The 57,084-nt window shown below is 71.0% G+C and carries 49 protein-coding genes (2 of these 49 running past the window's edge); 13 read left to right on the top strand and 36 right to left on the bottom strand.

Annotated elements, in window-relative coordinates:
• Together HNR40_RS28625 and HNR40_RS28620 are read right to left on the bottom strand one after the other, a co-directional pair.
• A protein-coding gene (locus tag HNR40_RS28625) for a sensor histidine kinase (RefSeq protein ID WP_184966680.1) crosses the window boundary here: on the bottom strand, positions 1 to 418 show its beginning. 821 nt of this gene lie to the left of the window's left edge; 418 of the gene's 1,239 nt are visible here — the first part of the coding sequence; its start codon is at positions 416 to 418; its stop codon lies off the left edge, out of view.
• Positions 415 to 1,095, bottom strand: coding sequence for a response regulator transcription factor (locus tag HNR40_RS28620; RefSeq protein WP_184966678.1), 681 nt, complete (start codon positions 1,093 to 1,095; stop codon positions 415 to 417). The genes HNR40_RS28625 and HNR40_RS28620 overlap by 4 nt, the downstream gene beginning before the upstream one ends.
• Positions 1,096 to 1,146: 51 nt before the next feature.
• On the opposite strand from HNR40_RS28620, the gene HNR40_RS28615 reads away from it, so the two are divergent.
• A complete protein-coding gene (locus HNR40_RS28615; RefSeq protein WP_184966676.1) occupies positions 1,147 to 1,554 on the top strand; it encodes a hypothetical protein in 408 nt (135 codons plus the stop codon).
• Here HNR40_RS28615 and HNR40_RS28610 read toward each other — a convergent pair.
• The 3 genes from HNR40_RS28610 to HNR40_RS28600 all read right to left on the bottom strand — a co-directional run bounded on the left by HNR40_RS28610 (position 1,551) and on the right by HNR40_RS28600 (position 4,490).
• Positions 1,551 to 3,464 (bottom strand): hypothetical protein, encoded by a 1,914-nt coding sequence (locus tag HNR40_RS28610; RefSeq protein WP_184966674.1) that lies wholly within the window; start codon positions 3,462 to 3,464, stop codon positions 1,551 to 1,553. The genes HNR40_RS28615 and HNR40_RS28610 overlap by 4 nt on opposite strands.
• 72 nt (positions 3,465 to 3,536) lie before the next feature.
• On the bottom strand, positions 3,537 to 3,749 hold the full coding sequence (locus HNR40_RS28605; RefSeq protein WP_184966672.1) for a DUF2277 domain-containing protein: 213 nt from the start codon (positions 3,747 to 3,749) through the stop codon (positions 3,537 to 3,539).
• A 3-nt stretch (positions 3,750 to 3,752) separates the two neighbouring features.
• On the bottom strand, positions 3,753 to 4,490 hold the full coding sequence (locus tag HNR40_RS28600; RefSeq protein ID WP_184966670.1) for an IclR family transcriptional regulator: 738 nt from the start codon (positions 4,488 to 4,490) through the stop codon (positions 3,753 to 3,755).
• Between the two features lie 49 nt (positions 4,491 to 4,539).
• Between HNR40_RS28600 and HNR40_RS28595 the strand changes: the two genes are divergently transcribed.
• On the top strand, positions 4,540 to 5,238 hold the full coding sequence (locus HNR40_RS28595) for a VOC family protein (RefSeq protein ID WP_184966669.1): 699 nt from the start codon (positions 4,540 to 4,542) through the stop codon (positions 5,236 to 5,238).
• A gap of 217 nt (positions 5,239 to 5,455) precedes the next feature.
• Here the strand turns inward: HNR40_RS28595 and HNR40_RS57400 are convergent, their stop codons facing one another.
• From HNR40_RS57400 to aceB, 5 genes are all read right to left on the bottom strand, one after another.
• The gene (locus tag HNR40_RS57400; protein ID WP_376773525.1) at positions 5,456 to 6,193 is read right to left on the bottom strand and encodes an IclR family transcriptional regulator; all 738 of its coding nucleotides are present in this window, start codon (positions 6,191 to 6,193) and stop codon (positions 5,456 to 5,458) included.
• 523 nt (positions 6,194 to 6,716) lie between these two features.
• The gene (locus tag HNR40_RS28585) at positions 6,717 to 7,940 is read right to left on the bottom strand and encodes a (Fe-S)-binding protein (RefSeq protein WP_184966667.1); all 1,224 of its coding nucleotides are present in this window, start codon (positions 7,938 to 7,940) and stop codon (positions 6,717 to 6,719) included.
• Position 7,941: 1 nt separating this feature from the next.
• Positions 7,942 to 9,096, bottom strand: a complete 1,155-nt coding sequence (locus HNR40_RS28580) for an FAD-binding oxidoreductase (RefSeq protein WP_184966666.1) — start codon at positions 9,094 to 9,096, stop codon at positions 7,942 to 7,944.
• Positions 9,096 to 10,544: an FAD-linked oxidase C-terminal domain-containing protein gene (locus HNR40_RS28575; protein ID WP_184966665.1), complete on the bottom strand. Its 1,449-nt coding sequence runs from the start codon at positions 10,542 to 10,544 to the stop codon at positions 9,096 to 9,098. Before HNR40_RS28575 ends, HNR40_RS28580 begins: the two co-directional genes overlap by 1 nt.
• On the bottom strand, positions 10,541 to 12,118 hold the full coding sequence (gene aceB / locus HNR40_RS28570; protein WP_184966664.1) for a malate synthase A: 1,578 nt from the start codon (positions 12,116 to 12,118) through the stop codon (positions 10,541 to 10,543). The genes HNR40_RS28575 and aceB overlap by 4 nt, the downstream gene beginning before the upstream one ends.
• 147 nt (positions 12,119 to 12,265) lie before the next feature.
• Between aceB and HNR40_RS28565 the strand changes: the two genes are divergently transcribed.
• From HNR40_RS28565 to HNR40_RS28550, 4 genes are all read left to right on the top strand, one after another.
• The gene (locus HNR40_RS28565; RefSeq protein WP_184966662.1) at positions 12,266 to 12,955 is read left to right on the top strand and encodes a DUF4097 family beta strand repeat-containing protein; all 690 of its coding nucleotides are present in this window, start codon (positions 12,266 to 12,268) and stop codon (positions 12,953 to 12,955) included.
• An 84-nt stretch (positions 12,956 to 13,039) separates the two neighbouring features.
• Positions 13,040 to 14,449, top strand: coding sequence for a GTPase HflX (hflX, locus tag HNR40_RS28560; RefSeq protein WP_184967330.1), 1,410 nt, complete (start codon positions 13,040 to 13,042; stop codon positions 14,447 to 14,449).
• Positions 14,450 to 14,875: 426 nt separating this feature from the next.
• Positions 14,876 to 16,084 (top strand): imidazolonepropionase, encoded by a 1,209-nt coding sequence (hutI, locus tag HNR40_RS28555; RefSeq protein ID WP_184966660.1) that lies wholly within the window; start codon positions 14,876 to 14,878, stop codon positions 16,082 to 16,084.
• A gap of 13 nt (positions 16,085 to 16,097) precedes the next feature.
• Complete coding sequence (locus HNR40_RS28550; protein ID WP_184966658.1) at positions 16,098 to 16,904, top strand: DegV family protein; 807 nt, start codon at positions 16,098 to 16,100, stop codon at positions 16,902 to 16,904.
• 514 nt (positions 16,905 to 17,418) lie between these two features.
• Here HNR40_RS28550 and holA read toward each other — a convergent pair.
• The 4 genes from holA to HNR40_RS55070 form a co-directional block, all read right to left on the bottom strand.
• The gene (holA, locus tag HNR40_RS28545; RefSeq protein ID WP_184966656.1) at positions 17,419 to 18,402 is read right to left on the bottom strand and encodes a DNA polymerase III subunit delta; all 984 of its coding nucleotides are present in this window, start codon (positions 18,400 to 18,402) and stop codon (positions 17,419 to 17,421) included.
• Between the two features lie 408 nt (positions 18,403 to 18,810).
• Positions 18,811 to 21,642 (bottom strand): ComEC/Rec2 family competence protein, encoded by a 2,832-nt coding sequence (locus HNR40_RS55075; RefSeq protein WP_281395540.1) that lies wholly within the window; start codon positions 21,640 to 21,642, stop codon positions 18,811 to 18,813.
• Complete coding sequence (locus HNR40_RS28530) at positions 21,611 to 22,300, bottom strand: ComEA family DNA-binding protein (RefSeq protein ID WP_184966654.1); 690 nt, start codon at positions 22,298 to 22,300, stop codon at positions 21,611 to 21,613. Before HNR40_RS28530 ends, HNR40_RS55075 begins: the two co-directional genes overlap by 32 nt.
• 453 nt (positions 22,301 to 22,753) lie before the next feature.
• The gene (locus HNR40_RS55070) at positions 22,754 to 23,239 is read right to left on the bottom strand and encodes a MarR family winged helix-turn-helix transcriptional regulator (protein ID WP_221340944.1); all 486 of its coding nucleotides are present in this window, start codon (positions 23,237 to 23,239) and stop codon (positions 22,754 to 22,756) included.
• A gap of 68 nt (positions 23,240 to 23,307) precedes the next feature.
• On the opposite strand from HNR40_RS55070, the gene HNR40_RS28520 reads away from it, so the two are divergent.
• Positions 23,308 to 24,492, top strand: coding sequence for an MFS transporter (locus HNR40_RS28520; RefSeq protein WP_184966650.1), 1,185 nt, complete (start codon positions 23,308 to 23,310; stop codon positions 24,490 to 24,492).
• Here HNR40_RS28520 and HNR40_RS28515 read toward each other — a convergent pair.
• From HNR40_RS28515 to HNR40_RS28490, 6 genes are all read right to left on the bottom strand, one after another.
• The gene (locus HNR40_RS28515; protein WP_184966648.1) at positions 24,446 to 25,144 is read right to left on the bottom strand and encodes an ABC transporter ATP-binding protein; all 699 of its coding nucleotides are present in this window, start codon (positions 25,142 to 25,144) and stop codon (positions 24,446 to 24,448) included. The genes HNR40_RS28520 and HNR40_RS28515 overlap by 47 nt on opposite strands.
• On the bottom strand, positions 25,137 to 26,057 hold the full coding sequence (locus HNR40_RS28510) for an ABC transporter ATP-binding protein (protein WP_184966646.1): 921 nt from the start codon (positions 26,055 to 26,057) through the stop codon (positions 25,137 to 25,139). The genes HNR40_RS28515 and HNR40_RS28510 overlap by 8 nt, the downstream gene beginning before the upstream one ends.
• A 2-nt stretch (positions 26,058 to 26,059) precedes the next feature.
• Positions 26,060 to 28,720, bottom strand: a complete 2,661-nt coding sequence (locus HNR40_RS28505; protein WP_184966644.1) for a hypothetical protein — start codon at positions 28,718 to 28,720, stop codon at positions 26,060 to 26,062.
• Positions 28,717 to 31,893, bottom strand: coding sequence for an ABC transporter permease (locus HNR40_RS28500; RefSeq protein ID WP_184966642.1), 3,177 nt, complete (start codon positions 31,891 to 31,893; stop codon positions 28,717 to 28,719). The genes HNR40_RS28505 and HNR40_RS28500 overlap by 4 nt, the downstream gene beginning before the upstream one ends.
• 149 nt (positions 31,894 to 32,042) lie before the next feature.
• On the bottom strand, positions 32,043 to 34,610 hold the full coding sequence (locus HNR40_RS28495; protein WP_184966640.1) for an FtsX-like permease family protein: 2,568 nt from the start codon (positions 34,608 to 34,610) through the stop codon (positions 32,043 to 32,045).
• Positions 34,607 to 37,762: an ABC transporter permease gene (locus HNR40_RS28490; RefSeq protein ID WP_184966639.1), complete on the bottom strand. Its 3,156-nt coding sequence runs from the start codon at positions 37,760 to 37,762 to the stop codon at positions 34,607 to 34,609. Before HNR40_RS28490 ends, HNR40_RS28495 begins: the two co-directional genes overlap by 4 nt.
• Positions 37,763 to 37,920: 158 nt before the next feature.
• Here HNR40_RS28490 and HNR40_RS28485 point away from each other — a divergent pair, with 158 nt between their 5' ends.
• Entirely contained in the window at positions 37,921 to 38,559 is a 639-nt protein-coding gene (locus tag HNR40_RS28485) for a hypothetical protein (RefSeq protein ID WP_184966637.1), read from the top strand.
• A 3-nt stretch (positions 38,560 to 38,562) separates the two neighbouring features.
• Here HNR40_RS28485 and HNR40_RS28480 read toward each other — a convergent pair whose 3' ends face one another.
• Positions 38,563 to 39,168 carry a GNAT family N-acetyltransferase gene (locus HNR40_RS28480; RefSeq protein ID WP_184966635.1) on the bottom strand — a complete coding sequence of 202 codons (606 nt, stop codon included), beginning with the start codon at positions 39,166 to 39,168 and terminating at the stop codon, positions 38,563 to 38,565.
• Between the two features lie 276 nt (positions 39,169 to 39,444).
• Between HNR40_RS28480 and HNR40_RS28475 the strand changes: the two genes are divergently transcribed.
• Positions 39,445 to 40,812 (top strand): ankyrin repeat domain-containing protein, encoded by a 1,368-nt coding sequence (locus HNR40_RS28475; RefSeq protein ID WP_184966633.1) that lies wholly within the window; start codon positions 39,445 to 39,447, stop codon positions 40,810 to 40,812.
• A 122-nt stretch (positions 40,813 to 40,934) separates the two neighbouring features.
• On the opposite strand, the gene HNR40_RS28470 is transcribed toward HNR40_RS28475, so the two are convergent.
• From HNR40_RS28470 to HNR40_RS28450, 5 genes are all read right to left on the bottom strand, one after another.
• Positions 40,935 to 41,282 (bottom strand): hypothetical protein, encoded by a 348-nt coding sequence (locus HNR40_RS28470; protein WP_184966632.1) that lies wholly within the window; start codon positions 41,280 to 41,282, stop codon positions 40,935 to 40,937.
• Positions 41,283 to 41,505: 223 nt separating this feature from the next.
• On the bottom strand, positions 41,506 to 42,381 hold the full coding sequence (locus tag HNR40_RS28465; RefSeq protein ID WP_184966630.1) for a helix-turn-helix domain-containing protein: 876 nt from the start codon (positions 42,379 to 42,381) through the stop codon (positions 41,506 to 41,508).
• Between the two features lie 30 nt (positions 42,382 to 42,411).
• A complete protein-coding gene (locus HNR40_RS55065) occupies positions 42,412 to 43,161 on the bottom strand; it encodes a DUF6879 family protein (protein WP_246509575.1) in 750 nt (249 codons plus the stop codon).
• Positions 43,162 to 43,608: 447 nt separating this feature from the next.
• Positions 43,609 to 43,878 carry a 30S ribosomal protein S20 gene (gene rpsT, locus HNR40_RS28455; protein ID WP_184966628.1) on the bottom strand — a complete coding sequence of 90 codons (270 nt, stop codon included), beginning with the start codon at positions 43,876 to 43,878 and terminating at the stop codon, positions 43,609 to 43,611.
• Between the two features lie 102 nt (positions 43,879 to 43,980).
• Positions 43,981 to 44,985, bottom strand: coding sequence for a hypothetical protein (locus tag HNR40_RS28450; protein ID WP_184966625.1), 1,005 nt, complete (start codon positions 44,983 to 44,985; stop codon positions 43,981 to 43,983).
• Between the two features lie 55 nt (positions 44,986 to 45,040).
• Here HNR40_RS28450 and lepA point away from each other — a divergent pair, with 55 nt between their 5' ends.
• Entirely contained in the window at positions 45,041 to 46,873 is a 1,833-nt protein-coding gene (gene lepA / locus HNR40_RS28445) for a translation elongation factor 4 (RefSeq protein WP_312896542.1), read from the top strand.
• 6 nt (positions 46,874 to 46,879) lie between these two features.
• Here lepA and HNR40_RS28440 read toward each other — a convergent pair whose 3' ends face one another.
• The 4 genes from HNR40_RS28440 to ccmA are packed head-to-tail and all read right to left on the bottom strand — an operon-like array spanning position 46,880 to position 49,661.
• Entirely contained in the window at positions 46,880 to 47,296 is a 417-nt protein-coding gene (locus HNR40_RS28440; protein WP_184966621.1) for an acyl-CoA thioesterase, read from the bottom strand.
• The gene (locus HNR40_RS28435; RefSeq protein WP_184966619.1) at positions 47,293 to 47,589 is read right to left on the bottom strand and encodes a hypothetical protein; all 297 of its coding nucleotides are present in this window, start codon (positions 47,587 to 47,589) and stop codon (positions 47,293 to 47,295) included. The genes HNR40_RS28440 and HNR40_RS28435 overlap by 4 nt, the downstream gene beginning before the upstream one ends.
• Positions 47,590 to 47,622: 33 nt before the next feature.
• Positions 47,623 to 49,050: a DUF6297 family protein gene (locus HNR40_RS28430; protein ID WP_184966617.1), complete on the bottom strand. Its 1,428-nt coding sequence runs from the start codon at positions 49,048 to 49,050 to the stop codon at positions 47,623 to 47,625.
• Positions 49,047 to 49,661 carry a heme ABC exporter ATP-binding protein CcmA gene (ccmA, locus tag HNR40_RS28425; protein ID WP_312896541.1) on the bottom strand — a complete coding sequence of 205 codons (615 nt, stop codon included), beginning with the start codon at positions 49,659 to 49,661 and terminating at the stop codon, positions 49,047 to 49,049. The genes HNR40_RS28430 and ccmA overlap by 4 nt, the downstream gene beginning before the upstream one ends.
• Before the next feature lie 102 nt (positions 49,662 to 49,763).
• On the opposite strand from ccmA, the gene HNR40_RS28420 reads away from it, so the two are divergent.
• Positions 49,764 to 50,036: a hypothetical protein gene (locus tag HNR40_RS28420; RefSeq protein WP_184966613.1), complete on the top strand. Its 273-nt coding sequence runs from the start codon at positions 49,764 to 49,766 to the stop codon at positions 50,034 to 50,036.
• Between the two features lie 43 nt (positions 50,037 to 50,079).
• Positions 50,080 to 50,703 carry an MOSC domain-containing protein gene (locus HNR40_RS28415; protein WP_184966611.1) on the top strand — a complete coding sequence of 208 codons (624 nt, stop codon included), beginning with the start codon at positions 50,080 to 50,082 and terminating at the stop codon, positions 50,701 to 50,703.
• A 67-nt stretch (positions 50,704 to 50,770) separates the two neighbouring features.
• On the opposite strand, the gene HNR40_RS28410 is transcribed toward HNR40_RS28415, so the two are convergent.
• Positions 50,771 to 52,024 (bottom strand): glycoside hydrolase family 18 protein, encoded by a 1,254-nt coding sequence (locus HNR40_RS28410; protein WP_312896540.1) that lies wholly within the window; start codon positions 52,022 to 52,024, stop codon positions 50,771 to 50,773.
• Positions 52,025 to 52,121: 97 nt separating this feature from the next.
• On the opposite strand from HNR40_RS28410, the gene hemW reads away from it, so the two are divergent.
• Entirely contained in the window at positions 52,122 to 53,342 is a 1,221-nt protein-coding gene (gene hemW / locus HNR40_RS28405; RefSeq protein ID WP_184966609.1) for a radical SAM family heme chaperone HemW, read from the top strand.
• Between the two features lie 6 nt (positions 53,343 to 53,348).
• Here hemW and HNR40_RS28400 read toward each other — a convergent pair whose 3' ends face one another.
• The 5 genes from HNR40_RS28400 to HNR40_RS55060 all read right to left on the bottom strand — a co-directional run.
• Positions 53,349 to 53,732, bottom strand: a complete 384-nt coding sequence (locus HNR40_RS28400; protein ID WP_184966607.1) for a hypothetical protein — start codon at positions 53,730 to 53,732, stop codon at positions 53,349 to 53,351.
• Complete coding sequence (locus HNR40_RS28395; protein ID WP_184966605.1) at positions 53,729 to 55,336, bottom strand: AbeC-like domain-containing protein; 1,608 nt, start codon at positions 55,334 to 55,336, stop codon at positions 53,729 to 53,731. The genes HNR40_RS28400 and HNR40_RS28395 overlap by 4 nt, the downstream gene beginning before the upstream one ends.
• Positions 55,337 to 55,418: 82 nt before the next feature.
• A complete protein-coding gene (locus HNR40_RS28390) occupies positions 55,419 to 56,132 on the bottom strand; it encodes a DUF4870 domain-containing protein (protein WP_184966603.1) in 714 nt (237 codons plus the stop codon).
• Positions 56,129 to 56,938 carry a DUF3097 domain-containing protein gene (locus tag HNR40_RS28385; RefSeq protein ID WP_184966601.1) on the bottom strand — a complete coding sequence of 270 codons (810 nt, stop codon included), beginning with the start codon at positions 56,936 to 56,938 and terminating at the stop codon, positions 56,129 to 56,131. The genes HNR40_RS28390 and HNR40_RS28385 overlap by 4 nt, the downstream gene beginning before the upstream one ends.
• A 17-nt stretch (positions 56,939 to 56,955) precedes the next feature.
• Positions 56,956 to 57,084 carry the end of a hypothetical protein gene (locus HNR40_RS55060; protein WP_246509574.1) on the bottom strand. The gene runs 765 nt beyond the window's last position, so only the last 129 of its 894 coding nucleotides appear in the window; its start codon lies beyond the right edge, outside the window; it ends in the stop codon at positions 56,956 to 56,958.

Below are 57,084 nucleotides of genomic sequence, written 5' to 3'. Positions count from 1 at the left end.
GCAGCGCCAGCCACGCCTCCCGCACGCCCGCGAACAGCTCCGCGTCGCTCACGAACACCCGGATCACCACCGGGCCCTGCGCGGACCTGACCGAGACCAGGACCTCCCTGCCGCCCGCCGCCTCCGCGGTCACGCTGCGCCCCGCGCGCGCCAGCCGGACCGCGTCCGACTCCCGCGCCCGCGCGCCCACCACCCGCCCGTCCGGCAGGAACACCGACACGGGCGCCGGCACCCGCTCCACGGCCAGCTCCAGGTCCGGCGTGCCCACCGCCACGACCACCGACTCGGCCGCGCTGGTGGCCCGCGCCATGGCGCCGTTCTCGGCCACCGAGCGGATCAGCAGCGCCATCGGCACCAGCAGCGCGATCAGCACCACCGACGTCGTGGCCGCCACCAGCAGCCCCAGCCAGCGCCTCACGCGGGCCCGACCAGCTTGACGCCGACGCCGCGCACGGTGTGGAGGTAACGGGGTGCCGAGGCGGTCTCGCCGAGTTTCCTGCGCAGCCACGACAGGTGGACGTCGACGGTCTTGTCGGCGCCGCCGTACGGGAGCTGCCAGACCTCCGTGAGCAGCTCGCGCTTGGAGACCACCTCGCCCGCGCGGGCGGCCAGGTAGTGCAGCACGTCGAACTCCCGCGGCGTCAGGTCCAGCGCCGTCCCGTCGAGCGAGGCCACCCGCGATCGCGGATCCACGCTCAGCCCGCCGACCTTCACCGACGCGTCAGGGCGGTCTTCGGCGGTACGGCGCAGCACCGCCTTGACCCGGGCGTTGAGCTGCGTCGCGCTGAACGGCTTGACCACGTAGTCGTCGGCGCCCGCGTCGAGGACCGGGACCATCTCGGCGTCGCCGTCGCGCGCCGTGGCCACGATCACCGGCACCTGGCTGACCGAGCGCAGCATGCGCAGCAGCTCGCGGCCGTCCAGGTCGGGCAGGCCGAGGTCGAGCACGACCAGGTCGGGACGGTCCTGCACGGCCAGGCGCAGGCCGTCGAGGGCGGTGGACGAGGAGGAGACGGCGTGACCCAGCTCGCGCAGGCCCCTGGTCAGGGCGGTGCGGATGGTCACGTCGTCCTCGATGAGGAGGATGGAGGCCATATAACTCCACGTTAACCTGGCGTTAGACCTGGTTGGGGGAGTGTTGGGGCCGTGAAGAGACTGATGCTGGCATGGGCGGTGGTCGCGCTGGCGGCTGCCGGGGCGGCGGTGGCGGTGCTGGGGCTCCTGGGCGGCGTCCTCACCGGCCAGTCCGGAAATGTCATGACACAGGCAGAAGCTCGCTCCGCGCTCGCCACCCTGCCCTCAGGAACCTCCACCGGAGCCGCCACCCCCGCGCCGACCGGCGGCGGCAAGGTGATCAGGACGGCCGGAGGCACCGTCATCGCCACCTGCACGGCCGCGCAGGTCAGCCTCCGCAACTGGAGCCCCTTCCAGGGCTACTCCGTCGACGACCCCGAGCCCGGCCCCGCCCCCTCCCTGACGGTCGAGTTCGACCGGGAGGAAGGCGAGGACGTCGAGGTCGTGGTCCGCTGCCAGAACGGCCGGCCGGTCATCTAGCCTTCCGCGCTCAGCGCCGCCTTGGTCAGCTCCGCCTGGCGGCGGATCTGCCGCATCACGACCGGGTTCAGGTTCTTGGCCTCGAAGGTCGCGATCATCGTGTCCATGACCGCGTGCGCCTGGGCCAGGTCGCCCTGGCGGGCCTCGGCGCGGGCCAGGCGCCGCATGACCATGTTGAGCGTGATGTTGTCGATCGAGGCGTCCCTGACGACCACGCCGAGCTGCTCGATGCTCTCCTTGGTGTCCGGCGGGCGGATGCGCAGGTTCTTGGCCGGGGTCAGGTCCTTGAACTCCCGCTCCGCGTTGAGCCCCTTCACCATCCGGGCGTAGACGGACAGGGGGTGCGAGCCGTACCGGGAGATCACCTCGTCCAGCGCGTCGTTGCCCGAGCGCAGCGCCGGCGAGTCGGAGCCGAGCAGCGAGAACAGCTTGCCCTGCTCCTCGCCCAGCATCAGCTCGGCCACCCGGTGGTCGTCGGCGGAGACCGGGTAGCCGACCCTGACCGCGCGGACGTTGGAGACGATGCGCGAGCCGTCGCCCGCGATGTACTGGGCGCGCACCTGGTACTCGCCCGGCTGCTGGAAGTAGTGGCCGTCGCGGCCGTGGCCGATGTAGGCGCTGCGGTAGACGGCCGGGTTGTTCTCGTCCAGGCGGATGTCCGGCGAGGCGTCCACGCAATGGCGCATCATCGGGCGGTAGACGACCGTGCGGCCGCCCGGCTGCGTGATGCAGACCTGCGTGAACTCCGTGTCCGGATGCAGGTGGCTGTGCGTGGTCCGCGCCTCGCCCGTGACGCCGAGCTTCAGCTCCACCACGACCGGCTCGCCGAAGCCGAACGACTCCTTGGCCCGCAGCTCCAGCCGCAGCCCCGACTGGTCCATGACGGGCTGCTCGAACGGGTCGATCTCGGCGGCGCCGGTGCCGAACGCGTTGGCGCCCATCGCCACGTCGCGGAAGAAGCCGTGGCGCAGGTGGATCAGCTCCACGTCGGTGAACTGGAACGGGAAGGCCGACCAGTAGCCCTGCTCCCCGCCGGGGCGGTAGTTCTGCACGTAGTTCATCCACGACAGGTCGCCGAAGCCGCCGTTCGGGCCCAGCGGCTGGGGCGGCGTTGCCAGGTTCTTCTGCCAGGAGTGCAGCAGGTTGAAGGCGTGCCCCAGTTCGTGGACGTACGTGCGGAGCTGGGCGCGTTGCGCCTGCGGGCTCTCTCCCTGGATGGCGTCGTAGAAGACGGCCGCGCCCTGACGCTGGAAGCCGTCGTTGTAGTCGAACATGATGCCCCGGTAGCCGCCCACGTGCTTGCTGGCCACCAGCAGCCAGACCCGCCAGGCGGCGGCGTCGCCGTACCTGCTGAACTGGGTTGTCATCGCATGATGCAGCTCGGCGTCGTCCCAGGCCAGGTCGGCGCCCTCGCCGCCGGTGGGCACCCTGCCCGGGTCGGTGACGCGCAGCTCGATCCCGGCCTCCGCGTAGGCGGCGGGCACGCTGAGCTCACGCGCGGGCGAGCCGGTCGGGCCCGGCAGCGACCCCGTGTCGTACGACACGAACGGCGCCGCCCCGACCACCGAGTCCTGCTCCAGGAGGACCGTGCGGAAGTACGGCGAGACGTAGGCGAGCTGGAAGTCGTCCCCGCCCACGTGCGCCGACGCGCCCTCATCGGTGACCGTGATGCTGACGCTCCTGGTGGGAACGCTGTAGGTGAACCGGCCCGACCCCCAGACCCGGGTCTTGTCGGTCTCGGCCTGGGTGCTCGGCTGGTCGACGCGGAAGGAGCCCACGTACGAGGTGGTCGCCCCGGCCACCGAGAACAGGTCGCCGCTGACCCGTCCGGTGGGTCGTGCTCCGTCGACGTCGACCCTCAGCTCCAGCCGCGAGTCGCCGTTCTGGCCCTGGTACAGCCCGCTGATCATGGGGGGCTCCCTCCCGATGGGGGTTACACCGGGGACGTTCCCCTCGCTGAGGGAGCCTGTCAACAGGCCGTTTCAGCGAGCTCCGCGGACCTGGAGGGAGCTGAGGAGTTCCTCGGAGGCCTGGGTGATCGACTCCACGGCGCGGTCGAAGGCCTCCGCGTTGTGCGCGGCGGGCGCGCGAAATCCCGAGATCTTGCGCACGAACTGCAGCGCCGCGGCCCGCACGTCCTCCTCGGTCACGTCTTCGGTGTACGGCGGGCGCAGCGTCTTGATGCTTCTACACATGCCTCAACGGTAATAGCCGATGCGCTGACTGATCTCGCGGGCACCGGCCGCCAGGATCGCGCCGACCTCCGGCAGGCGCCCGGCGGTCAGCCGGTACGACGGTCCCGACGCGCTGACCGCGGCCACCACCGAACCGTCCGAGCCCCGCACCGGCGCGGCCACCGCGTTCAGGCCCACCTCCAGCTCCTCGACCGTGCCCGCCCAGCCGCGCTCCCTGATCTCCGCCAGGCCGAGGCCCTCCACGGTGACGATCGTGGCGGGCGTGTAGCGCACCAGCTCGCGGGGGAGCGGCAGCGCGCCGAAGGCCAGCAGGACCTTGCCGCTGGAGGTGGCGTGGGCGGGGGTGCGCTGGCCCACCCAGTTGTGTCCGCTGATGGCCGACGGGCCGCGTACCTGGCTGATGTTGACGGCGTGGCCGTCCTGGGGGACCGCGAGGTTGACCGTCTCGCCGACGTCCTCGGCCAGGCGGCGGCAGACCTCCCGGCTCTCCTTGGACAGGTCGAGCTGCGCGGTGGCCGCCCCGGCCAGCCTGACCACCCCGAACCCGAGCCGGTAGCGCCCGCGATCGCCGCTCTGCTCGACCAGGCCGCCCTGTTCGAGGGCGTTGAGCAGGCGGAAGGCGGTGGACTTGTGCACGTCCAGCTCCACCGCAAGGTCCGTCACCCGGGTGGCGCCCTTGCTGGCGAGGATCTCCAGGATCGCGATGGCCCGATCCACCGACTGCACCGAGCTGTTGCTCATGACGCAACACTAATGGGTTCTGTCGGCGCCGGGTGGGAAGCTCTGGCTCATGGAGTTCTCAGAAGGCACGCCCTGCTGGGCGCAACTGCTGACGCCCGACGCCGCCGCGGCCAAGCGCTTCTACGGCGGGCTGTTCGGCTGGACCTTCGACGAGCGCGGCGCCTGGACCATGTGCCTCGACGGCGCCCGCCCCGTCGCCCAGATCACCCAGGCCCCGGGGGAGGTGTGGGAGGTCTTCCTGACCACCTCCGACGTCGCGGCGGCCGCGGCCAGTGTCCCGGGGGCCGGTGGCACTGTTCTGGAAGAACCCTTCGACGTCCCCGGCTACGGCCACTACGCCCGGGCCGCCGACCCGGCCGGGACACCGTTCGTGCTGTGGCAGCCTAGGGAGTTCACCGGCGGTGGTCTTCACTGGCTCGACCTCAACACCCGGGACGGCGAGCGGATCGACGCCTTCTACACCGCGGTCCTCTCCTACGATCCGCATTCGGCGTCCGGCGACTACACGTTGTGGCACTCCGGAGGGCGGCCTGTGGGGGGCCGCCTGGAGATGGACGACTCCGAGTGGGCCGGCATCCCCGAGCACTGGATGACGTACTTCGCGGTGGCGGACGTGGACTCCGTGGCCTCGCTGGCCGAAGACCTCGGCGGCACCGTGGGCCACGGCCCCGTACCCTCCCCGCGCGGCCGCCTGGCCATCATCGGCGACCCCAGCGGCATCCCCTTCACCGCCATCACCCCCACCTGACCCCTCAGCCCCGACTCCCACCTCGACGCCCCGCCGGCACGCCCGCCGCGCCCTCCATCGGGCTACCCGCAGGGTGCCCGCCCGGTCGGCACGCGCGATGCCCGCCCCGGGTTGTTCGCGGGTGCCCGCCTCGTCCACCGTGGTCGCGCTCTTCTCTTCGTGCTCGCGGCACGCTCACGGGCGTGTGTGCGGCGGGACGCCGATCTCGTGAGGGGGGTTAGGGGGTGGGGCTGAGTTCCGAGCCGAAGGCGGTGGCGATCTTGCGCATGCCGGTGGCGAGTTCGTCCCGGTCCAGGGCGTCGATGCGCTCGGCCGGGCCGGACACCGACATGGCGGCCACCACGCGGTTGCCGTCCTGCACCGGCACCGCCAGGCAGTGCACGCCCAGCTCCTCCTCGCCCAGGTCCATCGCGTAGCCGCGGACGCGGACCCGGTCGAGTTCGGCGAGCATGGCCTGCGGGTCGGTGATGGTGTTGGCGGTCTTGCGGGGCATGCCGGTGCGTTCGAACAGGCTCAGGGCCTCGTCGGTGGCCCGATCGGCGAGCAGCACCTTTCCGACGGCCGTGCTGTGCGGCAGCACCCGCCGCCCGACCTCGGCGAACATCCGCAGCCTCCGCGGCGACGGCACCTGCGCCACGTAGACGATGAAGTCGCCCTCCAGCACGGCCAGGTTCGCCGTCTCACCGGACAACTCGACCATCCTCGTCAGGTACGGCTGCGCCCACACCCCGACCATCCGCTCGGCGACACCGCCCAGCCGCACCAGCCCGCCACCGAGGGCGTAGCGCCGGTCCGACTCCTGCCGTACGTAGCCACGTGACAGCAGGGTCTGCAACAGGCGGTGGATCGTCCCGTACGGCAGGCCCGTCCTGGCCGCGATCTCCGACAGACCGGCCTCACCGCCGTGCTCGGCCAGCGCCTCCAGCACGTCGAGCGCCCGATCGACCGACTGCACGCTCACCCGCTCACCCCCGCTCGCTCCCCACCCGGCTCCCCGGGCAACTTACTCCCGATCCACCCACCTCCAGACCACCCCGCCCTCCGGCCGACCTCCCCCGGCACAACAGACCCCGACCTGACCTCCAGGAGGGCCCGGGGGGTGAAACGCCGCAGGATGACATCCCCGAGCACCACCGCCCCAGAACCGACCGCCTCAGGTCTGACGGCCTCAGGTCTGACGGCCTCAGGGTTGACGGCCTCAGGGTTGACGGCCTCAGGTCTGACGGCCTCAGGTCTGACGGCCTCAGGTCTGACGGCCTCAGGTCTGACCGCCTCAGGTCTGACCGCCTCAGGGTTGACAGCTCGGGGGGTGACGGTCGCGGGGTTGATGGAGCGGCGTGCGGACCCTGCGCTGAGGTGACCCCTGGCGACGGGCGGCATGGCGAGGGCGGGCGCGTCTGTGGCGGGGTGGGCGCGGGAGGGAGTGGCCGTGGTGAAGGGAGGTGGGGTGGTGGGCGGGTGGTTGGGCATCGCGGGGCTCACAGGGGGACGCCGCGTAGGGACGCGTCGAGGACCTCGGCCGTGTGGGCGACGCGGATCGAGCCGCCAGCCCGCCCCATGGCCGACGCGATCTGCATCGTGCACCCCGGGTTGGCCGACACCAGCACCTCTGCCCCGGTCGACGCCACCGACTTGGCCTTGCGGTCGCCCAGATCGCGGGCGGCCTCGGGCTGGAAGATGTTGTACGTGCCCGCCGACCCGCAGCAGATCGCCGAGTCCGGCACCTCGCGCACCGACAGGCCGGGGATGGCCGACAGGAGCGCGCGCGGCTGGGCCCGGATGCCCTGGGCGTGGGCGAGGTGGCAGGCGTCGTGGTAGGCGATGGTCAGGGGCAGGGGATGGCGGGTGGCGGCTGGGCCGAGTTCGGCGAGCCATTCGGCCAGGTCGACGGTCCTGATGGCGCGGGCCCTGGCCGCCCATTCCGGCTGGCCGGCGAGCAGCTCGCCGTACTCCTTCATGGAGGAGCCGCAACCGGCGGCGTTGACGACGACGGTGGTGACGCCGGCGCGTTCGAACGTGCGGATGGTGCGTCTGGCGAAGCGGCGGGCCTGGTCTTCGTGGCCGGAGTGCACGCTGAGAGCCCCGCAGCAGCCCTGGCCGGGCGGGATCACGACCTCGCAGCCCTCCAGCGCGAGCACGCGCGCGGTCGCGGCGTTCACCTGGGGGAAGAACTCGCCCTGTACGCACCCGGTGAGCATGCCGACGACGGCCCGGCGCGGCCCGCGCGCACGGACGCGGCGCGGCAGGCGCTGCCGGCGGGTGACCCGGGGCGCGAGGGCGGCCATGGCGCCGAGGCTCGGGTGCACGCGTTCCAGGAACGGCGCCATCCGCTCAGCCAGCCCGATACCTGGACGCAGCAGCCGCAGCCGCCGCGGATAGGGAAACAGGCTGAACACGAGACCCCGCACCGCACGCTCTTGCGGGTCGCGCACGTGCACACGTTCGACCTCGGCGCGCGTCTGCTCGATCAGCCGGTCGTACTTCACCCCTGACGGGCACGCGGTCACGCACGCCATGCACCCGAGGCACGCGTCGAAATGCCCGGCCATCTCGGGAGTGACCGGTGTGCCGTCGGTGTGCTGCTTCATGAGGTGGATCCGCCCGCGCGGAGAATCCATCTCCTCGCCCCACAACACGTAGGTCGGGCAGGTAGGCAGGCAGAACCCGCAGTGCACGCAGTCCTTGATCAGCTTCGGGTCCATGCTAGATCCCTCCCACGAACCGGCCGGGGGACATCCTGCGCCCGGGATCGAACCGTTCCTTCACCCGCCGCATCAGCGGCAGCGCGGACACCTCACCCCACCTGTCCATCAGGTACGGCGAAGCCAGCACGGAGACCCGCGCCCCCGCCTCCCGCAGCCCGGCGACCACGGGAACGAACCCGGCCCCGTCCCCCCGCAGAAAGAACCGCCCGGAGACCGGAGACCCGCGCAGAGCCAGCCCCGTTCCCTCCAGAGCGGCCAGGACACCGCCCACCCGATCGGGCATACAACGCACCTCGGCCAGCGACTCGCCCTCGCCGGCCTCGCCCCACCAGCCGGGCATCGAGGAGGTGACCTCGTCCAGGAGGGTCTGTGCGCGCCGGGTGGCGGCGGCGCCTTCCACGAGGGCGGCCAGCGTGACCGGTCCGGAGGGGTCGGGCCAGTCGAGTTCGACCGCCGTGGGCTCGGCCTGCGCGGCCGCCAGCCGTACCGCGGCGTCCTGGACCTGCGCGGGAGTCAGGCGCGTCTGGACCCACGCCCGCTCGGCGGCCAGCGGATGCAGGCGGAAGGTGGCTTCGGCGATCACACCGAGCGTCCCGAACGAGCCGGTGAAGAGCTTGCCGAGGTCGTAGCCGGCGACGTTCTTGACGACCTTGCCGCCGGACTTGGCGATCGTGCCGTCGGCCAGGACGACGGTGATGCCGATGAGCAGGTCGCGCGGCGTGCCGTACCGGAAGGAGCGGGGGCCGGCAGTGCCGGCGGCGAGCAGGCCGCCGACGGTGGCATCGGCACGGAAGGGGCCGTCGTAGACGAGTTCCTGGCCCTGCGTCGCGAGCCGGTCGGCGAGCGCCTCCAGCGTCACCCCGGCCTGCGCGCGGACGACGAGGTCGCCGGCGGCGTGTTCGATGATCTGGTTCATGCAGCAGGTGTCGATCAGCACGTCGCAGCGCTCGGGCGGCGCGCCCCAGTCGAGCTTGGTGCCGCCGCCGACGGGCACGGCGGCGAGGTCGGCCTCGGCGCAGGCGCGCAGCAGCGCGGAGATCTCCTCCACGGACTCCGGCAGCGCGACGTAGCTGGGCAGCACGTCGCCGACGGCGTCGAGCGGACCGGCCTCGCGCAGGGTGACGCCGCTCTTCTCGAGTGCCTCTTCCGCCATCAGAACTGCTCCGCCTTCCCCGACTCGACCAGGGGATGCACGCCCTTCCGCACGCCTGGCACCTCGCCGCAGAGCCGCGGCGTGGGGAAGACCTTGCCGGGGTTCGACAGGTTCCGGGGGTCGAAGGCGCAGCGGACGAGTTGCATGGTGTCGAGATCGTCGTCGGAGAACATCCTCGGCATATATCGGGACTTGTCCACCCCGACTCCGTGCTCACCCGTGATCGATCCGCCGTTCTCGATGCACAGATCGAGGATCTTGCCCGACACCGTCTCGGCGCGCTCGCCCGCCCCCGGCTCCGCGTCGTCGAACAGCACCAGCGGATGCAGGTTCCCGTCCCCGGCGTGGAAGACGTTCGCCACCTTGATCCCGTATTCGGCGGAAAGCCGGTCGATGCTCGCCAGCACCGAGGGCAGGCTCGTGCGCGGCACCACGCCGTCCTGCACGATGTAGGCCGGGCTGATCCGTCCCACCGCCGCGAACGCCGACTTGCGCCCCTTCCAGATCGCCGCCCGCTCGGCCGGATCGGCCGCCACCCGCAGCTCGAACGCCTGCGCGCAGATCTCCGTGAGCTGGGCGAACTGCCGCTCGACCGCCTCGGCCGGACCGTCCAGCTCCACGATCAGCACCGCGCCCGCCCCCTCGGGGTAGGCGCAGGCCACCGCCGCCTCGGCCGCCTCGATCGACAGCGCGTCCATCATCTCGATGGCCGCCGGAACGATGCCCGCCCCGATGATCGCCGACACGGCCTGGCCGCCCTGCTCGATGCTCGCGAAGGCGGCCAGCACCGTCGTCACCGCCTCAGGAGTACGGCTGAGCCGCACGGTCACCTTGGTGGCGACGCCCAGCGTGCCCTCCGAGCCCACGAACGCCCCGAGCAGGTCGTAACCCGGATCCATCCGGTCGAGCACCACGATGTCCCCGTCGGGGGTGACGATCTCGCAGGCCTCGACGTGGTTGACGGTGAAGCCGTACTTCAGGCAGTGGGCGCCGCCGGAGTTCTCGGCCACGTTGCCGCCGATGGAGCAGATCTGCTGGCTGGAGGGGTCGGGGGCGTAGTAGTAGCCCTGCTCGCGCACCGCCTCGGTGATCGCCAGGTTGGTGACGCCCGGCTCGACCACCGCGCGCCGGTTGGGCAGGTCGATCTCCAGGACGCGCCGCATCTTCGAGGTGACGATGAGCACGCCGTCGGTCCTGGGCAGCGCGCCGCCGGACAGGCCCGTGCCCGAGCCCCGGGCGACGAACGGCACGCCGTACCTGTTGCAGAGTTTGACGATCGCGGCGATCTGCGTGGCGGACTCGGCGAGCACCACGACGCCGGGGGTGGCCCGGTGGTAGGTCAGGCCGTCGCACTCGTAGGTGCGCAGGCGTACCGGGTCGGTGATGACCTCGCCTTCACCCGAGGCCACCCCGTGCAGCGCCGTGATGAACTCCGCCAAAGGGGTCATGGCATGCGAGCATAAGCCGGAAGTGTGAGGAACTCCGCGAAATCATCGTCGAGCGCGACCTCCTTGAAGAGCGCCTCGGCCTGGGCGTAGCGCTCGGCGTCGTAGCTGGGCTCCTTCGCGATCTTGGCGAGTTCCTCGGCGATGATCCGCTCGACCAGCTCCTTCGTGACCGTCTCGCCGGTGTCGGCCAGCGCGATGCCGTTGTGGATCCACTGCCAGATCTGCGAGCGGGAGATCTCGGCGGTGGCGGCGTCCTCCATGAGGTTGTGGATCGCGACCGCGCCGAGCCCGCCCATCCAGGCGGCCAGGTAGCGCAGGGCGACGTCCACGTTGTTGCGCAGCCCGGTCTCGGTGATGCTGCCGGGGGTGGCCGAGACGTTGAGCAGGTCGTCGGCGCTGACCCGCACGTCCTCGCGGGTGCGGTCGAGCTGGTTGGGACGCTCGCCGAGCACCCCGTCGAAGACCTCACGGCAGATCGGCACCAGGTCGGGGTGGGCCACCCACGAGCCGTCGAAGCCGTCGCCGGACTCGCGGGTCTTGTCCGCGCGCACCTTCTCCAGCGCGACCGCGTTGACCTCGGCGTCGCGGCGGCTCGGGATGAACGCGGCCATGCCGCCGATCGCGTGCGCGCCCCGCTTGTGGCAGGTGCGCACCAGCAGTTCGGTGTACGCGCGCATGAACGGGGCGGTCATCGTCACCGCGTTGCGCTCGGGCAGGAGGTACTCGCGGCCGCGCGTGCGGAACTTCTTGATCACGCTGAAGAGGTAGTCCCAGCGGCCCGCGTTGAGACCGGCCGAGTGCTCGCGCAGCTCGTACAGGATCTCCTCCATCTCGAACGCGGCCGGGTACGTCTCGATCAGGACGGTTGCCCGGATCGTGCCCCGGGGGATGCCGAGCGTGTCCTGAGCGTGGACGAAGACGTCGTTCCACAGGCGCGCCTCAAGGTGGGACTCCATCTTCGGCAGGTAGAAGTACGGGCCCTTGCCCTTGTCGAGCTGGCGCCGGGCGCAGTGGAAGAAGTAGAGGCCGAAGTCGAAGAGGGAGGCGGCGACTTCCTGGCCGTCGACCAGGGCGTGCTTCTCGTTGAGGTGCCAGCCGCGCGGGCGGACCACGATCGTGGCCAGCTCGGCGTCGGGCTTCAGCGAGTAGCTCTTGCCGCCGGTCTCGAAGTCGATGGCGCGGTCGAGGGCGTTGCGCAGGTTGAGCTGGCCGGCGACGCAGTTGTCCCAGAGCGGCGCGTTGGCGTCCTCGAAGTCGGCCAGCCAGACCTTGGCGCCGGAGTTGAGCGCGTTGATGGTCATCTTCTGGTCGACCGGGCCGGTGATCTCGACGCGGCGGTCCTCAAGGCCGGGGGCGGGCGCGGAAACCTGCCACTCGCCCTCCCTGACCGCCTTCGTCTCGGGCAGGAAGTCGAGCGTGCCGCCGGCCGACAGCTCGGCCTGCCGCGTCTGCCTGGCCTCCAGGAGTTCCAGGCGGCGGGCGTCGAAACGCCGATGGAGTGCTGCCACGAACTCGAGCGCCTCCGGGGTAAGAACCTCGTCGAACCGGTCGAGCATCGGGCCGGTGATCTCCATGGGCCGAAACCCCTTTCCATGCCGTGGAAAACGCGTTCTGGATTATGGAAGTGAAGCTACTTCATGAGGGGTCGAGGGTCAAAGACGGGGGTCGGGTAGGGGGCATCCCGGATGCGGGTCCGGGCCCTGACCGGGAAGATTTGAGATATGAAAACAATCGTGTTCGCGGGGGCCCTGCTGGCCTCCACGGCCGTCCTCACCGGCTGCGGGCTGGCGAGCATTGGGGGGCCCACCGAGGAGAGCGTCGTCAACTACGACGTCAACGACAAGGTCGCGCTCCTGGATGTCAACTCGGGATCAGGCGACATCGTGATCACCGAGAGTGAACGGTCGGGCATCCGCGTCACGGAGACCCTCCAGTGGCGCAACACCAAGCCGCAGGCCGAGCACAAGGTCGAGGGCGACACGCTGCGCGTCACGTACGACTGCAAGGGCGGCTTCGGCTCCTGCAGCGTCAGCTACAAGATCGAGGTGCCCAAGGGCCTGAAGGTCAAGGCCGACGCCGGGTCCGGCACCATCACGCTGCGCAACCTCACCGGAGAGCTCGAAGCCTCCGCCGGTTCCGGCGACATCGAAGCCTCCTCCCTCGGCGGCAAGAAGGTCCTCGCCGACGCGGGTTCCGGCAGCATCGACCTCAAGTACGCCAGCGCGCCGGCCGACGTCAGCCTCGAAGCCGGTTCCGGCGACGTCACGCTCACCCTGCCCGGCGGCTCGTACAACGTCAGCGCCAACGCCGACTCCGGAAACTCCAAGGTCGAGGTCACCAACGACCCGAACGCCGCCAACCGCGTGAACATCGAGGCCGGATCGGGGAACATCAACGTCGTACCCGGATAACCAGGTGATGGCGGCGTGGATGTCGTGCCACCATCTGGGGAAGACACCACGGTGTCCGGACGTTCCCTATTAGAGATGACACGAATGCAGAAATACACCACGCTCGACCAGATCGAGACCGGCGAGATGGACCTCGAAGAGCGCCACGCGCTCCGCCGCGTAGCGGGCCTTTCCACCGAACTCCAGGACGTCACCGAGGTCGAATACCGCCAGCTCCGTCTCGAGCGGGTGGTCCTCGTGGGCGTTTGGACCTCTGGTACGTCGAGCGATGCCGAAAATTCCCTGCTGGAGCTCAAGCTTCTGGCCGAAACCGCGGGATCCGAGGTGCTCGAGGGCCTCATCCAGCGGCGGCAGAAGCCGGACTCGGCAACCTACATCGGCTCCGGCAAGGCGCTGGAGCTGCGCGACATCGTCGACGCCACCGGCGCGGACACGGTGATCTGCGACGGCGAGCTGACCCCGGCCCAGCTGCGCGAGCTCGAAGAGGTCGTCAAGGTGAAGGTCGTCGACCGGACGATGCTGATCCTGGACATCTTCGCCCAGCACGCGCAGAGCCGGGAGGGCAAGGCCCAGGTCGAGCTCGCCCAGTTGCAGTACCTGATGCCGCGCCTGCGCGGCTGGGGCGGCAGCCTGTCCCGTCAGGTCGGCGGCCGTTCCTCCAACGGCGTCGGCGTCGGCGGTCGCGGACCCGGTGAGACGAAGATCGAGCTCGACCGGCGGCGGATCCGCGAGCGGATGTCGAAGCTGCGCAAGCAGATCTCCGGCATGTCCACCTCGCGCGGGGTCATGCGCCACCAGCGCCAGCGCCGCGAGGTGCCGGCCGTGGCCATCGCCGGCTACACCAACGCGGGCAAGTCCTCGCTGCTCAACCGCATCACCGGTGCGGGCGTGCTGGTCGAGGACGCGCTGTTCGCCACCCTGGACCCGACCGTGCGCAAGTCGCGCACGCCGGACGGGCGGCTGTTCACGATCGCCGACACCGTCGGGTTCGTGCGCCACCTGCCGCACCAGCTGGTGGAGGCGTTCCGGTCCACGCTGGAGGAGGTCGCCGACGCGGACCTGATCCTCCACGTGGTGGACGGCTCGCATCCCGACCCCGAGGGGCAGATCGCGGCGGTTCGCGAGGTCTTCTCCACCATCGAGGGCGCGCTCGACGTGGCCGAGGTCGTGGTGATCAACAAGGCCGACGCCGCCGACCAGGAAGTGATCGACCGCATCATGCGGCGCGAGCGCAACAGCATCGTCGTCTCCGCGCGGACCGGCGCGGGCCTGCCCGAGCTCCTGGAGCTCATCGAACGGCAGCTGCCCCGCCTGGACCACGAGGTGCGCCTGCTGGTCCCCTACGACAGGGGAGACCTGGTCTCGCGGGCTCACGAGGAGGGCGAGGTCGTCTCCGTCGAGCACGTCGAGGACGGCACGATCCTGCACGCGTGGGTGCTGTCGAGCCTGTTCCACGAGCTGGAGAAGGTCGCCAAGCCGGTCGAACGGGTCTGATCTCCATTTTCACTGTACGGCTATCGCTATCTCGATTGGGTGAATGCCCAGCGTATGGCGGTAGCCGTACGTCTTAAATCCTGACAAATGCGACAGTGGCCTTGATGTGCCTGGGATTGCTACCATTGGCCAAGCCTCAGGACAGCAAAGGGCACGGGTTGCGGATGATGGCTGCTGCGGGACGAGACGCATGCAGGGGGCGCTGTGACGATTGTGATTTCTTCCGAATAACCCTGTACAGTCGGCCGACCTGTGAAATAACGTAACTGAACTGAAATCGCCGGATCATGCGTCCGGCGATACGGTCACCGCACATCATTGGCGGATGAGAGCAGGAGACCCCATGTCGTCCGGACCCGGACTGGACTCAGTGGGCGCGGCGGGAGCCGTGCGCTCTGTTCCGCGTCCGTGCGTGGCGGTGATGCGGTGACAGTTCGCCTGCTGACCAACATCGGCCGCCTCTGGACCGGCAACGAGGTCCTGAGCAACGCGGCCATCCTCGTGCACAACGACCGCATCGCGTGGGTCGGCCGCGCGCCGGACCTGCCGCAGAGCGTGCCCGGCGTCGTCGACGACATCGTCGACGTCGACCACGTGGAGAACCTCGGCGGCGCCCTCGTCACTCCCGGCCTCATCGACGCGCACACCCACCCCGTCTACGCCGGCAACCGCTACGCCGAACTCGCCATCCGCACCGGCGGCTCCACCTCCTCGGCGATCACCGCCGCGGGCGGCGGCGTGGGCTCCACCGTCACCGTGACCCGCGGCACCGACCCGTGGACCCTCTGCAACGGCGTGCGCGAGCGCCTTCGCTCCTGGCTGCTCAGCGGCACCACCACCGTCGAGGCCAAGACCGGCTACCACCTCACGCGCGACGGCGAACTCGCCGACGTGCGGCTCCTGCGCGAGCTGGAGAAGGAGCCGATGATGCCGCGGGTGCACGTCACCTTCCTCGCGGCGCACGTGGTCCCGCCCGAATACTTCGGCCGCCAGCGCGAATACGTCGAGGCCGTGGGCGCCTGGTGTGCCGACGCGGCCGCCGCCGGAGCCGACAGCGTCGACGTCTACTGCGACGAAGGCCACTTCACCACCGAGGAATCCCGCTGGGTCCTCGCCTCCGGCCGCAACGTCGGCCTGCTGCCGCGCATCCACGCCGGCCTGTTCAGTCGCCGCGGCGCCGTCCAGCTGGCCGCCGAACTCGGCTGCGCCTCAGCCGACGGACTCCACCACACCTCCGACGAGGACCTCGCCATCCTCTCCAGGTACGGCGTGCCCGCCGTCGTCTGCCCGGCCACCGCGCTCCAGCGCGGCAACCTCCCGCCCGTGCGCAAGATGATCAAGCACGGCGTGATCGTCGCCCTCGGCAGCGACCACAACCCCGGCTACTGCGGCATCACCTCGATGTCCCAGGTCATCGCGATGGCCGTCGCCGCGTTCGGCATGAGCGTCAACGACGCGCTGCGCGCCGCCACGCTCGGTGGCGCCACCGTCCTGGGCGCGCCCGACCGCGGCGTGCTCGCACCCGGCCGCCTGGCCGACATCGTCCAGTGGGACGCCGACCACGAGGGCGCCTTCGCCTGGTCCTTCGGCCTCAAGCCGCGCCGCGTCTGGCGGGGTGGCACCCCCGTTCAGTAGTTAATCTCGGGGTATGCCGCCTTCGGTCGCCGTCGTCACGGACTCCACCGCTTACCTGCCCGCCGTCGAAGGCGTCACGGTCGTCCCCCTGTCGGTGCTCGTCGCCGGAGAGGCCCACGACGAACCCGACTACACCGGCGACCTCGCCGCGGTCACGACCTCCCAGCCGTCACCCGAACGTTTCGCCACCTGCTACCGCACGCTCGCAGCGGCCGGCCACACCGCGATCGTCTCCATCCACCTGTCCGCCGAACTGTCCGGAACCGTGGGCGCCGCCGAACTCGCCGCCGCGTCCGCCGACTTACCGGTCGAGGTCGTGGACAGCCGTTCACTCGCCATGGGCCTCGGATACCCGGTCCTGGCCGCCGCCCGCGCCGCCGCCCAAGGCGCCTCACTCACCACGGTGGCCGAAGCCGCCCGCACCAGCGCCGCCGCCACCCGCACGTTCTTCTACGTCGACACCCTCGACCACCTCCACCGCAGCGGCCGGGTCAGCGCCGCCGCCACCCTGTTCGGCTCCGCCCTCATGATCAAACCCCTGCTCCACATCAAGGACGGCGCCATCCAGCCCCTGGAAAAGGTGCGCACGGCTACCCGGGCGGTGGCTCGCATGGAAGACCTGGCAGTGCAGGCCGCCGCCTCGTCACCAGTAGACCTGGCCGTCCAACACCTAGCCGCCCCGGACCGAGCCCAGGCCTTGGCCGAACGCCTCCGCAAACGCCTACCGGGTCTACGCGACCTCACCTTGGCAGAGGTAGGCGCGGTAGTGGGAGCCCACGTAGGCCCCGGCATGCTCGGCATCACCCTGACCCCCGCCTAACCATCCACACCCCACGCGACACTCCCCGAACCACCCCAAGGCCACCCCCGCCCAAGCCCGCGCGACACTCCCCGAACCACCCCAAGGCCACCCCACCCAAGCCCGCGCAGGGTTCCCCGAACCACCCCAAAGCCACCCGCCCCACTCCCGCGTGACCGAGTCAGCCGGACACCAGTCCACCCAAACGACCCCGCGCGACCAGGCCGCCTGGCACGCGCCGACCACCTCAGGCCCCGGCCGCCCGCGCCCCCTCAGAGTCGTCCATCCAGGCACCAACCCCCTCAAGACCCAACCGCCAAAGGCTCTGGCCACCCGCGTCTCTTCAGGCCCTGGCCACCGGGCCCTTCTCAGGGCCGTCCACCCATGCCCTCGCCACGGCACATCGTGCCTTCTCAGGGCCGTCCACCCATGCCCTGGCCACCCGCGCTCCCTCAGGCCCGTCCTCTCGGTGCCTGGCCGCCCTCGACCACGTCCCCTGGTTTGCTGGCACGGCAGGCGGCGGGTTGTGGGGGTGTCAGCGCCCCGTGCGGTTGGCCACGATGGTCTGGACGGCACGTTCGAGCGCGTAGCCCGGGTCGGCGCCGCCGCCCTTGACCTGCTCGTCGGCCACCGCCACCGCCTGGAGCGCCCGGGACAACCCCTCCGGCCCCCAGCCGTTGAGCTGGCGGCGTACCCGGTCGACCTTCCACGGCGGCATCCCCAGATGGCCGGCCAGCTGACCGCCACGAAGGTTGCGGGGCGCGCCGCCCACCTTGGCCAGCGACCGCAGCCCGCCCGCCATAGCGCTGACCAGCAGCACCGGCGCCACCCCCGTGCCCAGCGCCCAGCGCAACTGCTCCAGCGCGTCCCCCAGCCGCCCCTCCACGGCCGAGTCCGCCACATTGAACCCCGTGACCTCGGCCCGCCCCTTGTGATAGCGCGCGACCGCCGCCAGGGTGATGGTCTTCTCCTGCGTGTCGAACGCCAGCTGACTACACGCGGCAGCCAGTTCACGAAGATCATTGCCTACGGCCTCAAGGAGCGCATGCGCCGCATCGCCGGCGATGGCGCGCTTCGCCCGTTTCACCTCGGTCTTGATGAAGTCGAGCCGTTCGGCGGGCTTGGTGAGCTTGCTGACCGTGACAACGTTCACCCGGGCCTTCTTCAGCCCGTCGACCAGCGCCTTCCCCTTGACCCCGCCCGGATGCATCAACACCAGCACCGTGTCGTCGGAAGGCCGCCCCGCATAAGCCAGAACCTCGGCGATCACATCCTTGCCCAGATCCTGCGCCGACCGGATCACCACCACCGACCGGTCCCCGAACAAGGACGGTGAGGCCAACTGCGTCAGCTCCCCCTGAGCCACCTTGGACCCGACCAGATCGTGCACCTCCGCCCCGGCATCGGCAGCACGCGCGATGGCGACAACCACGCCAACGGCCCGCTCAGCCAGCAGCTCCTCGTCGCCGACGACCAGGGTCACGAGTGGTGGATCGGTTGCGGCCATGTCGAGCAGCATGCCACGTCCCAACGGCAACCCGGAACTCATTCCACCACCCACCAGACCGACCCGCCACCCCTGCCCGAGGACACCGCTCACGGCACCTGAACCGCCCGAGGCGGCACGCGTGCTGTGCGCCGTCCGGACCACACCTTTACGACGTGCGGGCCGATGAGCGGGTGCCTGGGACAAACGGCGAGTGCGGCAGCTGGCGGGTGCTGGAGGAGGACGTCGACGGTGCGGTCGGGAGCCCTGGGACGAGAAGGGCGCGGGCGGGAGGCGGAGAGGGGCACGGGGCGAGAGGTAGGCGGGCCGGAAGGACTGTGGGACTGGGGGTGGGCGGTGAGGTGGTTGAAGGGGCGAAGGGTGAGTAGCTGGAGGGGGTGTGGGGGATGCGTGGCTGGGTGGTTGGTGGGTGCCGGGTAGTCAGTTGCGGGGGGTGATGGCGAGGGTGGTGTTGTGGTCGGTTATGGCTAGGTCGCCGGACTGGTCGGTGCGGTAGATGCGGGTGCCGGAGCGGTGGAGGAGGGCCAGGGTCGCCGGTGCGGGGTGGCCGTAGGTGTTGTCGGAGCCGACGCTGATCAGGGCTGCTCGGGCGCCGACTGCGGAGATGAAGGCGGGGTCCTGGCGGGCGGAGCCGTGGTGGGGGACCTTCAGGATGTCGGCGGCTGGGGAAGTGGTTCTTAGGAGGTCGGATTGGGCTTCGGTTTCTATGTCGCCGCTCAGGAGGATGGAGCCTGCGTGCCAGCGGACGCGGAGTACGACGCTGGTGTTGTTGATCTCGGTGCCTTGGGTTCCGGTGTTTGCCGTTGGGGGTGTTGTGGGTGGGGCCAGGACGGTGAGTTCGGAGGGGCCGAAGGTCCATTGGGTGCCGGGGGTGGCTGTCCATTGGGGGATGTGGTGGGTTGAGAGGGTTCGGGTGATGGGGACTGGGGTGGCGGGGTGGTTGGTCAGTAGGGCGGCGCCTATGCGGCGGTTTTTCAGGGCTCCGGTGAGGCCGCCGGTGTGGTCGGCGTGGGGGTGGGTCAGGATGATCAACGGGATCTCGCGGATGCCCAGGTCGCGTAGGCAGCGGTCCATGGGGGTCGGGTCGGGGCCGGTGTCCACTACCACGGCCCTGCCTGGGCCTGCCGCGATGGCCATGCCGTCGCCCTGACCAACGTCGCACATCACCATGAGCCATCGGCGTGGGGGCCACGGTGACAGGGCGGGTGGGAGGACTACGGCGGCGGTCAGGATGCCCGCCAGCACTGCCAGGGTGACGGCTCGGCATCGAGGGTGACGGAGCAGGGGTACGGCTACCGCCACCGCCATCGCCAGCAGCGCCAAGCCGAGCAGGCCGCCCGGCCACGGGATGGTGGCGAACGGCAGACCCGCCGCCCACTGTGCGACGGTGATGGTCCAGCCCACGGAGTACCCGGCCGGGATCAGCAGGATCTGCGCCGCCTCGACGCTGATCGGGGCCACCACGGACGCGGCGAAGCCCAGGAGCGTCGCCGGGGCCACGGCGGGACCGGCCAGGAGATTGGCGATCACCGCGACCGGGGTGACTTGGCCGGACATCAAGACCAACACCGGAGTCACGGCGAACTGGGCGGCGGCCGGCACAGCGACCGCCTCCGCCAGCCACCTGGGCAGGGCCCGCCGCGGCCTGAGGAGGCTTCTTGCCGCCTGGGCCCCGGAAGCTCTTGGGAGTGGGTGGTGTCGCTTGCGTGTGCTTCGGGTCTGAGGGGCTTCCGTGGTGAGGGCGAGGGACGCGGCCGGACGCGCGGTGACGGGTTGTGCCGTGACGGGGTGTCCGGTGAACGGCTCTGTGGTGATGGGGTGGGCTGCGCCGGGTTCTGCGGTGGTGCGGTGCGCGCGGGCTTGGTGGGTCGCGTTGTCTGCTCGTGCGTGGCCTTGGACGCCGGGATCTGTCGGCGCGCTTGCTCGGATGGCGTGAGGGAGGTGGGAGGGGGCTGCGGGGGTGGCCGTAAGTGTTGCTTGGGTTGAATCGGCGGCGGGTGCGGGTGCGGGAGTAGGGCTGGGGCGGGTCTGAGCCTGGGCCTGGGCCTGGGCCTGGGCCTGATCCTGGGGCTGGGGCTGGGGCTGGGGCTGGGGCTGGGGCTGGTGCTGGCGCTGGGGGTTGGTGTTGGTGTTGGGGGTGGGGTTGTGACGGGGTGGGGGGTGGGTTAGGTGGTCGCGCCATTTGGGGGCTAGGAGGAGGATGCCGGCGGTGGCGGTTACGGAGAGGGCGAAGCCGTACGAGCGGGCCAGGTCTGGGGAGAAGAGGATCAGGAAGAGGACGGAGATGGACAGGGCGGCCATGCCTTGGCGGGGGCGACCGGTGGCCAGGGCCAGGGCGGCTGCCAGGCCCATTGCCAGGGCGCGTAGGACGCTGGGGGAGGGGCGGGCTACTACGGCGAAGGCGATCATGGCGGCTGCGGCCAGGACTGCTCGGACGGGTAGGGGGAGGCCTGTTAGGCGGGAGATGGCCAGGGCCGCGCCGGCGATTATGGCTAGGTTGGCGCCTGATACTGCCGTCAGGTGGGTTAGGCCTGCGTCTTTGAAGTCGGCGGTTACCTGGGGGTCCATGCGGGAGGTGTCGCCTACTACCAGGGCGGGGATGAGGCCGCGTTGGTCTTCTGGGAAGGGGGTGGCTGCGGCTCTGAGGCCGGAGCGCAGGGATCCGGCTGCGGTTTGGATGGTGGAGGGGGTGCCTAGCTGTTCCGGGGGGCCTTTTACCAGTAGTACGGCGGCTGTTAGGTCGGCTGGGTTGGCTGGGGCCAGTTTGGCGGTGATCTTCAGGCGTTGGCTGGGGAGGAGGGTTCGCCAGTGGGGGCCTGTGGCGAAGAGGGTTACTGGGGTGCTCAGGGCTAGGTGGGTTGTGGGGGTTTGTAGGAGCTCTAGGCGGGCTTCTGCTACTACGCTCTCGCCGGGGAAGCGGGGGTTCTTTCGGGTTCTGGGGTCGTTGGTGAGGACTACCTCGGCTGTTGCGGTTATGCCTTTTCTGGCTAGGTCGGGTACTGGGCCTGTGGATACTGCGTGGGTGTGGAAGGCCACCGTGGCGGCTGTCGCTGCTGTGCAGGCGGCTATGGCCACTGTGGTTCCTCGCCAGGGGGGTGTGGCGTAGAGGGCTGCGGTGGCCAGGGTGGCTATGGCCGCGCATATGAAGCTGACCGTTGGTGGGGCGCCCAGGAGGATCAGGGCGGTGGCCCAGGTGGCCAGGGCGGGCAGGACTGTGGGGCTATACGCGGACTCGGTCTTTGAGCTCTTCATATTTGCGCGGGCCTATGCCTGTCACCTCCTTGAGCTGGTCGATGCTGGTGAAACCGCCGTGGGTGTCGCGGAACTCGGCTATGCGGGAGGCCAGGACCTCGCCTACGCCTGGTAACTGCTCCAGTTGGATGGGGGTGGCGGTGTTCAGGTCGACTATTGAGGTTGTTGGGTTTGCGGCCAGGGCTGCTGCTGCCTCGGGGGTGCCCACTGCTATCTGTTCGCCGTCTATCAGGCGGCGGGCCAGGTTCAGGGGGGTTGGGTCGGTGCCTTTTCGCAGGCCTCCGGCGGCTGTCAGGGCGTCCGTGACGCGGGAGCCGGTGGGGAGGCGGTAGACGCCTGGGGTGCGTACTTTGCCGGTGACGTGGATGGTTACCGAGGCGGTGGGGCGCGGGGTGGTTGCTGCCGGGGGTGGTGGTAGTGGGGCTGGGGTGGGGGCTGAGCGCCAGAAGGTGAACGCGGCTACGGCTGCTGCCAGAGCGCCTATGGCTATGAGGACGCGTACGCCGGTGCGGGTTGGGGCTTGGGCGGTTACCGCTGCGCGGAATGCCTGGAAGGTGGGTGGGAGGTTTGGGGTGCGCTCGCCCGTCCCCGGATGGGTGATCGATCGCAGCCTCGCCTCGGCTATGGCCTGCTCGCTGGTGGGATCGGGGGAGCGCACGGCAGTGACGGTACGGCGGGGCGGGGTGAGGGGGATCGGGCGAACGGGGTTCTGGGGGTGAGGCGGGGGCTGTGGATAACGCGGCCCAACCGGCCAACGTGTCACACGGGCAAGCGGCCGAAGCCAAGGGGCCGCAAGGGCTTGCGGGCGGCAGAGAGCCCGCGTGGTCAGAAGGGCAAGCGCAGGCTGTGCGGCCGGAGGGCCGGTGGGGTGCACAGGCTGTGCGGCCGGAGGGCCGGTGGGGTGCACAGGCTGGGTGGGCGGAGGGCTGGCGGCGTGCGCAGGCTGGTGGAGTGCGAAGGGCTGGGCGGGTGGAGCGCGGGTGGGGCGCGCAGGCTCAGCGGGCGAGGGCTGGTGGCGTGCGCAGGCTGGTGGAGGGCGCGCAGGCTGGGCGGGCGAGGGCTGGCGGAGCGCGCAGGCTAATGGGGGCGCGCAGGCTGGTGGGGGTGGGGGTTAGTGGGGGGATTCGACGTTGTGGAGGAGTTGTTTTAGGAGGCCGTCCAGCGTCACGCGATCCTCGAGCGACAGTGCCGAGATCATCTCCGACTCCACCTCCGCCCGGATCTGCATGGCCTCGGTCCACAGTTCGCGTCCGCGGTCAGTAAGCTCCACGTCCACCCGCCGCCGGTCATCTGTGCTCCGCACCCGCCGGATAAGCCCCGACCGTTCGAGCGTGTCGAGCCGCCCCGTCATCCCCGCCGGTGACAGCAGCAACTCAGCCGCCAGCACAGAAGGCGTCGCGCCACCGGAGTGCGCCATCAGCCGGTGCAGCGTCTCGAACTCGAAGTCCTGCATCCCCACCTCGGCCAGCGCCGCCGCCTTCGTCTGGTGGAGGTGCTTGACCAGCATCTGCATCCGGGTCACCACCCCCTCGACCAGCTCGTCGTAGGGGGCCTTGCCGCGCCAGCGGGCCAGGTGACGGTCGACGGAGTCTTCCACGATTGGATCATACGCCCACCAAGTATTTTGTTGACGAATCATTCGCCAGCGAAATACTATCCCAGGCCATGACGAACCGCCTGCTGGCCGGGCGCGCGCTGTCCGCCCTCGCCACCGCCTTGATCCCCACCACCCTCACCCTCGCCGTCCTGCGCACCACCGGCTCCGGCGCCGACCTCGGACTGGTGCTCGCCGCCGAACTCGTCCCGCTGCTGCTGTTCCTGCCCATCGGCGGGGTGCTCGCCGACCGCATGAGGCCGGAGCGGGTGGCGCTGGGCGCGGACCTGGTCCGCTGTCTCACCCAGTTAGGCATCGGCGCCGAGCTGCTGCTCGGCGTGAACCGGATCCTCGACCTGGCCGTTCTCTCGGCCGCCGCGGGGGTGGCGATCGCGTTCGGGATGCCGGCCGTGCCCCGGCTGGTGGTGGCGGTCGTGCCCGAGCGGGACCGGTTGCGGGTCAACGCGCGCATCGGCGTGGCGACGAGCCTGTCGGCGGTGGTGGCGCCCGCGCTCGCGGGCGGGGTGGTGCTCGTGGCGGGTCCTGGCTGGGCGGCGCTGCTGACCGGGCTGTTGTTCGCGTGCTCGGCACTCACCCTCGGCTCAGTCCGTACGGCAAGCCCGCCCCACCCCGCCGACCGCCGCTCCTTCGGCGCCGAGCTGCGCGAGGGCTGGCAGGAGGTCAGGCGCAGACGATGGTTCCTGACCAGCGTGCTCGGCCACGGCGTCTGGCACTTCGCCGCCGGCCTCTTCCTGACCCTGGGCCCGCTGGCCGTCACGGGCGTGGCGGGCGAGGCCGGCTGGGTGCTGATCGTGCAGTGCGGCACCGTCGGCCTGGTCGCGGGCGTGCTCGTCGCTCCCAGGCTGCCCATCCGCCGCCCGCTGGTGGTGGTCCAGGTGAGCGCGGCGCTGTACGTGCTGCCGATGGCCGCGCTGGCGTTCGCCGCCCCGGTCTGGGTGCTGGCGGGGGCGTATCTGGTGGCGATGTTCGGGCTGGGCCTGCTGAGCCCGTTGTGGGAGACGGTCGTGGCCGAGGAGATCCCGGAGGCGGCGCTGGGGCGGGTGCGCTCGTTCGACCAGCTGATCTCGTTCGCGTCGCGGCCGTTCGGGCTGGCCGTGGCGGTGCCGCTGGCCGGGTTGACCGGCGGCACGGGGCTGCTGCTGGTGGCGGGGGTGCTGGTGATGGCGGCCAACCTCGCCGCCGTCGTCGTCAGGAGTCCTGCAGCAGCGCCGCTTCCTGAACCACGCCGTCGCTGATCTCCAGCACCCGGTCGGCCAGCGTGATCAGGCTCGGGTCGTGGGTGGCGACCAGCGCCGTCACGCCCTCGCTGCGCACCAGCGCCCGGATGAGCTGCATGATCTGGCGGCCGGTCTGGGAGTCGAGCTGGCCGGTCGGCTCGTCGGCGATGAGCAGCCTCGGCCGGTTGGCCAGCGAGCGCGCGATGGCCACGCGCTGGCGCTGGCCGCCGGACAGTTCGTAGGGGCGCTGGTTGACGTGTTGTTCGAGGCCGACGAGGGCCAGCAGCATGCGTACCCGCTTCTCGCGCTCTTCCACGGGCGTGCGCGCGAGGCGCATGGGCACGCCGACGTTCTCGGCGGCCGACAGCACCGGGATGAGGCCGAAGGACTGGAAGACGAAGCCGACGGTGTCGCGCCGCAGCGCGAGCAGGGCGTCCTCGCTCATCGCGGTGACCTCCTCGCCCGCCACGACGACCCGGCCGGCGTCGGGACGGTCCAGGCCGCCGATCTGGTTCAGGAGCGTGGTCTTGCCGGAGCCCGACCGGCCGCGGATGGCGATCAGCTCGCCGGGGAAGGCCTGGAAGGACACCTCGCGCAGGGCCACGACCTCCTTGGGGCCCGACCGGTAGACCTTGCGCAGCCCGTCGACGACGACCAGGGGCTCACTCACCGTTGCTCTCCTCACGCGCCGGCCATACGCCGATGTGGTCGGACTCGAGTTCGAGACGTACGCGCCGCTCCAGCTCCAGGGCGTTCATGAAGTCCCGGGGCAGCTGGAGGCGGCCGACGCGGTCGAGGACGGCGTACTCCTCGGCGACGATCTGACCCTCGGCGCCCTCGCGGCGCAGCGTCTCGCTGGAGGTACGGCCGTCGCGGATGCCGATCGTGCGATCGACCTGCTCGGAGACGAGCGGGTCGTGGGTGACGATGACGACAGTGACGCCGAGCTCCCGGTTGGCCTTGCGCAGCGCGTGGAACACCTCCTCCGAGGTGTCGCTGTCGAGCTCGCCGGTGGGCTCGTCGGCGAGGATGAGCTGCGGAGAGTTGGCCAGCGCCACGGCGATGGCGACGCGCTGCTGCTCGCCGCCGGACATCTCGGACGGCCGGCGGTCGGCGCAGTAGTCGACACCGAGCAGCGTCAGCAGCTCGGCGGCCCGCCCCTTGCGGGCCTTGCCGGCCAGCTTCATGGGCAGCTCGACGTTCTCCTGGGCGGTCAGGTACGGCAGCAGGTTGCGCGCCGTCTGCTGCCAGATGAAGCCGACGACCTCGCGCCGGTAGCGCAGCCGGTCCTTGGCCGCCATGGACAGCAGGTCGGTGCCCGCCACCTTGGCCAGGCCGGCGGTGGGGACGTCGAGGCCGGACAGCACGTTCAGCAGGGTCGACTTGCCGGAGCCCGACGCGCCGACGATGGCGACCAGTTCGCCCTTCTGCACCAGCAGGTCCAGGCCCTGCAGGGCGACGACCTCGACGCCCTCGGTCTTGTAGATGCGGACGAGGTTGTCACAGACGATGTGCGCGTCACCGCCGAAGGCGGCCTTCTCCTGGCTCGCCTGGGCTTCCAGCTCGGACAGGGTCGGGTTCACGTTCACTCACCCACTCGGAGTACGGAGCCGAGGCTGCGGCGACGGCTGATGGCGGTGTGCGCGTAGGCGCCCACTACGGCGACGCCGGTCAGCCCGGCGGCCAGGAGCGTGGGAGTCAACAGGTCGAGGTCGTAGCTCTGGACGCCGAGGTCGCCGGTGTAGGCCGACAGGTCGACGCCGGGACCGAGCGCGGCGGGCAGGACGAGGCCGAGCGCGAGCCCGGCCAGCGAGGTCAGCACGATCATCGGGGAGATCTCCAGGACGGTCAGTCCCTGTGCCTGGCGTGCCGACAGTCCCAGCGTACGCAGGAACGACAGCGCCGCGGCCCGTTCGGCCGCGCTGATCACGAGGGTCACCACGACCGCGACCAGCGCGTACGCCGCCAGCGCCACGGTCACGATGCGCAGGATGGCCAGGACGGTGCCGGTCAGCGCGTCACCGGTGATGGCCGCGCGGGCCTCGGCGGCGCCGGCCACGGTGATCAGCTTGGCGCTGTCGCCGCCCTTGACCGCGGCCGAGACCGCCTTGACGGCTTCCGCCCGGACCTGGGCGGGGTCGGCGCTGCCGCTGATGAGCAGGGTGTTGACGTTGACGCGGGTGCCGGCCCGCTGGTTGGCGTCCAGCGGCACGACGAGGAAGCGGCCCTGGCTGAAGAACCCGGGCACCTTCTCGATGACGCCGGCTTCGCGGACCTTCATCCGGTTCTGCCAGCCGACGTCGATGGTGCCGCGGCCCTTCATGGCGGGCGAGACGAGCGCGGGGATGCCGTCGCCGCCGGGCTGGGCGGGCAGGGTGATCGGGGCGTCGGCGATGAGTTTGCTCCACGCGGCCAGGTCGACGGCGAGGATGTCGGCCCGCTCGGCGGTGAACCCGATCTGCACCTTGCCGAGCTGCGCGGGGACGACCTGGTCGACGCCGGGCGTCCGGCCGATCTGGGCTATGGCCTCGTCGGTGAAGATGCCGGCGTACTCGACGCGGATCGGCGCGCCGGCCTTCTGCCACACGGCGACCTCCTGGGTGCGGACGATGCCGCTGGAGATCAGCGAGGCGAACACCGACACGGCCAGCGCGGGCAGCAGGATCAGCACGGGCAGCACGCTGAAGGAGCGGGCGCGGGCCGCCCTGGTCAGGCCCAGGAAGGGTACGGCGGGCCGGGCCCGTGCCGCCAGCCGTACGATGAGGCGCAGGGGGTAGGGATAGCAGCGCAGGGTGATCAGCGCGGCGGCCAGCGTGAGCGCGATCGGGACGAACAGCAGGAACGGGTCCTGACCCTGCGTGGCCACGTCGGTGGTGAGCCCGCGGGTGCGGATCAGGTACGCGCCGACCAGGGCGAGCCCGATGACCAGGACTTCCAGCGTGATCCGCTTGGCCGACGGCTTGGCGGTGGCCACGTCGCCGCGCCGCTCGTTCAGGGGCGCGCGGTGCTCCAGGGCGGCTCGGGCGCAGGCGTAGCCGATGCCGGTGAGCAGCAGCAGCGCGGGGCCGATGTGCACCAGGGCGACGGCGGGTCCGGGCACGAGGTGGGCCAGGCTGCACCCGGCGAGGACCGCGGGCAGCAGGGCGGCGGCGGTGAGCCCGCCCGCGGTCGCGATGATCTGGCGCAGCGCGGCGCCGCGCGCCCGCATCAGGCCGAGCGCCTGGTCGATGCGGTCGAGCACGAGCTGCACGCCGAGCACGATGACGCCGAGCGCGACCATGAGCAGCCCGCCCAGCGCCAGGTACATGATCGTCTGCGCGGTGGCCAGCTTGGTGAGGAAGGCGGCGATGAGGTTGGCGAGCTGGGTGTCGAGGCGGTGCGCGAAGTCGCCCTTGGCGTTGAGCGCGAGCGCCTTGTCGTAGTCCTTGATGGCGGCCTGCACCTCGACGGGGTCGAGGCTGCCGAGGGCGGCGGTGTCGACGGACAGGACCCAGCGGTAGTCGAGCTGGCGGGCCTGGCCGCTCAGCACGGTCAGCGCGGCGGGGGGGATCAGCGCGGTGATGGACTTCTCGAGGTCCAGCTTGCCCGGCGGCTGCACCTCGTTGACGTTGAGCGCGTCGGCGTTGTGGCTCCACCAGCGGTCGGCCGGGTTGAGCGCCTTGAAGATGCCGACGACCTTGATCGCGGCGTAGTCGCTCTCGCCGATGATCTGCTCGGTGCCGATCGTGAGCCCCATCTTCGTGGCCGCCTCGGCGACGACGCCGACCTCGAAGAGGGGGATGTCGGTGTTCTCGAAGCGCTTGGTGGATGGTTTGCCCGGCGCCCGTCCCTCGATCCACTGCACGCGCCGGTCGGCGTCGGACAGCCAGGCCAGGTTGATGTACCTCATGCCGCCGGTGTCGTGCACCGGGGTGCGCGAGGTCTTGGCGCTCATGTGCGAGGTGCCCGCGGCGGGAGGGCGCACGACCGGCCGCAGCCCGGCCGGGAGCAGCTTGCGCACCTCCGCGTCCCAGAGCTTGAACCGCTCGACGGAGTCGATGTCCTGCCGGATCCCGTTGGAGGTGGCGAGCGCGGTCAGGTCGGCCTGCTGCGCCGGGGCGGCGTCGAGATACTGCGCCATCGCCCGGTTGAAGGCCCCCTGCATCATCCGCGGCATGCCCGCGATGAGCAGGCAGGCGCTCAGGGTGAGGACGGCGAGCATGGCGAGGGCGCCGGGATGCACCCGAGCCAGCCGCAGGGTCTTCATTGGTCCTCCCCGATGCGCAGCACTTGACCGAGACCCTGCCGCCGCATGCTGCGGGCCAGCCCGGCGACGATGGCGAACAACACCACGGCCACCACCACGAGCATGGCCGCCGTGGCCGGCCACGGGATGTCCAGCCGCACGTCCGGCGTGACCGCCGCGGCCTGGCCGGTGAGCACGATGTGCGGCACGACCAGATATCCGACGGCGACGGCCAGCCCCGTCCCGGCCGCCAGCGACAGCCCGATGACGAACGTCTGCTCGATGGCCAGCAGCCCGAACACCTGACGGAAGCTCACCCCGAGCGCGCGCAGGATGGTGAACTCCGACATCCGCTCGCGCGCCGCCACCGCCGCGTTGACCAGGAACCCGAGCGCCGCGAAGACCAGCGCCGCCAGGAAGCCGAGGATCAGCGCCCCCTGCAGGCCGCTGCCCAGCGGGTCGTCACGCAGCTCCGTCGCCAGCCGCCGCTGGTCGAGCGCGGTGACGTTCCAGACCGGGTTGGTCCTGATCTTCTCGTCCGCGGCGTCGGACGCGCCGCCGGTGTTCAGCCACCATTCGGTCGCGGGAAGCGGGATCTCGCCCGCGCTGAGCGTGCGGTCCTGCAGCGTCTTCAGATCCACGAGTACGGCCGGCTGCTCCGGCGTCGTCGTCGGCATGCGCTCCACCACGCCGGCCAGCTTGACCTCGATGACCTGCCGCTCGAAGGTGATCGGCGCGACCTGGCCCACGGTCAGCTTGAGCGCGGCGGCCAGGTCGGCGGTGAGCACGACGGGCAGCGGCGCGTTGACCAGGGCGCCGGCCGCGCGCGGAGGCAGCAGCATCTTGGCCGGGTCCACGCCCGGGGGCGCCGGCATCACGACCGCGCCCTCGCGGCCGGACTCGATGGTGAACAGCCCTTCCCGGCCGGCCTGGTCCGCGCCCGACCAGCGCAGGCCGGCGGGCACGTTCACCTTCTGGCCGTCGGCGCGCAGCGCGAGCACGCGGGCCTCGCGGTCGGTCTCGCTGACTCCGGAGATGAAGCCCTCGACGGCCAGCGGGTAGCTGACCTTGCCGCCGCGCCCGGTCAGGGCGGTGAGGTCGATAGTGGCCTGCCGTACGGTCTTGGCGACCGCCTCGACCGGCAGTGCGTGGCGGACGCCGAGCGCGTCGGAGAGCACGACCTGCAGCGGGACCGCGCCGTAGGGCGCCTGCACGTCCACGGTGAGCGTGCGCGGGGTGCCGGGCAGCGTCACCGGCGCGGTCTTCGGCCGGCCGGCGGTCAGCCCGGCGCCGAGCTCGGTGACCGTCTGGGAGGACAGGTCGGAGCGCAGCTGGAACACCTGGCCGAGCTTGGCGGCGTCGATGGCGATCAGGCTGACGAACGTGTTGTCGACGTCGGCGCGTCCCCGGTAGGCGGGGGCGGCGGCCCGGACGCCCGGCAGCGTGCTGAAGGCGGTGCCCCGGCCGAGCGTGCCGAGCTCGCCGCCGTCCGGCGGCCCGGTCAGCCGCAGGTCGGCGCCCGCCTGGTGGCGGGCCTGGTCGCTCTGCGAGGCGCGCCAGGTGGACGCGGTGGCCATCGAGACGATGCCGATGGCGATCGCCATGGTCAGCAGCAGCGCGGGTCCCGAGTAGCGCAGCGGCCGCCTGGCCACCTGCCACGCGCCCAGGGCCGGCGCGAGGCTGGCGCGCTTGGTGGTGAACCGTTCGGCGATCTTGGAGATGCGGGGGACCAGGCGCAGGCCGAGCATGCCGCCGGTGAGCAGCGCCAGCGCGGGTCCCGAGATGATCAGCGGGTCGATGCCCAGCTCGCCGGTGGTGGTCGAGGTCACCGGCGCGCCGTAGTGCTGCAGCTGCCAGATCGCCAGCCCGGCCACGACCAGCAGCGCCAGGTCCGCGCCCGCGCGCTCGATCAGGCCGCGCGCGCCGCTGCGGCCGCGTGCCGACTGTTCCTCCACATAGGTACGGCGGGCCCCGGCGAGGGCGGGCAGTGCCAGGAGCACCGCCGACACGAGCGCCACCGAGCTGGAGACCAGGAAGGTGCCGAGGTCGGCGACGGGCGCCAGCCGTACACCCGAGGCCTGGATCCACGGCAGCGCGTTGACCGCGGCGAGCAGCGGCGGACCGAGGAACGGCGCGATGACCGCGCACGGGACGGCCACCAGCAGCGCCTCGCCGCCGGCCAGGGAGGCCAGGCGCCAGGTGCCGGCGCCGCGCGAACGCAGCAGCGCGACCTCCATGCGCCGGTGGTCGGCCAGCAGGCGGGCGGTGAGCATGAGCGCGTACGCGGCCAGGAGCAGCAGTTGCAGCACCGGGATGAGCATGGTCGAGCGGGAGACCAGGGCGGCGGTGTCGAGCTGGGTGAGCGCGCCGTTGAGCCGGCTGACGGCTGTGCACTCGGAGCAGCCGTTCGAGCGGAGCCGCTCGCGCAGGCCGCTGACGCCGTCGGCCAGCGGGCGCAGTTGTTCGGGGGAGACCTGGCGCAGGTCGGGCAGCGCGGTCCAGGTGGTGCTGACGGTGGTGGCGAAGTCGGAGAGGAAGGTCTCGCGGCCGACCATGAGCGGGCCGTAGGTGGTGTAGGAGCCGGTCTCGACGCCCCGGCTGAGCAGGGGTTCGCCGGTCCAGCGGTCGCCGAAGGGGTCGTCGAGCTGGAAGATGCCGACGATCTTCACCTGGCGGATCTTCTTGTCCACGCGGCCCTGCGTGGTGATGACCTGGCCGACCTTGAACGAGGTGGCCGAGGCGGCGGGCAGCGAGACCGCGGCCTCCAGCGGCCGCGCGCCGTCGCGCGGCCAGGCGCCGGAGACCAGCTTGGCGTGCCGGTCGAGGCCGTCGTAGCTGCCGAACCTGAGGAGTTCGGGGCGTTCTTTGCGCTCCTGACCGGGCATGGCGAAGGAGTCGGAGTGGAAGCTGGCGCCGATCGCCGTCGGCACCCCGGTGAAGAGCTTGCCCACCTGCTCGCGGATGACCTGGTCCAGCTTCGGGAAGGTCTCGCCCTTGACCGGCACGGTCACCGTGACGGCGGTGTTGCCGAAGGAGGCCGTCTCCATGGTCCGCCGGACGCCGACGTCGGCGATGGACGAGGCGTACATGGTCAGCGCCACGAGCGTGGTGGTGGCCAGGAGGATGGAGCCGAGGGCGGCGAGGAGAAGGAGCGGTTCACTGAACGCCCGCTTGACGATCAACGGCCCCCGCATATGACCCCCTTCACCCGTTTAGTGAACTTTTGAGGATCGGCCGAGTCGAGGGCAAGGTGATCTTCTTAAGGGATGCGCACCCGATACGCTGCGGCGATGCGCATGTGATATCGAAACTGTGACACAAATCGCACAGGACCTGGATGCTCTTACTCATTCACGCGAAGTATCGCACCCACGACAGCCCGGCGGCCCAGCCAAATGTGGATATAAACCCCCAGAACCGACACCAGGGCCAGTGTCGCCGCCAGCAACAGCGGCCACCACACCTCGGTCCCCGCCACCGCCGCCCCGCCCGCGTACGCCGACAGGTCGATCGCCGGACCCAGCGCGGGCTCCAGCCCGAGACCCAGCCCCAGACCGGCCAGCGCCGTCAGCAGGATCATCGGCGTGACCTCCAGCACCGTCAGCCGCCGCGCCTGCCCCGCCGACAGCCCGAGCGTGCGCAGGAACGACAGCGCCCGCGCCCGCTCCCGCGCGCCCACCACCAGCGCCAGCACCACCGCCGCCAGCGCGTAGCCGCCCAGCGCCAGCGTCACCACACGGAAGACCACCTGGACCGTCGCCGTCAGCGGCTCGTCCTCGATCGCCCGCAGCGCGTCCCCGAACGTGCGCACCCGCACACCCGCGCCAGCCGCCTCGGCCAGGTCCGCCGCCGCCACGCCGTCGCCCTGCACGAACAACGTGGTGATCTCCACCTCGCGCCCCATCCGCGCCCGCACGTCCAGCGGCGTCACCACGAACTCCCGCAGATCGCCCAGCCCCGGGAACGAGGTCACCGAGCCCTGGGGCCGCAGCTTCACCTGCACGTTCCACGTCACCGTGAGCTCGGGGACCACCTGGTCGGGCGGCACCAGAGCGGGAATCCCAGGACCGTCGCGCAGCGGGCCGGGCGGCCTGAGCGGCGTCCCGGCCACGATCGCGCGGTACGCCTCCAGGTCGATGGCCACCAGCGTGGGATGGCGCTCGGCGATCCGCACGGTGGCGATCTGCGCGGGAACCACCCGCTTCACCCCCGGAACCCGGCGCACCCGCTCGACCGCCTCGGGAGAGAACACGCCGGCGGCCTGCAGGCGGGCGTGGGCGCCGACCTCGTTCCACGCCACGTGCTCCTGGGCGGTCGAGATGCCCGAGGCGATCACCGCGGAGAAGACCGACACGGCCAGCGCGGGCAGCAGCACCAGCACCGGCAGCACCGAGAACGAGCGCGCCCTGGCCGCCAGCGTCAGGCCCAGGAACGGCACCGCCCGGCGACGGCGTGCGGCCAGCCGTACCAGGAGGCGGAGGGGGAAGGGATAGCAGCGCACGGTGATCACCGCGACCGCCACCGTCAGCCCGAACGGCACCAGCACCAGGAACGGGTCCCCGACCGCCAGCCCGCGCAGGCGCAGCAGGAACGCGCCGCCGAGCGCCAGCGCCACCACCGCCGCCTCCACGGTGATCCGCGCCGGTGACAGCCGGGCGGCCACGACGTCGGCGCGCCGCTCGTGCAGGGGTGCGCGGTGCCGGACCGCGAGCAGCGCCGCCGCGCCGGCCACGACGGCGACGGAGATCAGCGCGGGACCGGCGTGCACGATCGGCGTCAGCGGGCCGGGCACGGCGTAGGACAGCCCGTATCCGCCCAGCGCGGCGGGCAGCGTGGCCAGCGCCACCAGACCCGTCCCCGCGCCCGCGACCTGCCGCAGCGACCCGCCGCGCGCCCGCGCGAGCGCCAGCGCCCGGTCCGTCCGCTCCACCATCAGCTGTACGGCCAGCAGCACCACACACAGCGAGACCGCCAGCAGCCCGCCCAGCACCACGGTCATCACGGTCTGCGCGGTGGCCAGCTCGCCCAGGAACCTGCCGAGCAGCTCGGGGAAGCGGGTGTCGAGGACGTAGCGGTTCCACGGGTCGGCGGCCTCGACGCCGGTCAGCCGCTCGTATTCGGCGATGGCCGCGGGCAGCGCGGGCGCCTCCCGCGCGGTGACCTTGCTGGTGTCCAGCGGGATCACCCACGCGTAGCGGAGCTGCCGCTCCCCGCCGCCGAGCACCGGCAGGCTCTCCGGTGAGATGAGCGCGTCGACGTGCAGTTCGTAGATGTCGCTGCCGGGGAGCGGCACCCGGTTGACCGCGCGCACGGCCCGGTTGTGGTCCCAGAACCGGTCGGCCGGGTCCACGACGTCGAAGAGGCCGGTGACGGTCGCGTCGATGACCCCGACGGTGCCGAGCTGGAGGCGGGTGCCGACCCGGATGTTCATCGCCTCGGCGGCCGACCTGACGACCGCGAGCTCGAAACGCCTGCCGTCCGACTTGCCGGGAGGCCGCCCGGCCACGTAGCGGATGCGCTGCTCGACGCCGGAGACCCAGGTCGGGTCCACGAACAGCGGGCCGTCCGCCATCGGCCCCTTCATCACGGGCAGGTTGAACGTGGAGGCCCGCTGATGGCCGGGCCCCACCATCCGGCGCAGGTCCGGCGGCAGGATCTCGCGCAGCCGCGTGTCGCGCCGGGCGAAGTCCTCGGCGGTGCGGTGCTCGGGCGGGTTGTCCTGGGTGGAGTACTCGACCGTCAGGTCCGTCCAGTCCGCGGACGCCGACCCCACCGAGTGCGCGAACGCCCGGTCGTAGGCCGCCTCCATCATCTTCGGCAGCGCCGCCACCAGCAGCGCCGCCGCGGCCACCAGGGCGGCGAGCACGGCCAGCGCTCCGGCGTGCGTCCTGGCCAGGCGCAGCGGGTTCACAGGTCCTCCTTGACCAGCGGCGCCCGGCGGCGCAGGCTGCCCGCCAGCCCCGCGACCACGCCGAACAACACCAGGCAGACCGCCACCGCCATCGCCAGCGTGGCCCACCACGGGAAGACCGGCGTCACCGCCGGCACCACGGCCGCCGCCTGCCCGGTCAGCACGATGTGCGGCACCACCAGATACCCCACCACGACCGCCAGCCCGATCCCCGCCCCCATCGCCAGCCCGATCACGAACGCCTGCTCCACCGCCAGCAACCAGAACAGCTGCCGCCCGCTCATCCCCAGCGCCCGCAGGATCGCCAGCTCACCTGCCCGCTCGCGCGCCGCCACCGCCGCGCTCACCAGAAACCCCAGCACCGCGAACGCCAGCGCCGCCGCGAAGCCGAGCGTCAGCGCCCCCTCCAACCCCGCCGCCAGCGGGTCGTCACGCAGCTTCGCCGCCTGCGACGGCAGATCCACCACGCTCGCGCCCCACGCGGGCGCGTGCCGCAACCGCTCCACCGCGGGCGCGGTGTCGCCGCCGCGCGCCGCAGCCCACCACTCGGTGACGGGCTTCGGCGGCAGCGCCCACGCCTGGTCACGGGCCTGCGCCGTGGGCAGATCCAGGAGTACGGCGGGCCGTCCCGCGGCCGTCGAGGGCAGCGCGTCCACGATGCCTGCCACGTGTACCGCGGTGTTGCGGCCCTCGATCGCCACCGCGGTGACCTGGCCGACGCGCGCCTTCATGATGGCTGCCAGATCTCGCGAGACGACCACGGGCAGGGGGTGGCTTCGATCGCTCGGCGAGGCCAGCAGGTCGGCCTTGCCCAGGGTGACGACCAGGGGCTGTGGGTCGGCGGGGGCTTCGGCGGGTTTGGGTGCCGGGACCTCGATGGTGAAGCCGCCTGGGGTCGTCGTGAGCTTGCCGCCGCGCAGGCGGCCGGGGCGCTGGATGGCGTGGGTCCAGGGGGTGCCTTTTGGGGCGTTCAGGCCGGTTACGGTGATCCTGGTTGCCGCGCCTCTTGCCGGGACTGGCAGGTCGAACGTCAGTCCGCGCAGGGACAGGGGGCCCGGCGTGCCCGTGCGGCCGTAGAGCGGACGCAGGTCCAGCTCCAGCGTGTGCTTGCCTGGCTCCAGTGGTCCGATGGTCAGCTCCCGCCAGACGCCCAGCCCGTCCACGACGCTGACCTTGACCGGCACCGCTTCCGCTGCCTCTAGCCGCACGCCCAGCCGCAGCCGGTCGCCCGGTAAGGGGATCACCGGGATGTCGGGACGTCCGGCGAGCAGCCTGGCGGCCATGTCCGGGACCGGGTCGGGCGACAGGTCGGCGCGCAGCCGCATGATGCCGCCGATCTTGGCCGCGTCCACGCCGAGCATCGTGACGTCCGTGCCTCCGACGTCGGCGCTGCCTCGGTAGACCGGGCTGATGGCTCGCACGCCCGGCAGAGTGGCGAACGTGCCGCCTCGGCCGAATACGCCGAGTTCGTGGTTCTCGGGCGGGTCGGAGATGCGCAGGTCCGCACCGGTCTGGTGGGCGGCCTGGTCGTTCTGGGAGGTTCGCCAGGTGGCCGCTGTGGCCAGCGACAGGCCGCCGATCGCCACGGCCATGGTCAGCAGCAGGGCCGGGCCGGCGTACCTCAGCGGGCGTCTGCTCACCTGCATCGCGCCCAGCGCGGGGGCCAGGCCCGTCTGTCTGGTGGCCAGCCGTTCCGCGAGCCCGGATACCAGCGGCACCAGCCGCAGGCTCACCAGCCCGCCGGTCAGCAACGCCAGCGCCGGGCCGGAGACGATCAGCGGATCGACCCCCAGCCCGCCGGTCGCGGTGGCCGTCACCGGGGCCCCATAGTGTCGGAGCTGCCAGATCGCCAGCGCCGCCACCCCCACCAGCACCAGGTCCGCCCCGGCCCGCTGCACCAGCCCTCTGCGGGCGCGCGCGGTCTGCGTCTCGACATAGGTACGCCGGGCCCCGGCCAGGGCGGGCAGCGCCAGCAGTACCGCACAGGCACCGGCAACAAGCGCCGCCACCACAAACGCCCCCACCTCAGCCCCCGTGCCGGCTGCCCCTGCGCTCGCGCCCGCTGCTTCGAGCAGGATTGGCGCGAGGAACGGTGCCGCCACCGCGCATGGGACCGCGACCAGCAACGCCTCCGCGCCCGTGAGCAGCGCCAGCCGCACACTGCCCGCCCCCCGCGCCCGCAGCAGCGCGGCCTCCATGCGCCGGTGGTCGGCCAGCAGGCGGGCGGTCAGCATCAGCGCATAGCCCGCCAGCAGGACGAGCTGGAGCACCGGGATGAGCATGGTCGAACGTGCCACCAGCGCGGCGGTGTCGAGCTGGGCGATGACCTCGGGCAGGCGGGAGGTGGCCCCGCAGTTGACGCAGCCCGCCCGGGCCAGGCGTTCCTTCGTCCCGGCGACGTCGGCCGCGAACGCCGCCAGCCGGTCGGGCTGCAGCCCCCGCAGGTCCGGCACCGCCAGCCAGGTGACGCTGACATGGTCGGCGAACCGCTCCAGGAACGTCTCGCGTGCCACGACCAGCGGGCCGTACGTGGTGTAGTTGCCCACCTCGGCCCCGCGCACCAGCAGCGGCTCGGCGAACCACCGCTCCCCGAACGGGTCGTCGAGCTGGAAGATCCCGGAGACGCGGACGGTGGCCGGCGCCTTGTCCACCCGCCCCTCGGTGGTGAACGTCCGGCCCGGAGCCAGCCCGAGCGCGGTCGCGACCGGCTGCGAGACCGCCGCCTCCACCACGTCCCCTCGCCGCGGCCAGGTCCCCGCGACCAGCTTGGCGTGCTTGTCCAGATCCTCATAAAGGCCGAAGGTGAACAGCTCCGGCGTCTCGCGGCCGAGCTGCCCCGGCGCCACGTACGTGGCCGACCTGGCCGTCGCCGTGACTGTCGCAGGCAGTCCCTGGTACGCGCGCTCGACCTGGTCGCGCACCATGGCGTCGATCCGGTGGAAGTTCTCCTTCGTCACCGGAGCGGACAGGACCGCCGCCTTGTCCGGGATCGCAGCGGTTGCCATGGTACGGCGCACGCCCGCCTCGGTGATCGTGGAGGCGTACATCGTCAGGGCCACGAGGGTGGCGGTGGCCAGGAGGATGGAGAAGAACGCGGCCAGCAACAGCAGGGGCTCGCTCAACGCCCGCCTGATGACAAACAGCCCCCGCATGGCTTCCACCATCCGGGGAGTCTTGTGGGCGGGCAATGGCGGGGCACTTAATGGTGATCCAGCCGAGATTCCCGTGTGATGCGGAAATCGTGACATTCGCCGCGGGGCCCCCGGAAAATCGCATGCGTCACGGGTGTGGGCAGGTGTTGGATGCCCAGATGATCAACGAGCCGTTGGAACGCCTCCGGGCCGCCGCCCGGCGTACCCGCGAACTGGCCCTGAACCGGGCAGGCACCGGCCTGGGTCACCAGGACGCCGACGACGACGTCGGCACGATCGGCACTGACGGCGCGCTCGGGTTCGACCCGTTCCCGCTGCTCGAGGCCCTTCACCGCCATGGCGTCCGGGCCGTGGTGATCGGGCAGGTCGCCGGCATCATGCACGGATCCACCGAACTGACCGGCGACCTGGACCTGCTCTGGGACGGCCTCCCTGCCCACGCCCCTGCCTTGGCAGCGGCCTTCGCCACCGTCCATGCCCAGCTGATGGACGAAGCGGGCAACCCCGTACCCCTTGTCGCGGAGTCCTTTCTCCGCCCCAAGGTTGAGTTCACCTCGGCCGGGGCCGGTGGCGACTGCTGCACCCCGGCGCTGCCCTGGGGCGGCCTTCGGGTGGGGGAGTTCCTCGACCGCGCGATCACCACGGCCGACCCGAGCGGCCTGCACGTTCACTACGCCGCCCGAGAGGACCTGATCCGGATGCGCCGCGCCATCGGCCGCCCCAAGGACCTCCGCCGGGCAGCAGAACTGGAATCTGATCCGGGTCAGATTGCCATGGAGAAGCGCCGGCAGACGTGAACCTCAGAGTGTCATGGAGAAGCGCCGACAGACGTGAACCCGGGCGAACTCGCGACGTAGCCGCTCCTCCTCGTTGAGGCTGGCGTGGAGGAACACCGACACCGGGTGCAGGCCTGGGCGGGCGCCGGTGAGCGCGCGTTCCGGCTCGCTGGTGTGCGCGGGCTCGTCGGTTTGTGTGCGCTCGGCCTTCGCGTAGTGACTGGCGTAGACGTGCAGGTAGTGGTCGCTCTCGCGGAAGCCCATCGCCCGATACCAGCGCAAGGCGTCCGGGTCGTCTCGGGTCCAGGCGTCGAGGGTGGTCACCGTGGGCATGGTGCGGACGCGTGTCAGGGCCTGTTCGAGCAGCGCGCGGCCGATGCCCGCGTGCTGGTGGTCAGGGTGGACCGCGACGGTCTCGATGGTCGCCAGCTCACCGTCGACGGCGACGTCCATCAGACCGAGAACGGTGGCCTGCCGGTCGACCGCGACCAACTCGAAGCCAGGGGCCGCGATGGCGGGTTTCGCCGGGGCGACGTCGTCGTAGTAGGCGGTGCTCAGAAAGGCCAGGACTCGGCAGCGGAGCCAGGAAGGCTCGTCGGCGCGGGCGTAGTCACGGAGAATGCGGTTCAAGGCAGTGATCCTTAACAGGCAGCAGGAAAACCGGCAGGGTGCGGGTGCGGCCTTGAAAGATCACGACCTGATTGTGCGGAACGCTGCGGGCGAGAACAAACCGTTTTCGGCGGTTGCCTCCGCGCAGAGCCGGTAACTACCCTGAAGCGAAGCGTGCGAGGGCGCTGCCAGTCTGCGGGCAGGGATTTTCCCACCTCGACCAGCATGTCAACGCACCGGACACCACCAACCTCTCTCCGGCCGGGCAAGCGGACCTCGGCGACGATGGAGGTTGCGATGTCCGATCGTCATTTCGAGCTACCGGCCCATCCAAACGCCGAGTACTACCGCAAGCAGGCCAAACACCTGCATCACGCGTACGCCGCGGGCGATGCGGCGGCCGGAGCCCGGGTCGCCGACGCGCTGGGCGATCGAGCCGGGGAACGGTTCCTGCTCAGCGACGCCCAGTTCGTCCTCGCCCAGGAACACGGCTTCCGGACCTGGCCCGAATTCCGCGCCCACATCGAAAGCCGCAGCACCATCGAAGAACGCCCCGTCTCCCGCCTCATGGGCGTCATGCCCGGGATCTACGCGTCGATGGCCGACACCCTCCTCACCGAGCTGAGCCGAGACAGTCCCGGAGCGCTGCGACGGCTACGGGCCTACGTCCCCCGCCACGCCACCGCGCGCTCCGCCGCAACCGCCGGACTTCGCGACGCGCGGCTGATCATCGCGCGGGAGCTCGGCTTCCCGACCTGGCAGGAACTCCTGTCGTTCACCGAAAAATCCCGGCACGACCTCAGCGAACACCGCCGCCGACGGCAGCGGCTGCACCGCGAAGCCGAAGCCCTGCTGACCGGCAACACTGACCAACTGGCCCAGCTGACCGCCGAGCAGGCCGACACCCTGCTGCACATGCTCGCGGGCCCCGAGACGATCCCCGGCGTCCGGCTCTGCAAAGAACTCGGTGCGCCCCGCGCCGCAGTCGCCGTCCTCCTCCGCAAGGCCACCGACCTGGACCTCCCGCTCACCTGGGCCGCCCGCTTCAACCGGGTCGGCTACGTGCGCCTGCTGCTCGACGCCGGCGCCGACCCCGGCACCCGGACCCTGGGCATCACTCCACTGGAGAACGCCGTCTACCACGGCAACACAGAGGTAGTCGACCTGCTAGCAGTACACGCGATCGTCCCGCAGGCACTCTGGACGTACGCCGCCTGCGGCCGGCTGGACCTGGTACGGACCTGCTTCGACGGCGACGGCATGCTCCGCCCGGACGCCGCCCCGGCACGTCCCGACCTCGCCGACACCGGCGCCGGCTTCCCCTCCCGCCTGCCACCGACTGACGACCCGGAGGAGATCATAGGAGAGGCGTTCGTCCACGCCTGCCAGCACGGCCGGATCGAGGTCGTACGCTGGTTCCTCGACCACGGCGTCCATCCGGACGTGGCGCCCTACCTCGGTCGAACCGGCCTGCACTGGGCGATCCCGGGCGGCCATCTCCCCGTGATCCGCCTGCTCCTGGAACGCGGCGCCGACCCATCCCTCCGCGACGACCTCCTCCGTACTGACGCCGACGGCTGGCTGCGAATAAGTTACGCCGCCCGCCCCCACGATCCAGAAGCTCACCACCTCCACAACCTGATCACGTCCGGCCCCACCCACTAAGGGAGAGGTGTCCCCGCCCGGGAGAACCCTCCGGAACCCAAGGCGGGGACACCGCGCCCATCCCCTGCGACGTGGGCGGGCCGGCGGGGATGGGCTGTCCAGAACCCCTGCTGGTTGAGGGCCTATTCGGTGTCTTCGCCGAGAATCTCGCGTGCCAGGCCCGGGTACTGCCTGATCAGATCCCGCAACTCGTCGCGGAGCTCATCCCGGTCCGGTACGCGCATCCAGCCCTTGCCATGGAGCTCCTCCCGGAAGGCACGAAGCCAGTTCTTCGTCGTCCAGGCTTCAGCCAGCCGCTCCCAGCTACCTCCGCAGCTGGCGAGAACCCGCCGCAGTGAGGCCTGAAGCGCATCCTTGTCAGCTTGGTTCGTGTGCCTGGCAAGAGCGGCCTCATGCGCGGCTTTGATGTCGGCGGCACTGACGTCACCCCGCATCAGCTCCCAGTCCGCCATGTCAGAGATATCCGTCATCCAACACACTCCTCACCCAGATCCAGCTCGCCACGCCGCCCCCAAAGCCGGGCAGCCTGTTCGCCGGTGGTCGCCGTCGTGTGCTCGCCTGCGGCCAGGTGCCGGAGGCAGATGACTGCCGTCATCGGCGGTTCGGGCGTCCCAGTCGGGAATGGGGAGGGCCATGGCTCCGACCGTAAGAGTGCGACTTCCAACCGCTCCAAAAGTTGCCCAAGTTTGCCCGTCACCCGGTGGGCAACGCCTCAATGGCTTCTCGTACGAGCGCTGCGGCCGACTCCCCAACAACAGCGAGCGGGAACAACCGCTCCCAAGCCGACACGTACATGGCGATCTCGTCCGGCTGCACGATAGTGAGGTAACCGGACACGAGCTCGATGTTGGTCTGGGCGAAGTCCGTCATCGTGAACGACTCCTCCGGCCACACCCCCCAGCCCGTCACAGTCCGGTCCGCGCGCCGGGGGATGACCGCCACCGTCACCGAGGGCATCAACATGACGGAGATCAGATGCCTGAGCTGTTCAGCGTGCACGCGAGGGCTCGTCGTGCGGTACCACAACACGCTCTCCTCAAGCAGGAAGACGAAGCGGGCGTCGGCCCGATGCAGCACGCGCCGGCGATCCATCCTCTCCGCCACCGCCCCGGCGACATCGTCCACCTCGACGCCCTGCTCCCGCCTTGCGGCCTCCAAGGCCGCCGTCGTGTACTGCTCTGTCTGGAGGAGCCCGGGAATCACCTTGTTCGAGTACACGCGCATCAAACGGACGCGTTCATACCGCTCCCGCACGGATTCCTGCGCCGCCTTCAGCCCGCGCCGGTTGAGCTGCTGGTAGCTGACCCACATCCCGACCGCCGCGCGCAGTTCCGCCAGCAGCGTCTGGGTACGGCCCGCCGGCACGCCGCAGATGTGGCACCAGGTCCGTAGGTCCTCGGCCGTGATGGGGCGGGCGGCATGCTCGATCTTCGACACCTTGGACACCCCGTGCCAGCCGGCAAGCTCGGCGAGCCGGCGCCCGGTCAGTCCCGCGTCCTCGCGGATCTCGCGGAGCTGATCAGCGAGATGCTGACGCGCCGCCTGTGCGCTGGAGGAGGACGAGGCCATGGTGAAGTTCTACACGCTGCCCGGTCCGCGTCATCTCGGCCGGTAGTCCGCGTGCGGGATCGCCCGCTCCCACACCTGCTCGAACATGGCGATGCAGCGCGTCACCGTGGCGGGGTCGTTGGTGAACTGGTCCTCATCCGTGTCGACTCCGGCACCGGAGTTGAAGTTGAAGCAGACCACGCGCCCGTCGAACATCCAGAAGTCGGTCCCGGGCAGCGCCAGATCGTACGCCTGGCGGCGCGGCAGCCAGCGAACCTCCTCACCCGCCTCGATGTTCTCGTCGGTGATCAGGTGCTCCCACCGGATGTAGTCGCTGATGGGCTCCGACACCACTCGCGCGCGCCGGATCCGGACGCCGCGGGCCACCGTCTCGCGGACGACGCCCGTCCAGCCGGATCTGTCGTAGCGGCCGGTTCCGCCGCCCAGGAAGTCCTGGAAGGCGGGATGCGCCGGGTCGTAGGTATCGCGTGTCTCCAGGTGGACGGCCGAGTGGCGTACGCCTCGCAGCATGTCCCTGATCGTCGTCGGACCGTGCCCGACCCGGCCGGCCTCGAAAGTTCCGGCGATGGCTTCGGAGATGGTCGGCTTCATCCGGCCGGGGTGCCACACGACGGCCTCGTCGGCTCCGATCGGGCTTTCCTTGGCGATCCTGGCGAGGATCTCCGGGTCGGTCACGAGCTTGCCCTGGAAGTAGATCTTGTCGGCCTCATCGTCGACGAAGACGGCGCAGCACTTGTCGTCCGGCGATTGGGGGTCGACACCGACGAGGTGGAAGGCCACGGGATCTCCTCGCTCGTTTGTTGCCCGATGTTGTCCACGCCCGAGCCTGAGCGAGGTATGGAGGCGCGTCAAGAGGGTGGCCGTCGATGCCGTATGCCTGCTTACGCCGCCGGCCGCGTTGAAGATCCCCCCGAGCCCTTGTCAAGCAGCCCGGGCATCGCCCCAGATCACACACCACGGCCCTGCCGAACCACTGCCTGGCCTAGCCGCCTTCCAGGGGCGAAGCGGGGGTGGGATCCAGCTGGCTGACCACTTGGCTGGGCAAGGGGTGGGACCGGAAAGGCGCCCGAGCGGAGCGAGGTCGACCAGGGGTCGAGCCCGTGGCTCGACTGGAAGAACGCCTGGAATCCCGGACGCGCGAAGCGCGCCACCGTGAAAGACGATGCTTTTGGGTAAGCGGAAACGCCGCACCCCTACCCGGGGGCACGGCGTCCAGAAAGCGTCAGGCTACTTGGCTGCCAGCGCGGCGGCCTGCTTGGCGATCGCGGACTTGCGGTTCGCGGCCTGGTTCTTGTGGATGACGCCCTTGCTCACGGCCTTGTCGAGCTGACGGGAAGCCACGCGCTGCGCTGCCGCGGCCTCCTCGACGTTGCCCTGCTCGGCGGCCTCGCGGAACTTGCGAACCGCGGTCTTCAGGGACGACTTGACGGCCTTGTTGCGCAGACGAGCCTTCTCGTTCTGCTTGTTGCGCTTGATCTGGGACTTGATGTTCGCCACGAAGAAGCCTCGGTGAGAATCTGGTGATGGATGGGGCGCGCGGGCTCGAGAGAGGGCGCGCCACACGCAGTTGAACAGGCTACCAATAACTCAGGTCGCCGCTCAAATCAACGACTCCGAGCGTAGCCACTGCGTGGTGTACTCGCGCCAGTCCTCCTCCGTCGCAGCGAAGTCTACATACATGGCGAGCCCGTATCGGTCGCGTGGTCCCCGGTCGGTGATGGCCAGGCGAGCCGCCAGTGCCGTGTCGGCCACGCTCTCGGCTGAGTCGCCCCAGGGGATGCCGTGGTCGTGGTAGGCGGGGGCGCCGAGCAGCACGGTCTTGGTGTCGGGCACGAGGTCGAGGGCGAGTTTGGCCTGCCGCACGGCATGCCCGCCGTACAGGGAGGTGAGGGGCATGCCGGAGTCGTAGGCCATGACGGCCACTTGGTCGACGCGCCGGGCCACCTCGCCGAAGTATCCCTGCGACCAATATTTGTCGTGGTCCAGGAAGACCCTGGTCACCGGCCGCATGAGGGGGTAGGGCTCGATCTGGGGCGTGGACGTCGACAGGAGTTCGGTCAGCGGGCGGGTCCGGTCGAGCAGGTCGAGGAAGTCGCTGTCGTCGGAGCCGATGGGTTCGAAGTTGTAGTGGATGCCGTCGTAGCCGAGTGCGGTGATGGCGGTGACGCTGGTGAGGATGTTCTGCCTGGTGGCGGGGGAGGCGAGGTCGAGGAAGCCGTCCACCTTCTGGCCGAGCCAGGCCGAGACCCGGACGTCGGGCAGGTGTTTGTGAGCCCAGGCCACGAAGCTTTTGGCGGTGGAGATGGCGCTCATGTCGAGGGTTCCGTCGCGCTTGAAGGGGCCGCTGTGGAGGTAAAGGTCCTTGATGCCGGTACTGCGCAGCCGTACCGCCAGATTCTTGACGTCTTGCTCCGTTCGGCGGCCGTCGACCCACATGTGGCCCATCCACAGAGCGTCGTTGCCGGTGCTCTTGGCCCAGTCCGCGGGCTCGCCGGTAAACTGGACTCGGAACGCTGCGGCGACCACGCCGACCAGCACGACCACGATGGCCAAGGCAAGCGCGAGCAGGCGCAGGCCGCGGCGGATGACGGTTCGGGCAATCACCCGGGCATGTCACCATGAAAGACGCTTGACCTCAACCCTGTCGAAACGGACTTCGGTGCGCAATCAGCCTGGCCAGACCGACCCCGCGTTGATCCGCAACTTCTGCATCATCGCGCATATCGACCACGGCAAGTCAACGCTTGCCGATCGCATGCTGCAGATCACCGGTGTGGTCGACGAACGTTCGATGCGTGCTCAGTACCTCGACAGGATGGACATCGAGCGCGAGCGCGGCATCACGATCAAGTCCCAGGCGGTGCGGCTGCCGTGGGACGGGCACGTGCTCAACATGATCGACACGCCCGGCCACGTCGACTTCACCTATGAGGTGTCCCGCTCGCTGCAGGCGTGCGAGGGCGCGATCCTGCTGGTCGACGCCGCTCAGGGCATCGAGGCGCAGACGCTCGCGAACCTCTATCTCGCGATGAACAACGACCTGCACATCATCCCGGTGCTCAACAAGATCGACCTTCCGGCCGCCCAGCCGGAGAAGTTCGCCGAGGAGATCGCGGGCCTGATCGGCTGCGACCCGTCGGACGTGCTGCGGGTCTCCGGCAAGACCGGCGACGGCGTGCGCGAGCTGCTCGACCACGTCGTCGCGACGGTCCCGGCGCCCGTGGGCGCCGCCGACGCGCCCGCTCGCGCGCTGATCTTCGACTCGGTGTACGACACCTACCGGGGCGTCGTCACCTACGTACGCGTCTTCGACGGCCACCTCGGCAAGCGCGAGCGCATCACCATGATGTCCACGCAGGCCACCCACGAGACGCTGGAGATCGGCGTCATCTCTCCGGAGCCGAAGGTCGCCGAGAAGGGCCTGGGCGTCGGCGAGGTCGGCTACCTGATCACCGGCGTGAAGGACGTGCGCCAGTCGCGGGTCGGCGACACCGTCACCTCGGCGGTGCACGGCGCGAAGGAGATGCTGGCCGGTTACGACCACCCGCGGCCGATGGTGTTCTCCGGCCTCTACCCGATCGACGGCGACGAATACCCGGAGCTGCGCGAGGCGCTCGACAAGCTGCAGCTCAACGACGCCTCCCTGATCTACGAGCCGGAGACGTCGGCCGCGCTGGGCTTCGGCTTCCGCGTCGGCTTCCTCGGCCTGCTCCACATGGAGATCATCCGCGAGCGGCTTGAGCGGGAGTTCGGCCTGTCGCTGATCTCCACGGCGCCCAACGTGGTCTACCGCGTGGAGATGGAGGACGGCAAGGAGCTGACCGTCACCAACCCGTCGGAGTTCCCGACCGGCGGCAAGATCGACAAGGTCTTCGAGCCGGTGACGAAGTCGACGATCCTGGCTCCGGCCGAGTTCATCGGCGCGATCATGGAGATCTGCCAGGGCCGGCGCGGCAACCTGCTGGGCATGGACTACCTGTCGGAGGACCGCGTCGAGATCCGCTACACGCTGCCGCTCGGCGAGATCATCTTCGACTTCTTCGACCAGCTGAAGTCCCGCACCCGCGGCTACGCCTCGCTCGACTACGAGCCCGCCGGCGAGCAGGAGGCGGAGCTGGTCAAGGTCGACATCCTGCTGCAGGGCGAGCCGGTCGACGCCTTCAGCGCGATCGTGCACAAGGACAAGGCGTACGCCTACGGCGTCGACATGGCCAAGAAGCTGCGCGAGCTCATCCCGAGGCAGCAGTTCGAGGTGCCGATCCAGGCGGCCATCGGCGCCCGGGTGATCGCCCGCGAGAACATCCGCGCGATCCGCAAGGACGTCCTCGCCAAGTGCTACGGCGGTGACATCAGCCGTAAGCGCAAGCTGCTGGAGAAGCAGAAGGAGGGCAAGAAGCGGATGAAGATGGTCGGCCGGGTCGAGGTGCCTCAGGAGGCGTTCGTGGCCGCGCTGTCGACCGACTCCAACGCCGCGGACAAGCCCAAGAAGTAGCGGCGCTCAGAGCCCGAGCAGCGCGGGCTCCGACGCCAGCGACCGCCAGTGCGCGGCCGGGTCCGGCACGAGGCGGCGCTCCCGCAGGTCGAGGAGCCCGCCGACGCTGGTCAGCTCGGCCGCGAGGCCGCCGTCCTGGTGCCGGTATTCCTGCACGATCCTGAACGTCTTGCCATCGCCCCACTCGAACCCGCAGCTCACCTCGACCTCGTCGCCGCCGCGTAGTTCGCGGTGGTAGCGGATGGTGTTCTCGAGCGTGATCGGGCCCACGCCGGACGCGAGCAGGTCCTCGACGGTGATCCCGGCCGCGCGCAGGCACTCCCATCGCGCGTGGTCGCCGTATTGGTGGTAGACCGCGCCGTTCACGTGGCCCTGCGTGTCGAGTTCATATCCGCGTACGGCGATGCGTACCGCGAAGCTCATGACCGTTCCTCCAGCCAGTCGTGCGATCGGCCGGTGAGGTAGCGCAGGCCGTCCTCGCCGATCGCGATCCAGTCGCCGCGGGCCCAGCCGCCGGTGGTCTGCGGGGCGAAGCCGTGCTTCCTGAACAGCGCCGACGCCTCCTGCTTCGTCAGCCCCCTGCGGCCCCATTCGGCGATGACGCGGGCGGTGCGCTCGGGCTCGTCGGGCTCCTCCGGGCCGCCCAGGGCGGCGGCGAGCTCCTCGAACCCTTTGGCGATCTGCCGGAGCGCGGACTGCGCCCGTGGGACGTCCATGGCCGCAATCGTACTGCGATCGCTAGCGATTGCCTAGCGATGCTGTCGGCTCAGATACCCCGTGAGCACCGCCACGCCCAGGACGGCCTGCAGGACGAGCAACCCACCGGAGAACCCCGCCACCAGGGCGATCGCCATCGGGAAACAGCCGATGACAGCCAGATCGAGCCCGGTCAGCCCCCAGAACAGCGGCCCGGTCGGAATCGCCCCCGCCCCCGTGTCGAGGATCGGCATCGCATGGTTCACCGGAGCCCGCCTGGCCATCCGCAACGCCGCGGCGGCCAGCGCGGCCGCCGCCGGTGGCACGAACCACAGCAGCGCCCCGGGAGACCCGGGCAACAGCGTCAGCGCCGCCCCCATCCACACGGCCGCCAGCAGCGCGGGCAGCACGGCCCGCGCCGCCATCAGCCCACGCCCCGGCAGCGCCAGCAGGCGGGCCAGCGCGGGGTTGTCGGCGTCCCACCGCGCCCCCGACACCGCGGACGCCGCCGCGGCCAGCCCGCCGCCCAGGACGAGCACCGCCACCGGCGCCCCCGCGCCTGCGGTCGCCTGGGCCATCAGCGCGGGCGCCGCCGTCGAGCCCGCCAGTACGGCCAGCCGCCCCGGCCGCCGCACCAGCCGCAGCACCTCCTGCCACGCGGGCGCGAACACAGTAGGCAGGCCGGGCCACGACCTGCTGCGCAGGCGGGCGCCGCGCCAGTGGTTGTCCTCGGCGAGCCAGCTCAGCAGGCTCGGATCCAGGCTCACGGTGGCGTTGGCCAGGTGCCCGGCCCTGGCCGACGACGACAGCAGGCGGCGGGCCGGGATACGGCCGAGGGCCGACCAGGCATGCCGTACCAGGAAGGCGGAGACCAGAGCCGGAACGGCCGACCAGACGGGCGCGGGCACGTGGCGGCCCCCCACCAGCATGAGGACGACCGCGGCCAGCACCAGTGCGGCGATCACCGCGCGCAGGGCGATGTCCCACGGGTTGGACGTCTGGGCCAGCACGGCCATCGCCATCCCGCCCGCGCTCACCGAGACGCCGGCCACGAGCGCGCCGACCAGCCGCCAGACGAGATGGTCGGGCGCGCCGGTCACCGCCAGGGCCGCCAGTCCGAGACCGACGCCGATCACGAGGCTGACCAGCAGCAGCGTCCGCGCTGAGCGGCCCAGCACGCCGCGCCGGTCCAGCGGGGACAGCAGCAGCCAGGCCGCGTCCGCCGCCGACACCACGACGGGACCGATCGCGCGCGCCGCCCACAGGAAGCCCGCGAACACGAGCGTGACCAGCGCCAGCCCGGCGCCCACCTGCTCGGGCGGAGGCGGCGCGGCCATGGACTCGAACGCGGCCGAGACGGGCTGGGCCAGCATCGCGCAGCCCATCGCCAGCCCGAACAGCGCCGCGTACCGGTCGCTCAGGCTCCGCTGCCGCCCGGACCTGGCCCGGACGAGCGCCCTGACCTCCCGCACGCCGGTCATCGCCCGCCCACCCGGGTGGCGAGGGACACGTGGCGGGCGCGGGCGGCGAGGGCGGGGTCGTGGGTGGCCATGATGACGGTGCCGCCATCGGCGGTGTATTCCAGCAGCAGGGTGCCCAGGCGCTCGCGGAAGGCGGTGTCCAGGCCGCGTTCGGGCTCGTCGAGCAGAAGGAGGCTGCTGGGCCGTACCAGGGCTGCGGCCAGGGCGAGACGCTGGCGCTGGCCCGTGGAGAGGTTGAGCGGGACGGCGTCCGCGCGCGGACCGAGGTCGAACAGCTCCAGCGCCCGCTCCACGCTCATGCGCGGCCCATCGTGTACGGCCGGCACCAGCTCAAGGTGCTCCCGCGCGGTGAGGCCCGGATACCAGGCCGGTTCGTCCCCCGTCACCGCCACCCGCCGCCAGAACGCCGCCACGTCGGCCGGAGGCGCACCGAAGACGGTGACCTCCCCGCTCGTCGGCGGCTGGAGACCGGCCAGGCAGCGCAGCAGCGTCGACTTGCCCGACCCGTTCTCGCCGACGACCGCGACCAGCTCACCTGGACGTACGACCAGGTCGTAGCCGGTGAGGACGGGATTGCCGCCGAGCTCGACGGTCAGGTTGACAGTGGTCACGAGGGGATCGCACACCGTTCGACCCTACCCGGCGGCGCATTTCTGTCGGTGTCGCCCTCTAGCCTTTCGAATCTCGAACATGAGTGCGATTGGAGGAGTGTTGTGATCGCTGCTGAGCGGTATGAGCGGGCGGCCCTGCTGGGTGTCGCGATCGCGGAGGAGACCCGGCGGCTGCTCCGCCTGCATCTGCGCCCGGCCGAGGTGGCCGCCGACGGCACGGTGGGGGTGGAGGTGCCCTATCCGGACGCGGCGGTGGTCCGGGCGGTGCTTGACGTGGCCGCCGAGTGCTTCGGGGAGGAGGGCGACGGGGAGGAGGCGCGGGAGGCGGCGCTGTCGACGTTGTTACAGCTGGCCGACCTGAGGCTCGGCCGGTGACCGCGTGTGCCCGCACCTCGCGGGGTCGGTTACCGTCGGAGCCATGCGGCTGATCTCAGTAAATGTGGGGCAGGCGATCGACGCGGAGTGGGCCGGCAAGCTGGGGCGCACCGCCATCGACAAGAAGGCGGTCACGCGCCGGGTCGGCGTGCGCCAGAACGGGCTGGAGGGCGACGAGCGGGCCGACCAGCCCAACCACGGCGCGCCCACCCACGCCGTCTACTCCTATGCTCGTGAAGACTATGACTGGTGGGAGGGCGAGCTGGGGCGGGAGCTGCGTGACGGCCAGTTCGGCGAGAACCTCACCACGTCCGGGGTGGACGTGTCGGGGGCGGTGCTGGGCGAGCGCTGGCGCGTCGGCACGGCGCTGCTGGAGGTGAGCGGGCCGCGCATTCCGTGCGTGGTGTTCCGCAACTGGATGGACGAGCCGGGCTGGCTCAAGCGCTTCACCGACGCCGGCCGGGTGGGCGCGTACCTGAGCGTGGTGGAGACGGGCGAGCTGGGCGTGGGCGACGAGGTCGAGATCGTGGCCCGCCCGGAGGGGAGCGTCACGATCGCCGAGTCGGTGCTGGCCTACCACGGCGACAAGGACGTCCTCGCCCGCATCCTGGCCTTCCCCGGCCACGGCTCCTACTGGGACCGCCGAGCGGAACGCCTCCTGCGCTAGACGGCCACGAGCGGGGAGCGGCGCACGGGCAGCCCCCCGCTGGTGCGGCCCGTGCGCCGTCCGGCTGCTAGCGCAGAACCCTGTACAGGGCTGAGGTGAGCGAGGCCTTGGCGTCGTCACCGTCGATGGACCACATCATGTAGCCGCCCAGGCCCTTGTGCCTGATGTAGGCGGCCTTCTGCAGCATCACGATCGGGTCGTCGTACGTCCAGAACTCGGTGCCGTCGTAGAGCCACACGGCGCCGGTCCTGACGTCGCGGTAGCGCTTGCCGGGCTTGGCGAGGATGTCCTTGTAGTCCTCGGAGCCCGCCTCCCACTTGCCGGGAGCCGCGCCGGTGGCCGGCTGGTAGACGCCGTCCTTGGCCGGGCCCGCCGGCACGCCGGTCCAGCCCTTGCCGTAGGCGGGCACGCCGGCCACGAGCTTGCGGATCGGTGCGCCGCGCTCCAGGTAGTAGTTGACCGTCTGGTCGAGGCTCTCGCGGATGTCGTTGGGGTCGCGGCGGTCGTTGTAGAGGTTGGAGTGGTGACCGGTGATCTTGTCCCACGGGCCGTGCAGGTCGTAGCCCTGGATGGTGGCGTAGTCCAGGTTGCGGAAGACCTTGCGCACCTCGAGGCCGGCGTCGATGACGCGGGTGGCGGCGGGCAGGAACGCCGTGATCAGGCCGGAACGCTTGTAAGCGTTCATCTGGGACCTGAGTTCGGCGACGAAGGCGGTGAAGTTCTGCTTGTCCTCGGGACGCACGACGTTGCCGGGGGCTCCGGGGTAACCGGGCCACTCCCAGTCGAGGTCGATGCCGTCGAAGACGCCGGAGCCCGTGCCGTCGGCCAGGCCGGGCAGGTTGCCGCGCAGCCACAGGTCGATGCAGGACTTGGCGAGCTTGCTGCGCGATTCCGCGGTGAGGACGGCGTCGGAGAAGTACTTGGAGCCGGTCCAGCCGCCCAGCGAGATCAGGACCTTGAGCTTGGGGTACTTGGCCTTGAGCTTCTTGAGCTGGTTGAGGTTGCCGTTGAGGGCCTGGCCGGGCGCGTCGGCCACGCCGTCCACGCTCTGCTCGGCCGGTACGGGACGCTGCCAGTCGGCCCAGGCGTCGGCGGAGTAGCACTCGGCCTGCTGGTTCACGAACCCGAAGGCGTAGTTGATGTGGGTGAGCTTGCGGGCTGCCCCGCTGGTCTCCATGTCCTTGACGTGGTAGTTACGGCCGTAGACGCCCCACTGGACGAAGTAGGCGACTCTCTTGTAATCGGAACCGTGGGCCTCTGCCGGGGCCGACACCACCGTCATACCGAGTAAGAGGGTGAGAGCGAGCAGGACTTTCTTCACGCGGCGTCTCCTGAATTGATAGGAAACTTTCCTTTAAGATGCCCTGACAGTAGGACGGTGTGATCGGGCAGTCAATGGCAGACGGCAGACTGGAGGGGTGCCATCCACCCTGCCCGACGGCGACCCAGCGCCCCCGTCCGGAGAGCTGCCGGAGAGCGCCCTGCGCCGCCTCGGCGAGCGCCCGTTCGGCTTCTACGTGCACGTCCCGTTCTGCGTGACGCGCTGCGGCTACTGCGACTTCAACACCTACACCGCCGCCGAGCTGGGCCCCGGCGCTTCGCACCGGGACTACGCCGACACCGCCATCGACGAGGTACGGCTCGCCCGCCGCGTGCTCGGCACCGCCGACCTGCCCGTCGAGACGGTGTTCTTCGGCGGCGGCACGCCCACGCTGCTGCCCGCCGGCGACCTGGCCCGCATCCTGGCGGCGATCGACGAGGAGTTCGGCCTGCGCCCCGGCGCCGAGGTCACCACCGAGGCCAACCCCGAGTCCGTCGACCCCGCATATCTGGCCGAGCTGCGCGCTGGCGGCTTCAACCGGATCAGCTTCGGCATGCAGTCGGCCAAGGAGCACGTGCTCAAGGTGCTCGACCGGCACCACACGCCGGGGCGGGCGGCGCAAGCCGTACACGAAGCCCGGCAGGCCGGGTTCGCGCACGTCAACCTCGACCTCATCTACAGCACCCCGGGAGAGAGCGACGACGACTGGCGGGCGTCGCTGGAGGCGGCGATCGCCGCCGGGCCCGACCACGTCTCCGCGTACTCGCTCATCGTCGAGGACGGCACCCGGCTGGCGGCCCGCATCAGGCGCGGCGAGCTGCCGATGCCCGACGACGACGTGGCCGCCGACCGCTACCTGATCGCCGACGAGCTGCTGGCGAAGGCCGGATACTCCTGGTACGAGGTGTCGAACTGGGCCACCTCCGAGGCCGGCCGGTGCCGGCACAACCTGCTCTACTGGACCGGCGGCGACTGGTGGGCCGTCGGGCCGGGATCGCACAGCCACGTGGGCGGCACCCGCTGGTGGAACGTCAAGCACCCCGCCGCCTACGCCCAGCGGCTGGCCCAGGGTGTCTCCCCGGCGCACGCCAGGGAGGTGCTGGAGGACGCCGACCGCGAGGTGGAGCGGCTGATGCTGGAGCTGCGGCTGATCACCGGCTACCCGCTGGCCGACGTGGCGCCCGGCGCGAAGCTCGCCGTGGCCAGGGCCGTGGGGGACGGGCTGCTGGAGCAGGAGGCGTTCAAGGCGGGCCGCATGGTGCTGACCCTGCGCGGCCGCCTGCTCGCCGACGCCCTGATCCGCGACCTCACGCTCTGAGCGCCGTCACAGGAGCGCTGCGACCAGGTCGGCGATCGGGCCCAGCGCGGCGGCCAGGGCGGTGACGGGCGCCAGCCGGGTGCCCAGCCGGTCGAGGGCGGCGGTGACCCGGGCCGGGTCGCGCTCCCCGGGTTCGGCCTCGGCCTCGGCCAGCACCTCCTCCAGGTCGCGGCGGGCCTGCCCGGCCTGCGGCAGCTCGGCCGCGTGCGCCTCGACGAGGGCCAGGAGCGCCTCCACCTGGCTCCGCAGCCGCTCCAGCTCGTCCCGAGGGGCGGAACGCGCCTGGCCGGGCTGGAAGACCGAGCCCTGCCCGCCGATGTTGCTCCCGGTGAACGTGCCGCCGCTGATGACGGTCCCGTAGTTGGGCGCCGAAGGGTCGGGCGTGCTCACGCGGCCCCCTTGCCCGCGGGCGCGGCGAACTGCGAGCCCTGGCCGCCGATGTTGGTCCCGTTGAACGTGCCGCCGTTGACCACCGTGCCGTTGTTGATGACGGCCGCGATCTGCTGCCGGTACGCGGCGGTGTCCACGCCGCGATCCTCCAGGAAGTCCAGCACCGCGTTGTTCAGCCGCTCCTCCACGAGCTTGGCGTACTTGTAGGCGTCCAGCCCTTCGAGGAAGGTGTTGATGCGCGGCTCGGCCCCCGCCTCGCGCAGGCTGATCCTGGCTCCGTAGTCGTAGACCACGAACCTGTCCGGGTCCTCGGGCCACCGCATCGCCATGAAGATCCGCCGTAGCAGCCGGGCGGGCGCGCCGACGACGTCGCGGGCCAGCGCGAACGGGGCGCGGCTGAGTGCCGCCAGCACGAGGGCCCCGCCGGCCTGCCTGGGCAGCTCGTCCACCACCCGGTAGGCGCCGCGCACGGGCGGCAGCGCCGTCACGATGAACTCCGTGTAGAGCATCCGGCCCTCGACGGCCAGGTGGATGAAGATCGACACGGTGGTGTCGCGGTCCTCGGCGGGCAGCACTTCCTCGCCGTCGACGTCGGTGACGGCCTCGCCGCTGGTGCCGATCACGATCCACCGGTAGTGGCGGGCGCCCGACTGCGGGTTCCGGATCACCGCCTGGAGCTCCCGGTCGCTGAGCTGGTAGCGGGGCCGGGTGCCGTGCAGCAGCGGGTGCTCGCCGTGGAGCTGGTTGAGGCGGCCCTGCGCGATCACGTGGTCGAGGATGTCCAGGTGGACGGGCATCGCGGGCTCGGCGGCGGTGCGCATCTGGCCGAGCCGCTCGCCCACGAACTCGTGCAGGTCCACCGCGTCCACCCTGGCCGGCGCCCGGCCCGCGTCGCCGGTGCGCCGGTCGAGCTCGGCCGCGATCGTCCAGGCCCGCACGAGCTCGCCCGCGCCGACGAACGGGTTCTCGCCGGAGTAGAGCGTCAGGTTCCCGTGCTGCGCGAGCTTGACCTCCGTCATTCGCGGCCCCGCCTCAGCTCCGGTACGGCCCGCGCCCGGCCCTAGCCGCTCCGACAGGATTCTGTAGACCCGCACCCGGTAGGCCAGCACGGTGGCGATGGCGGCCACGAGCATCAGGGGCGCCATCCAGCCGGAGCCGTTGTCCTCCTCGACTCCCGAGCTCGCCTCGCCGAGGTATCTGGTCAGCAGCAGCGCGGGCACGACCACCAGGGCGAAGAAGCCGATCACCAGGCCGGCCACCACGACCGGGCTCAGCCGCCTGCGCTGCCCCAGAGTGCCGAACCCGCCGGAGGCGAAGGCCGCCAGCACGCCCAGGACCGTGAGCCACGGCGTCGTGGCCTGGAAGTTGAACAGCAGGGCGAGCAGCAGCATCACCGTGACCGCTGCCTCCCTGACGGTCAGCAGCGAACGCGAGTAGAGGCAGTGCCGCAGCACCGGGCCCAGGTCGAACCCGCCGACCGACGGCGCCACCGCGTGGTGGCGGCGCGCGATCAGCGCGTACAGCGCCCGGTCGCGGAAGCCGGGATCCAGGTAGGCGGCGGCTGCCAGGTATCTGGTGGTGTTGCGCAGGCGCTCGTGCACCATGACCTCCCCGTGGGTGACCCGTCCATCGTCACCCGGGGAGCTGGGATCATTCCGGAGAGTGATCGAACCGTGATTCTCCGTATTACTTGATCATGCGGATGCTGATCGGGTAGCGGTAGTTCTCGCCCTTGTTGGTGGCGATGGCCGCCTGGATGTGGAAGATCAGCGAGATGACCCAGACCACCGGCAGCAGCAGGAAGCCGATGATGACGATCGTCAGGATGAGCGACACCATGTAGCCGATGAACATGGTGATCTGGAAGTTCAGCGCCTCGGCCGCCTGGTCGCGGACGTAGGGGGACTCGTCCTTCTTCATCAGGTAGATGATGAGCGGGCCGATCCAGGAGACCAGCAGGCCCAGCAGGTGGGCGAACATGGCCATCGTGGTGTCGTCGGTGCCGGGACGCGGGCCGTACACGCCGGGGGTGTGGGGCTGGGGGGCCGCCGGGTAGCCGTAGCCGGGCGGTTGCTGCTGGTAGCCGTAGCCCTGGGGGCCCGACGGCTGCTGCCCGTAGGGGTAGCCGGCCGAGGGCGGCTGCTGGCCGTAACCGCCGGACGGCTGGCCGTACTCGGGTGATGGCTGGCCGTAACCGGCCGAGGGCTGCTGGCCGTAACCGCCGGAGGGTGGCTGGCCGTAACCGCCGGAAGGCTGCTGGCCGCCTGAGGGCTGCTGGCCGTAACCACCTGAGGGCTGCTGGCCGTAGCCTCCCGCGGGCGGCTGGTCGTAGTCGGGGATGTCGGAGCGCTCCACCCGGCGGGTGGAGTCGTCGTCAGGCTGGGGGTGGTCCTGGCTCATGATGCCTCCGTGACGAAGTCGATCAGCTCCTCGACCCGGCCGAGAAGCTCGGGCTCGAGGTCGGAAAAGGTCGAGACGGCGCCCAGGATGCGCCGCCACGCCGCGGCAGGCTCCATGCGCCAGCCCAGGGCGGCGATCACGCCCTCCTTCCACGGCACCCCGCGCGGCACGTCGGGCCAGGCCGGGATCCGCAGGACGGACGGCTTTACCGCCTGCCAGATGTCGATGTAGGGATGTCCGACGATCAGCACGTCGGGCGAGCTGACCTGGGCGGCGATCCGGCTCTCCTTGGAACCTGGCACCAGGTGGTCCACCAGGACCCCGAGCCGCCTGCCGGTGGACGGTTCGAACTCCGCGACGATGGCGGGCAGGTCGTTCACGCCCTCCAGGTACTCCACGACCACGCCCTCGACCCGCAGGTCGTGGCCCCAGATCTTCTCCACGAGCGCGGCGTCGTGCACGCCCTCGACGTAGATGCGGCTCTCGCGGGCCACCCGGGCGCGCAGGCCCTCGACCGCGATCGAGCCCGACGCGCTGCGCCTGGTCCCGCCCGCCGCCGGGGCGGACGGCCGCACCAGCGTCACCGGCCGGCCCTCCAGCAGGAACGCCGCGGGCGCCAGCGGGAACAGGCGGCGCTTGCCGAAGCGGTCCTCCAGCGTGACGGCCTCCTTGTCGCAGGCCACCACGGCACCGCAGAAGCCGCTGTCGGCGTCCTCCACGACCAGGTCGGGTTCCGCCGGGACCTGAGGGATCTTGCCCTTGCCCGGACGCCGCCAGTTCCCCGCGAGCACATCACCGTCGTACACACGGGGACCGTAGCAAATCACCCGCCCATCGCGAGGCGCTTGCGGTGGCCGCTGCGGCGCACCAGCACGACGACCGTCCAGACCACCGCGATGAGCACGCCGACGGCCGGCAGGATGAACAGCGCGGCCACGCCGCCCATGATGCC

This window comes from Nonomuraea endophytica, from assembly GCF_014203235.1.
GTDB lineage: Bacteria > Actinomycetota > Actinomycetes > Streptosporangiales > Streptosporangiaceae > Nonomuraea > Nonomuraea endophytica.
The sequence above is the reverse complement of the archived record's forward strand: the minus strand, read 5'-3'. Positions and strand labels throughout refer to the sequence as shown.

What these genes read in the sequence shown, in the direction of transcription:
- HNR40_RS28620 (WP_184966678.1), bottom strand. Translation starts at nt 1,095, where the DNA reads ATGGCCTCCATCCTCCTCATCGAGGACGACGTGACCATCCGCACCGCC.
- HNR40_RS28610 (WP_184966674.1), bottom strand. Translation starts at nt 3,464, where the DNA reads ATGATCAGCGGGCTGTACCAGGGCCAGAACGGCGACTCGCGGCTGGAG.
- HNR40_RS28605 (WP_184966672.1), bottom strand. Translation starts at nt 3,749, where the DNA reads ATGTGTAGAAGCATCAAGACGCTGCGCCCGCCGTACACCGAAGACGTG.
- HNR40_RS28600 (WP_184966670.1), bottom strand. Translation starts at nt 4,490, where the DNA reads ATGAGCAACAGCTCGGTGCAGTCGGTGGATCGGGCCATCGCGATCCTG.
- HNR40_RS28595 (WP_184966669.1), top strand. Translation starts at nt 4,540, where the DNA reads ATGGAGTTCTCAGAAGGCACGCCCTGCTGGGCGCAACTGCTGACGCCC.
- HNR40_RS28585 (WP_184966667.1), bottom strand. Translation starts at nt 7,940, where the DNA reads ATGGACCCGAAGCTGATCAAGGACTGCGTGCACTGCGGGTTCTGCCTG.
- HNR40_RS28580 (WP_184966666.1), bottom strand. Translation starts at nt 9,096, where the DNA reads ATGGCGGAAGAGGCACTCGAGAAGAGCGGCGTCACCCTGCGCGAGGCC.
- HNR40_RS28575 (WP_184966665.1), bottom strand. Translation starts at nt 10,544, where the DNA reads ATGACCCCTTTGGCGGAGTTCATCACGGCGCTGCACGGGGTGGCCTCG.
- aceB (WP_184966664.1), bottom strand. Translation starts at nt 12,118, where the DNA reads ATGGAGATCACCGGCCCGATGCTCGACCGGTTCGACGAGGTTCTTACC.
- HNR40_RS28565 (WP_184966662.1), top strand. Translation starts at nt 12,266, where the DNA reads ATGAAAACAATCGTGTTCGCGGGGGCCCTGCTGGCCTCCACGGCCGTC.
- hflX (WP_184967330.1), top strand. Translation starts at nt 13,040, where the DNA reads ATGCAGAAATACACCACGCTCGACCAGATCGAGACCGGCGAGATGGAC.
- HNR40_RS28550 (WP_184966658.1), top strand. Translation starts at nt 16,098, where the DNA reads ATGCCGCCTTCGGTCGCCGTCGTCACGGACTCCACCGCTTACCTGCCC.
- holA (WP_184966656.1), bottom strand. Translation starts at nt 18,402, where the DNA reads ATGCTGCTCGACATGGCCGCAACCGATCCACCACTCGTGACCCTGGTC.
- HNR40_RS55075 (WP_281395540.1), bottom strand. Translation starts at nt 21,642, where the DNA reads ATGAAGAGCTCAAAGACCGAGTCCGCGTATAGCCCCACAGTCCTGCCC.
- HNR40_RS28520 (WP_184966650.1), top strand. Translation starts at nt 23,308, where the DNA reads ATGACGAACCGCCTGCTGGCCGGGCGCGCGCTGTCCGCCCTCGCCACC.
- HNR40_RS28505 (WP_184966644.1), bottom strand. Translation starts at nt 28,720, where the DNA reads ATGAAGACCCTGCGGCTGGCTCGGGTGCATCCCGGCGCCCTCGCCATG.
- HNR40_RS28500 (WP_184966642.1), bottom strand. Translation starts at nt 31,893, where the DNA reads ATGCGGGGGCCGTTGATCGTCAAGCGGGCGTTCAGTGAACCGCTCCTT.
- HNR40_RS28490 (WP_184966639.1), bottom strand. Translation starts at nt 37,762, where the DNA reads ATGCGGGGGCTGTTTGTCATCAGGCGGGCGTTGAGCGAGCCCCTGCTG.
- HNR40_RS28485 (WP_184966637.1), top strand. Translation starts at nt 37,921, where the DNA reads ATGATCAACGAGCCGTTGGAACGCCTCCGGGCCGCCGCCCGGCGTACC.
- HNR40_RS28475 (WP_184966633.1), top strand. Translation starts at nt 39,445, where the DNA reads ATGTCCGATCGTCATTTCGAGCTACCGGCCCATCCAAACGCCGAGTAC.
- HNR40_RS28470 (WP_184966632.1), bottom strand. Translation starts at nt 41,282, where the DNA reads ATGACGGATATCTCTGACATGGCGGACTGGGAGCTGATGCGGGGTGAC.
- HNR40_RS28465 (WP_184966630.1), bottom strand. Translation starts at nt 42,381, where the DNA reads ATGGCCTCGTCCTCCTCCAGCGCACAGGCGGCGCGTCAGCATCTCGCT.
- HNR40_RS28440 (WP_184966621.1), bottom strand. Translation starts at nt 47,296, where the DNA reads ATGAGCTTCGCGGTACGCATCGCCGTACGCGGATATGAACTCGACACG.
- HNR40_RS28435 (WP_184966619.1), bottom strand. Translation starts at nt 47,589, where the DNA reads ATGGACGTCCCACGGGCGCAGTCCGCGCTCCGGCAGATCGCCAAAGGG.
- HNR40_RS28430 (WP_184966617.1), bottom strand. Translation starts at nt 49,050, where the DNA reads ATGACCGGCGTGCGGGAGGTCAGGGCGCTCGTCCGGGCCAGGTCCGGG.
- HNR40_RS28415 (WP_184966611.1), top strand. Translation starts at nt 50,080, where the DNA reads ATGCGGCTGATCTCAGTAAATGTGGGGCAGGCGATCGACGCGGAGTGG.
- HNR40_RS28395 (WP_184966605.1), bottom strand. Translation starts at nt 55,336, where the DNA reads ATGGTGCACGAGCGCCTGCGCAACACCACCAGATACCTGGCAGCCGCC.
- HNR40_RS28390 (WP_184966603.1), bottom strand. Translation starts at nt 56,132, where the DNA reads ATGAGCCAGGACCACCCCCAGCCTGACGACGACTCCACCCGCCGGGTG.